The 57671-nt window shown below is 39.4% G+C and carries 56 protein-coding genes, 1 tRNA gene and 1 pseudogene (2 of these 58 cut by a window edge); 16 read left to right on the top strand and 42 right to left on the bottom strand.

Going from position 1 to position 57671, the window contains the following annotated elements:
• From hypE to hyaA, 10 genes are all read right to left on the bottom strand, one after another.
• Positions 1–570: the 5' portion of a hydrogenase expression/formation protein HypE gene (hypE, locus tag FJ709_RS09525; RefSeq protein WP_226415732.1), read on the bottom strand. Its footprint begins 444 nt before the window's first position; the window shows 570 of its 1014 coding nt (coding positions 1–570); the start codon lies at positions 568–570; its stop codon lies off the left edge, out of view.
• Positions 563–1684, bottom strand: coding sequence for a hydrogenase formation protein HypD (gene hypD / locus FJ709_RS09530; protein ID WP_226415734.1), 1122 nt, complete (start codon positions 1682–1684; stop codon positions 563–565). The genes hypE and hypD overlap by 8 nt, the downstream gene beginning before the upstream one ends.
• A gap of 1 nt (position 1685) precedes the next feature.
• Positions 1686–1925 carry a HypC/HybG/HupF family hydrogenase formation chaperone gene (locus FJ709_RS09535; RefSeq protein ID WP_226415735.1) on the bottom strand — a complete coding sequence of 80 codons (240 nt, stop codon included), beginning with the start codon at positions 1923–1925 and terminating at the stop codon, positions 1686–1688.
• A gap of 2 nt (positions 1926–1927) precedes the next feature.
• Entirely contained in the window at positions 1928–2737 is an 810-nt protein-coding gene (gene hypB, locus FJ709_RS09540; protein ID WP_226415737.1) for a hydrogenase nickel incorporation protein HypB, read from the bottom strand.
• Positions 2738–2871: 134 nt separating this feature from the next.
• Positions 2872–5361, bottom strand: a complete 2490-nt coding sequence (hypF, locus tag FJ709_RS09545; RefSeq protein ID WP_226415739.1) for a carbamoyltransferase HypF — start codon at positions 5359–5361, stop codon at positions 2872–2874.
• Positions 5361–7292 (bottom strand): NiFe hydrogenase, encoded by a 1932-nt coding sequence (locus FJ709_RS09550; RefSeq protein ID WP_226415740.1) that lies wholly within the window; start codon positions 7290–7292, stop codon positions 5361–5363. The genes hypF and FJ709_RS09550 overlap by 1 nt, the downstream gene beginning before the upstream one ends.
• The gene (locus FJ709_RS09555; protein WP_226415741.1) at positions 7270–7836 is read right to left on the bottom strand and encodes a HyaD/HybD family hydrogenase maturation endopeptidase; all 567 of its coding nucleotides are present in this window, start codon (positions 7834–7836) and stop codon (positions 7270–7272) included. Before FJ709_RS09555 ends, FJ709_RS09550 begins: the two co-directional genes overlap by 23 nt.
• Positions 7837–7841: 5 nt before the next feature.
• A complete protein-coding gene (gene cybH, locus FJ709_RS09560; protein WP_226415742.1) occupies positions 7842–8507 on the bottom strand; it encodes a Ni/Fe-hydrogenase, b-type cytochrome subunit in 666 nt (221 codons plus the stop codon).
• A 32-nt stretch (positions 8508–8539) separates the two neighbouring features.
• Positions 8540–10243, bottom strand: a complete 1704-nt coding sequence (hyaB, locus tag FJ709_RS09565) for a nickel-dependent hydrogenase large subunit (RefSeq protein ID WP_226415743.1) — start codon at positions 10241–10243, stop codon at positions 8540–8542.
• A 2-nt stretch (positions 10244–10245) separates the two neighbouring features.
• Complete coding sequence (gene hyaA, locus FJ709_RS09570) at positions 10246–11382, bottom strand: nickel-dependent hydrogenase small subunit (RefSeq protein WP_226415744.1); 1137 nt, start codon at positions 11380–11382, stop codon at positions 10246–10248.
• Positions 11383–11788: 406 nt separating this feature from the next.
• On the opposite strand from hyaA, the gene FJ709_RS09575 reads away from it, so the two are divergent.
• Genes FJ709_RS09575 through FJ709_RS09585 form a run of 3 tightly spaced genes read left to right on the top strand, consistent with a single transcriptional unit; the run spans position 11789 to position 14664 of the window.
• Positions 11789–12271: a putative 4-hydroxy-4-methyl-2-oxoglutarate aldolase gene (locus FJ709_RS09575; protein ID WP_226415745.1), complete on the top strand. Its 483-nt coding sequence runs from the start codon at positions 11789–11791 to the stop codon at positions 12269–12271.
• 51 nt (positions 12272–12322) lie between these two features.
• Positions 12323–14134: an AsmA family protein gene (locus FJ709_RS09580; RefSeq protein WP_226415746.1), complete on the top strand. Its 1812-nt coding sequence runs from the start codon at positions 12323–12325 to the stop codon at positions 14132–14134.
• Positions 14134–14664 (top strand): BsuPI-related putative proteinase inhibitor, encoded by a 531-nt coding sequence (locus FJ709_RS09585; protein WP_226415747.1) that lies wholly within the window; start codon positions 14134–14136, stop codon positions 14662–14664. The genes FJ709_RS09580 and FJ709_RS09585 overlap by 1 nt, the downstream gene beginning before the upstream one ends.
• An 85-nt stretch (positions 14665–14749) precedes the next feature.
• On the opposite strand, the gene FJ709_RS09590 is transcribed toward FJ709_RS09585, so the two are convergent.
• Both FJ709_RS09590 and gloB read right to left on the bottom strand, forming a co-directional pair.
• Positions 14750–16303, bottom strand: coding sequence for a lytic transglycosylase (locus FJ709_RS09590; protein WP_226415748.1), 1554 nt, complete (start codon positions 16301–16303; stop codon positions 14750–14752).
• A gap of 153 nt (positions 16304–16456) precedes the next feature.
• A complete protein-coding gene (gene gloB, locus FJ709_RS09595; protein WP_226415921.1) occupies positions 16457–17242 on the bottom strand; it encodes a hydroxyacylglutathione hydrolase in 786 nt (261 codons plus the stop codon).
• A 126-nt stretch (positions 17243–17368) separates the two neighbouring features.
• Here gloB and FJ709_RS09600 point away from each other — a divergent pair, with 126 nt between their 5' ends.
• A complete protein-coding gene (locus FJ709_RS09600; RefSeq protein WP_226415922.1) occupies positions 17369–18064 on the top strand; it encodes a class I SAM-dependent methyltransferase in 696 nt (231 codons plus the stop codon).
• A gap of 10 nt (positions 18065–18074) precedes the next feature.
• Here the strand turns inward: FJ709_RS09600 and rnhA are convergent, their stop codons facing one another.
• Positions 18075–18548 carry a ribonuclease HI gene (rnhA, locus tag FJ709_RS09605; protein WP_226415749.1) on the bottom strand — a complete coding sequence of 158 codons (474 nt, stop codon included), beginning with the start codon at positions 18546–18548 and terminating at the stop codon, positions 18075–18077.
• Positions 18549–18619: 71 nt separating this feature from the next.
• On the opposite strand from rnhA, the gene dnaQ reads away from it, so the two are divergent.
• The 4 genes from dnaQ (at position 18620) to FJ709_RS09625 (ending at position 22382) form a co-directional block, all read left to right on the top strand.
• The gene (gene dnaQ, locus FJ709_RS09610) at positions 18620–19345 is read left to right on the top strand and encodes a DNA polymerase III subunit epsilon (protein WP_226415750.1); all 726 of its coding nucleotides are present in this window, start codon (positions 18620–18622) and stop codon (positions 19343–19345) included.
• Positions 19346–19356: 11 nt separating this feature from the next.
• Positions 19357–20709 (top strand): TIGR03503 family protein, encoded by a 1353-nt coding sequence (locus tag FJ709_RS09615; RefSeq protein ID WP_226415752.1) that lies wholly within the window; start codon positions 19357–19359, stop codon positions 20707–20709.
• Positions 20710–20809: 100 nt separating this feature from the next.
• A tRNA-Asp gene (locus FJ709_RS09620) sits at positions 20810–20886 on the top strand.
• A gap of 302 nt (positions 20887–21188) precedes the next feature.
• Positions 21189–22382, top strand: a complete 1194-nt coding sequence (locus FJ709_RS09625; protein ID WP_226415754.1) for an amino acid aminotransferase — start codon at positions 21189–21191, stop codon at positions 22380–22382.
• Positions 22383–22425: 43 nt separating this feature from the next.
• Here FJ709_RS09625 and yvcK read toward each other — a convergent pair whose 3' ends face one another.
• The gene (gene yvcK, locus FJ709_RS09630; RefSeq protein WP_226415756.1) at positions 22426–23367 is read right to left on the bottom strand and encodes a uridine diphosphate-N-acetylglucosamine-binding protein YvcK; all 942 of its coding nucleotides are present in this window, start codon (positions 23365–23367) and stop codon (positions 22426–22428) included.
• Positions 23368–23521: 154 nt separating this feature from the next.
• On the opposite strand from yvcK, the gene FJ709_RS09635 reads away from it, so the two are divergent.
• Positions 23522–24157 (top strand): DUF2987 domain-containing protein, encoded by a 636-nt coding sequence (locus FJ709_RS09635; protein WP_226415758.1) that lies wholly within the window; start codon positions 23522–23524, stop codon positions 24155–24157.
• A 144-nt stretch (positions 24158–24301) separates the two neighbouring features.
• On the opposite strand, the gene ttcA is transcribed toward FJ709_RS09635, so the two are convergent.
• From ttcA to ccoN, 11 genes are all read right to left on the bottom strand, one after another.
• Positions 24302–25246: a tRNA 2-thiocytidine(32) synthetase TtcA gene (gene ttcA, locus FJ709_RS09640; protein ID WP_226415760.1), complete on the bottom strand. Its 945-nt coding sequence runs from the start codon at positions 25244–25246 to the stop codon at positions 24302–24304.
• A gap of 89 nt (positions 25247–25335) precedes the next feature.
• On the bottom strand, positions 25336–26265 hold the full coding sequence (gene uspE, locus FJ709_RS09645; protein ID WP_226415761.1) for a universal stress protein UspE: 930 nt from the start codon (positions 26263–26265) through the stop codon (positions 25336–25338).
• Positions 26266–26362: 97 nt separating this feature from the next.
• Complete coding sequence (gene etrA / locus FJ709_RS09650; RefSeq protein ID WP_226415763.1) at positions 26363–27115, bottom strand: electron transport transcriptional regulator EtrA; 753 nt, start codon at positions 27113–27115, stop codon at positions 26363–26365.
• 58 nt (positions 27116–27173) lie between these two features.
• Positions 27174–27860 (bottom strand): sulfite exporter TauE/SafE family protein, encoded by a 687-nt coding sequence (locus tag FJ709_RS09655; protein ID WP_226415765.1) that lies wholly within the window; start codon positions 27858–27860, stop codon positions 27174–27176.
• Positions 27857–28078, bottom strand: coding sequence for a cbb3-type cytochrome oxidase assembly protein CcoS (ccoS, locus tag FJ709_RS09660; RefSeq protein ID WP_226415767.1), 222 nt, complete (start codon positions 28076–28078; stop codon positions 27857–27859). Before ccoS ends, FJ709_RS09655 begins: the two co-directional genes overlap by 4 nt.
• Positions 28075–30471: a heavy metal translocating P-type ATPase gene (locus tag FJ709_RS09665; RefSeq protein ID WP_226415769.1), complete on the bottom strand. Its 2397-nt coding sequence runs from the start codon at positions 30469–30471 to the stop codon at positions 28075–28077. The genes ccoS and FJ709_RS09665 overlap by 4 nt, the downstream gene beginning before the upstream one ends.
• 15 nt (positions 30472–30486) lie before the next feature.
• Positions 30487–30966 (bottom strand): FixH family protein, encoded by a 480-nt coding sequence (locus FJ709_RS09670; protein ID WP_226415771.1) that lies wholly within the window; start codon positions 30964–30966, stop codon positions 30487–30489.
• A 116-nt stretch (positions 30967–31082) separates the two neighbouring features.
• The gene (gene ccoP / locus FJ709_RS09675; protein ID WP_226415773.1) at positions 31083–32051 is read right to left on the bottom strand and encodes a cytochrome-c oxidase, cbb3-type subunit III; all 969 of its coding nucleotides are present in this window, start codon (positions 32049–32051) and stop codon (positions 31083–31085) included.
• Between the two features lie 5 nt (positions 32052–32056).
• On the bottom strand, positions 32057–32233 hold the full coding sequence (locus FJ709_RS09680; RefSeq protein ID WP_226415775.1) for a cbb3-type cytochrome oxidase subunit 3: 177 nt from the start codon (positions 32231–32233) through the stop codon (positions 32057–32059).
• A gap of 9 nt (positions 32234–32242) precedes the next feature.
• Positions 32243–32857 carry a cytochrome-c oxidase, cbb3-type subunit II gene (gene ccoO / locus FJ709_RS09685; protein WP_226415776.1) on the bottom strand — a complete coding sequence of 205 codons (615 nt, stop codon included), beginning with the start codon at positions 32855–32857 and terminating at the stop codon, positions 32243–32245.
• Positions 32858–32869: 12 nt separating this feature from the next.
• On the bottom strand, positions 32870–34303 hold the full coding sequence (gene ccoN / locus FJ709_RS09690; RefSeq protein ID WP_226415778.1) for a cytochrome-c oxidase, cbb3-type subunit I: 1434 nt from the start codon (positions 34301–34303) through the stop codon (positions 32870–32872).
• Positions 34304–34560: 257 nt separating this feature from the next.
• On the opposite strand from ccoN, the gene FJ709_RS09695 reads away from it, so the two are divergent.
• Positions 34561–35022: a hypothetical protein gene (locus tag FJ709_RS09695; RefSeq protein WP_226415780.1), complete on the top strand. Its 462-nt coding sequence runs from the start codon at positions 34561–34563 to the stop codon at positions 35020–35022.
• Here FJ709_RS09695 and FJ709_RS09700 read toward each other — a convergent pair.
• Positions 35019–36590: a DUF3369 domain-containing protein gene (locus tag FJ709_RS09700; protein ID WP_226415782.1), complete on the bottom strand. Its 1572-nt coding sequence runs from the start codon at positions 36588–36590 to the stop codon at positions 35019–35021. The two genes, FJ709_RS09695 and FJ709_RS09700, sit on opposite strands and share 4 nt — an antisense overlap.
• Before the next feature lie 187 nt (positions 36591–36777).
• On the opposite strand from FJ709_RS09700, the gene FJ709_RS09705 reads away from it, so the two are divergent.
• Positions 36778–36996 (top strand): hypothetical protein, encoded by a 219-nt coding sequence (locus FJ709_RS09705; protein ID WP_226409877.1) that lies wholly within the window; start codon positions 36778–36780, stop codon positions 36994–36996.
• Between the two features lie 80 nt (positions 36997–37076).
• Here the strand turns inward: FJ709_RS09705 and FJ709_RS19600 are convergent, their stop codons facing one another.
• The 5 genes and pseudogenes from FJ709_RS19600 to FJ709_RS09725 form a co-directional block, all read right to left on the bottom strand.
• Complete coding sequence (locus tag FJ709_RS19600; protein ID WP_264177942.1) at positions 37077–37205, bottom strand: hypothetical protein; 129 nt, start codon at positions 37203–37205, stop codon at positions 37077–37079.
• A 151-nt stretch (positions 37206–37356) separates the two neighbouring features.
• Positions 37357–37887: pseudogene (locus tag FJ709_RS09710) on the bottom strand (type I restriction endonuclease); the annotation flags it as partial.
• Positions 37888–38146: 259 nt separating this feature from the next.
• Entirely contained in the window at positions 38147–38416 is a 270-nt protein-coding gene (locus tag FJ709_RS09715) for a hypothetical protein (protein ID WP_226409878.1), read from the bottom strand.
• Between the two features lie 267 nt (positions 38417–38683).
• Positions 38684–39940, bottom strand: coding sequence for a Y-family DNA polymerase (locus FJ709_RS09720; RefSeq protein ID WP_226409879.1), 1257 nt, complete (start codon positions 39938–39940; stop codon positions 38684–38686).
• Positions 39941–39942: 2 nt separating this feature from the next.
• Positions 39943–40362 (bottom strand): LexA family protein, encoded by a 420-nt coding sequence (locus tag FJ709_RS09725; RefSeq protein ID WP_226409880.1) that lies wholly within the window; start codon positions 40360–40362, stop codon positions 39943–39945.
• A gap of 241 nt (positions 40363–40603) precedes the next feature.
• On the opposite strand from FJ709_RS09725, the gene FJ709_RS09730 reads away from it, so the two are divergent.
• Entirely contained in the window at positions 40604–41356 is a 753-nt protein-coding gene (locus FJ709_RS09730) for a phosphatase (RefSeq protein ID WP_264177980.1), read from the top strand.
• A gap of 175 nt (positions 41357–41531) precedes the next feature.
• Here the strand turns inward: FJ709_RS09730 and FJ709_RS09735 are convergent, their stop codons facing one another.
• The gene (locus FJ709_RS09735; protein ID WP_226409882.1) at positions 41532–43271 is read right to left on the bottom strand and encodes a DUF885 domain-containing protein; all 1740 of its coding nucleotides are present in this window, start codon (positions 43269–43271) and stop codon (positions 41532–41534) included.
• Positions 43272–43683: 412 nt separating this feature from the next.
• Between FJ709_RS09735 and FJ709_RS09740 the strand changes: the two genes are divergently transcribed.
• On the top strand, positions 43684–44127 hold the full coding sequence (locus FJ709_RS09740) for a SirB2 family protein (RefSeq protein ID WP_226409883.1): 444 nt from the start codon (positions 43684–43686) through the stop codon (positions 44125–44127).
• A gap of 135 nt (positions 44128–44262) precedes the next feature.
• Here FJ709_RS09740 and FJ709_RS09745 read toward each other — a convergent pair whose 3' ends face one another.
• The 3 genes from FJ709_RS09745 to FJ709_RS09755 form a co-directional block, all read right to left on the bottom strand.
• Entirely contained in the window at positions 44263–45675 is a 1413-nt protein-coding gene (locus FJ709_RS09745; protein WP_226409884.1) for a LysM peptidoglycan-binding domain-containing protein, read from the bottom strand.
• Positions 45676–45913: 238 nt separating this feature from the next.
• Positions 45914–46570, bottom strand: coding sequence for a glutathione S-transferase (locus FJ709_RS09750; protein WP_226409885.1), 657 nt, complete (start codon positions 46568–46570; stop codon positions 45914–45916).
• Positions 46571–46803: 233 nt separating this feature from the next.
• The gene (locus FJ709_RS09755) at positions 46804–48444 is read right to left on the bottom strand and encodes a GGDEF domain-containing protein (RefSeq protein ID WP_226409886.1); all 1641 of its coding nucleotides are present in this window, start codon (positions 48442–48444) and stop codon (positions 46804–46806) included.
• A 292-nt stretch (positions 48445–48736) separates the two neighbouring features.
• On the opposite strand from FJ709_RS09755, the gene FJ709_RS09760 reads away from it, so the two are divergent.
• Complete coding sequence (locus FJ709_RS09760; RefSeq protein ID WP_226409887.1) at positions 48737–49822, top strand: GGDEF domain-containing protein; 1086 nt, start codon at positions 48737–48739, stop codon at positions 49820–49822.
• Between the two features lie 7 nt (positions 49823–49829).
• Here the strand turns inward: FJ709_RS09760 and FJ709_RS09765 are convergent, their stop codons facing one another.
• Positions 49830–50861 (bottom strand): GGDEF domain-containing protein, encoded by a 1032-nt coding sequence (locus FJ709_RS09765; RefSeq protein WP_226415923.1) that lies wholly within the window; start codon positions 50859–50861, stop codon positions 49830–49832.
• Between the two features lie 240 nt (positions 50862–51101).
• Between FJ709_RS09765 and eco the strand changes: the two genes are divergently transcribed.
• Entirely contained in the window at positions 51102–51650 is a 549-nt protein-coding gene (gene eco / locus FJ709_RS09770) for a serine protease inhibitor ecotin (protein WP_226409888.1), read from the top strand.
• A 170-nt stretch (positions 51651–51820) separates the two neighbouring features.
• Here the strand turns inward: eco and FJ709_RS09775 are convergent, their stop codons facing one another.
• The 6 genes from FJ709_RS09775 to FJ709_RS09800 all read right to left on the bottom strand — a co-directional run bounded on the left by FJ709_RS09775 (position 51821) and on the right by FJ709_RS09800 (position 57021).
• Positions 51821–52096: a hypothetical protein gene (locus FJ709_RS09775; protein ID WP_226409889.1), complete on the bottom strand. Its 276-nt coding sequence runs from the start codon at positions 52094–52096 to the stop codon at positions 51821–51823.
• Positions 52093–54051, bottom strand: coding sequence for a RecQ family ATP-dependent DNA helicase (locus tag FJ709_RS19715; RefSeq protein WP_226409890.1), 1959 nt, complete (start codon positions 54049–54051; stop codon positions 52093–52095). The genes FJ709_RS09775 and FJ709_RS19715 overlap by 4 nt, the downstream gene beginning before the upstream one ends.
• A 24-nt stretch (positions 54052–54075) precedes the next feature.
• Positions 54076–54444, bottom strand: a complete 369-nt coding sequence (locus FJ709_RS09785; protein ID WP_226409891.1) for a hypothetical protein — start codon at positions 54442–54444, stop codon at positions 54076–54078.
• An 89-nt stretch (positions 54445–54533) separates the two neighbouring features.
• Positions 54534–55295 carry a tRNA-uridine aminocarboxypropyltransferase gene (locus tag FJ709_RS09790; protein WP_226409892.1) on the bottom strand — a complete coding sequence of 254 codons (762 nt, stop codon included), beginning with the start codon at positions 55293–55295 and terminating at the stop codon, positions 54534–54536.
• A 69-nt stretch (positions 55296–55364) separates the two neighbouring features.
• Positions 55365–56678 carry a CDP-diacylglycerol--serine O-phosphatidyltransferase gene (pssA, locus tag FJ709_RS09795; protein WP_264177943.1) on the bottom strand — a complete coding sequence of 438 codons (1314 nt, stop codon included), beginning with the start codon at positions 56676–56678 and terminating at the stop codon, positions 55365–55367.
• A gap of 10 nt (positions 56679–56688) precedes the next feature.
• Complete coding sequence (locus FJ709_RS09800) at positions 56689–57021, bottom strand: DUF1904 family protein (protein WP_226409894.1); 333 nt, start codon at positions 57019–57021, stop codon at positions 56689–56691.
• Positions 57022–57250: 229 nt separating this feature from the next.
• Between FJ709_RS09800 and dacB the strand changes: the two genes are divergently transcribed.
• Positions 57251–57671, top strand: partial view of a D-alanyl-D-alanine carboxypeptidase/D-alanyl-D-alanine endopeptidase gene (gene dacB, locus FJ709_RS09805; protein WP_226409895.1) — the 5' end (the start) only. It continues 1079 nt past the right edge of the window; the window shows 421 of its 1500 coding nt (coding positions 1–421); the start codon lies at positions 57251–57253; the stop codon falls past the right edge of the window.

Consider the following 57671-nt stretch of genomic DNA (forward strand, 5'->3'; position numbering starts at 1 on the left):
AAGTTCAAGCCCTTCACGGGCCATTAAAATAGCTGCGCCGTGCCTGCCAATATCTCGTGAGACAATAATGGCATCTCCTGGTTGTACATTTTTAGCTGAAATATCAGTTATTAACATTCTGCCAATGCCGGTGGTATTGATAAATAGACCATCAGCACATCCTTTAGGCACCACTTTAGTGTCACCGCAGACAATTCTTGCACCGGACTGATGCAGTTCATCGGCCATGCTTTGGACAATTTTTTTCAAATCAGTAATTAAAAAACCTTCTTCGATGATAAAACTGCAACTGAGATATTCAGGTTGCGCCGCCATCATGGCTAAGTCATTTACCGTACCTGCTATGGCAAGTTTACCAATATTGCCACCAGCAAAAAAAAGCGGTGATACGGTAAAAGAATCTGTGGTGAACGCCACTGGCCCACAAAGGTTAAGTTTGGCGGCATCCTCTTCGGCGCACAGGATAGGGTTAGCAAATGCACTAAAGAAAATGGATTTGATCAACTGATCCATTTCTTTTCCGCCTCCACCATGGCTCAGTTGTATCGTTTGGTTAGCAATATTACCCATTCAGAATGTCTCCATAACGATAGTAAGCATTACACGCACCTTCGGAGCTCACCATACAACTGCCAAGAGGTGTTTCAGGGGTACAACCGCGGCCGAATACTTTGCACTCTTTAGGACCAGCAAGTCCCCGTAATATATCTGCGCACTGACAGGCTTTATGATCGTCAATGGGTTCAGTGGACAAAATAGATTTAAAATGATGCTCTGCGTCTCGTCGTTGATACTCAGGCTTTAATTGCAACGCTGATTTAGCAATCGGCCCCAGTCCTCGCCATCTAAACTCATCTCTGGGTTCAAAATAGCGATTAACCAGTTGCTGTGCATGAATATTGCCGTCAAAACTGACCGAGCGAGTGTATTGCACCTCAAGTTTTGGCTGTTTAGCCACTTTCTGTTTGACGATTGATAATATAGATTGCATCACATCAACCGGTTCAAACCCCGATACCACAACAGGGGTATGATATTGATCCACTGCAGCTTGATAGATTTTCGCACCCGAAATAACACTGACATGGGCTGGACCAATGAAGGCATTAACCTTAGATTTTTTTTCAGTCATTACGGCATCAATAGCCGGTGGGACAAGTACATGGTTGATGTGAAATAGCAGATTGTTGACGGTTTGTTTTTCAGCCTGTTCAATTAACGCTGCAGTCATTGGGGTCGAGGTTTCAAATCCAATGGCAAAAAAGACCACCGTTTTATCTGGGTTATCTTCTGCAATTTTTAGTGTATCCAGTGGATCATAGATGGCTCTAATATCGCAACCCTTAGCGCGATGATTAGCCAGACTACCTGTAGAGCCTGGTACCCTAATCATATCGCCTAAACTGACTAATATCACATTAGGCTCATTCGCTAAGGCAATGGCATGATCAATCCGCTCTTTAGGCATCACGCAAACAGGGCAGCCAGGGCCATGAATAAATTTGATGTTATCGGGCAACAGTTGCAATAAACCGTATTTCATAATGGTGTGGGTATGACCGCCACACACTTCCATGATATTAATGGGTTCATCGACGAGTTCAGCGAGTCGTTTAATCTCTGCGGCTAAAGAATGAATCGTCGCAGGGTCTCGAAAGCCTTGATACAAGTCTTTAAGCTTCATATTATTCACCGTGCTCATTCATTGATGCGACAATTTCTTGGTATAACACCAAGCTTTGTTGCGCATCGTGATGATCAATTTTATTCATCACAAAACCAATATGAATAAGCACATAATCGCCTATTGAGAGAGGCTCAGACATTAGATGGCTGCTGACTCGCCGTTTAACCCCCATAGTATCGACCGTGACACTTGCATCATCATGAATTTCAACAACTTGTGAAGGCACAGATAGGCACATGGCTAGACCTCCTCAATATTAGTTGTGAGCTTAGGTGCTAGGGTCTGGTTTTGGTCTAAACCTTGTTTTATAACCGAGTGTAGACTTAAATTTTTCATGTGTTCGGCAGCTAACCAGTTAACTAAAGGAGTAAATGAGTTAGGCTCTTTAATCGATAGCTGCATTAATTCAACATGGGGATTAAGCTTATAAAGTTCAGTTTTTGCCTGTTCAATATCAAAATCGAAATAGGGCAGCAAATCAGTTTTGGTGATCACCACTAAATCAGCTTTTCTGAACATAACTGGATATTTTTCAATTTTATCATCACCTTCAGGCACTGATAGCAACACAATATTTTTGTGGGTACCCACATCATAGCTAGCCGGACAAACAAGGTTGCCGACGTTTTCAACAAAACAAATATTCAATGATTCAAGATCAACATGATGTAAGGCCCCATGCACCATAAACGCATCTAAATGACAAGCCGAACCGGTTTGAATTTGATACGCCGCAATACCCTGAGCGATTAATCTGTCTGCATCTCGAGAGGTTTCTAAATCACCTTCAATAACGGCATATTGTAATGGGGAGTAATGATGTAAATGCTCCAGCAATGCTGTTTTGCCACTGCCTGGGCTACTCATGATATTAAATGCAGTCACTTGATGTTGATTGAAGTGATCTCGATTGTGATGCGCCTCAATATCGTTTTTATCGAGAATTTTGTGGATCACAGACAAGGTTTTCTTATCATTCAATTGAGGATTAGTTTTCAATGAATGATCGTGATGAGTATGGGTAATAGAACAACCGCAATCCTGGCACATATACTTTCCTAACGAGATGTTGATAGAATAATTCTGCGCCAGAATGGATATGAAAACTTTGATGAATATCAGTTTTGGGAAAATGTTTAACTGTTAACAAAACGTTAATTCAGTTTTGCGACACGGGTCTCATTTTATTCACCCTGTTTTGTCTCACTTTTATTTTGATAACAGTGTAATGCATACCAAAGTTGGCCTAATGCGATACCGCCATCATTTATTGGCACCAGTTTAGGAGACAACACAAGATGATTGTCAGTTTCTGCATCGGTTAAACAATGGCTCAATAAGTGTTTATTTTGAAAAACACCGCCGCTCAATACCATGGGATATTGAGGATACTCTTGCGCAATATGTTTAATTGAATCGGCGATCGCCCTGATAAATTGATTGCAGATTTTGGGGATATATACTTTCGCAGGGTCTTTGGTATGACAAATTATCTCAATGATATCTTTAAACAATTCTTGGCTTTGCCAAATAATAATATCCGCTTGTGGTAAAGCTTTTATGGATAACAAACTGACTTGTTCGGTATCTACATTAGCACTGCCTATCACTGATGAATCTCGCGCTTCAATAATAGTTGCAGCCGTTAATGACATGGCTTTGGCCGCCTGCGCCTCGATTAACATTCCGGCTTGACCTTCAAATTCATTTAACTCAATAAGCCCAAGTGCGACAGCAAGTGCATCAAATATTCTGCCCACTGCTCGACAGGGAATACAGTGACTGTTGTTAAGCCATAATCGATGTAGATTATTAAGTTCAATAAGTGACAAGCGTTTAATCGCCGGAATTGGCATTTGGCTAATCTGGGTCACTGTGTATGAATCAAATAACAATGCCAACAATATGCGAACTGGCTGCTTGATGGCTTGTTCACCGCCAATCAACTTAAACTCACTAAAATGGGCGAGTGTCGTAAATGTATTCACATCAGCTAGCATCACCTCGCTGCCCCAAAGAATACCTTTGTCACCTAAGCCTGTGCCATCAAAACTAAAACCAATTACTTTATGCCGATATTGGTTAGCGGCCATTACCGCAAGAATATGAGCATAATGATGTTGGGTCGATAATGGCGTCACACCATAATGTTGGGCAATAAAGCGATTTGCCCATTGGCTGGGAGCATATTCGGGGTGGTTGTCGTTAATAATGCACTTGGGACTAAAGTGATAAAGTCGTTTGAATGTCGTTAAGTTATCTTCAAAATACTGCTCTGCTTCAAGACTGAATAAATCACCAATATGTGGCGATAAAATCATATTACGATTAAACGCCAATGCAATAGTGTTTTTTTGTTGCGCTCCAACGGCGAGTGTAGGCTCAAAATTTGAGGGTTCTAATCCATGGGCAAGGGTGAGTGGAGCATAACCTCTGGCAAGTCGTATCACTTGTAATTGGTCATTAATCACCTGTACCACGCTGTCGTCACACGCATTGGCGATAGGGCGGTTATGGTCAACAATGGCATCGACTACATGACCTAATTGGCTAATAATACCTTCCAGACTGCAAATAATAGGTTCGCCACTGCGATTAGCACTAGTTGCCACGATAGGCTTGTTAAATTGTTGGAGTAATAGGTGATGCAAAGGCGTGTAGGGTAAAAATATCCCGATGCGATCTATCCCGGGTGCAACACTTTTTGCTAAAACGGGTCTGGCATCTTTAGACGGTTGTCGATCTAACAAGTCGGGATTGACTAATGCTTCTAACGAACGAGTCATTTTTGCAAGTAAAGTAATGGGTTTTTCAGCGCTGTCTACAACTTGCCATTCAACGTCAGTACCTACCGCCAAATGTTTAGCTTGCTCAAGATTAGCAGCCATAACCGCTAAGGGTTTAGCGGGGCGATGTTTACGTTTTCTTAGGGTGATTACCGCGGCGTCATTGGTAGCATCGCAAACTAAATGAAATCCCCCTAATCCTTTTAATGCCACTATTTTACCTTGATTGAGTAAGGTTACCGTTTGGGTTATCACCTCGGTTGATTGGCAATTCACTTGGACATTATCGACATATAAACTTAGTTGTGGTCCACAATGATTACAGCTAACGGGTTGTGCATGGTAACGTCTATCAAAAGGGTCATGGTAGGCTTTAGCACATTGTTCACACATATCAAAGTCAGCCATGGACGTGAAATGACGGTCATAGGGTAGATGTTTAATAATCGTATAGCGCGGCCCGCAATTGGTGCAGTTGGTAAACGGATAAAGATAGTGGCGATTGTGTTTATCTTGCATCTCAGTTAAGCAATCCGCGCAAGTGCTTTTATCTGCAGACACCGCCACTATGGCCTGGGAATCGCTAGTCTCACTTTGTAAAATATTAAAATGATCAAATGTCGTGCTGATAGGTTCCTCAACAAAGACTAGCTCATCTATTCTTGCCAGTGGCGGTGGCGAGGATTGCAACCTAGCAATAAACAAGTCTATTTTAGCCGACTCACCTTGTAGGACAATCTCAACCCCTTGGTTGTCATTGAGTACCGTTCCCGCAAGTTTGAGCTCATCTGCAAGGCGATACACGAATGGCCTGAAACCCACACCTTGGACAATGCCTTTGGCCATTAAGCGTTTTTGGCACATCAAAGTGGTAGTTTTTGGGGCCATTAGACAGCCCCACCACGTCGGCGTATGGGCAGTAATAAGCCACCGACAGCAATATTGACACCGTCTAAATCCATCTGAGAATCAACCACTAATGTAAAATTATTAGCGAGCCTTAACTGTATTTGACGCACTAAAGGGGGATAGCTAAACTCGCTGCCCGCTAACACTAATTGATTGATACCTATATTTTGATCCAAATGCGCTAACCAATTACTCAAATAATCAGCGAAAGAATCAAAAAATCCATAAGCAAGTTTGGCTTTATCTTGTTCACCGGCAATTCTAAAACTCATCAAAGTACCGAGTGTTTTACACCAATTAAGACTTCTTACGGCTTCTCCTTTAACTAATTGGAAGTCAATTCTCGGGGCGTTACTGCCTTGATAGCATTGTGCAAGGCTGATGATGCCATCGAGTAATTGTTGTGTAACTGAGTGCGGCGAGTTTTCATTGATAGGACATCCGACAATAATTGCCGCCATAGGCAATAAACCACTTAAGTTAGCGTTTTGCTGCGGTAGCTTAAGGTCAAGTAAACGCAAATAACTTTGAGGGAATTGTTGTTTAAATTTGTTGAATAAAGGGGCTTGTTTACTGGAGATAATTTGATGACATATTTCATAACCGTTTTCAGGTATCGCGGCAAATTCGAAAAAACATTCAGCTTTACTTTGGCCATCTAAAGTGAAAATTTGACTTTTATGCTGCTGGCTAAAATACAATACCGCGGCATTTTTGGGTTTATCAGGCCTATTTGCCAGCCCTGCGAGTAGAGATCGATAGCCTAAATGTTGATCATTTTCTGATAAAGCTGTTGCCATCTGTTCAGCATTGGCGGCTAAGTCTTCTTGGCTATTAATACTGTGGCTTAAAAAGAGTGTTTTAAGGTGATCTTGGCTATTTGACTGGTCTGTTGCGGTGAATTGTTTATTACCGTCATTAAAAACAGCATGATCATGCAAGCAAGGCTGTAAAATATCAATGCTGATAGCCTCTGTTGTCTGTTGTATTGTTATCCATTGATGATTAACTCGTGCTAAGCGTAATGGCTTGTTTACTTCTGCATGTTTAGCTTGTAAGCGTTTTTTATCGGCAGTGGGGGAGATATAAACCCAATTAATGCCTTTTTGTCTTAATCGTTCACAAATGACTTGCAGTAGTCGGTTATAAGCAAATTGCACATCATATCGAATCGCATGACTGCAGTTTTCTGACTCGGTTTGTTTATCACAACTGACCAGTGTCAAGATAGGTTTTTCAATACTGGATAAAGCCAATACCTGATAATCATTTACTAAAAACTGAGCATTTAAGGTATTTGGGTTACAAATCAAAATATGCGGTCTTAAGGTAAGGTGCTCTGACAGCGACTCACTAGTTGAATTTTTTAACGGTTCATCTATTGAGAGAATTAATTTCTCGCTTAAGAGCGGTAATTCACCTTGAATTAGCAGTGTATCGACCATAGTGCGGATATCATTTGCTGTCAGGCCTTGTTGAACTGCTGTGAGTTTAGTTTCACCATGGCAGTGAGCACATAACAGGTTAAGCTCTCCAAACTGTTGGCTTTGATTATCGCCAAAAATAGGCTGGCAATGTTGGCAATATAACAGTGGCGCTGATGATAGTGGGGCTGTTGATAATGATTTAAGTGCTTCCACGGGGGGGAATTGTTTGTTGTGTATTCGTTTAATCTGAGTATCAACTAACCATACCGATAGGAGAAAATTTGCTGCAATTTCATCGGCAAGGCTTTCTAATTCTGTTTGTAGTGCACAAGCTTCAATTATGTAATGTGTTAGCTGTTTATCATCCTTTACGATACCGAAGCTAATGTCGAATTCAGTGCGTAACGTAAAATATTGGCAAAGATATGCGTAAAGCGGCACAGGTTTAAGGCAAACAAACTCAAACTGAATGAGGTACTTCATAGCTGACTCCACGTTTATATGCATCGGGGATGACATCTTCAATTTTAATGGATTGTTGCTGAACAGCGGTAATTCCAAACTCATCTAAAAAACCCAGTAGGGTTTTTTCCATCACAGGAATAGCGGCGATCAAAGAAGGTGTTAACCCTAATGTCATCGGTTCTATTACCGTTGGAATAACACCTAATACTTGAGTTGCAGGGCGATCGCCGACCATATCCATCATGGTTAATGTTTGTAACATTTCTACTTCATGTGCGCTGCCTTGCCAGTCAATTTCAGCAGGGGCATGGTCGAAATCAAAAAAGAATACATCGCCTGCTTTGGCTTCTGAACTATTGACAGTGTCGACCACAATGAGTTGATCATACTGACAAATCAATGGGATTAAACTTTGTGCTAGGGTACCGCCATCAATTAAATCTATTTGATGGGAAAGGTGATTAAATTGATATTTATCTTTGATGTAATTGACAAAATGTACGCCGATACCTTCATCGGCGTACAACACATTGCCAATACCCAATATGAGTATTTTTTTCATGGGTTTTAATGATCCTTGTGATAATCATAGCCCGATACAATGGAGTCTACAGAGTTATGTCTAAAGCGTATGCCAGACCACACCGCCATATAAACATGGATAACAACGAATATAATAAATGCCCACATTAAATAATGGTGTATGACTCGAACGTACGCTAATCCTCCCATTTGCGCTGTGATCCATGCCGAGATTTCCCAAAGTGCACCTCCCAAACCTTGGTGATAGACATTGGCGTACAGGACTAAACCCGTAATACAGATAAGCAAAGCAACAAAAGATATGGCTACATAGGTCATAAACTGTAATGGGCCATAAACGCCTGCTTTATTCAGTTTGCCCATCCATAAGTAAGATTTTAATTGGCTAATCCAACTCGATACACTTAAGACGTCTTTAAATGAGCGTCTTTCAATATTATGCCGACTGAAAAAGAACAAATAAAAGCGTGCTAGGGTAATTGCCGTTAATGCAAAACCAAAAATGATATGTGCAAAACGGATCCAACCTTGAACCAATACATCAGATGTGCCAGGCGCGACTAGAAATGGCCATGCCAAATAAAACCCGCTGATCACCAATATCAGTATCGATAATGCCCTTAGCCAATGAAATATTCGAATGGCTGGAGTAAAAATGTAGTGCCTTGTATGGGTTGCTTGATGTTGCATAAGTCATCCCTCCATATTGAATTCACTCAAGATTAAAACCCATTAGGATCAATTTTAAATTGGCCTAAGGTTTGTTTTTTGTAATCCATCACATGCACTGAACACGCCATACAGGGGTCAAATGAGTGAATAATACGAATAACTTCTAATGGCTTAGTAGGATCTTCAAGTGTTAAGCCGATTAATGAAGCCTCATAAGGTCCCATTTTTCCGTTAGCATCAACTGGTCCCGCATTCCAGGTGGTTGGCACTACCGCTTGATAGTTTTCTACCTTGCCATTCTTAACTCTTATCCAATGGCTGAGCATTCCCCTAGGAGCCTCATTCATGGCATGACCCACATATTCTTTATCAACGTCAATTTGTGGCGTTATGTAGGTAGCTTCATCGCTTTTAAGATTAGTCACTAACGCGTCAAAGGTTTTTAAACTGGCTTGACCTACTAATACTGTTTGCAGCATTCGAGCTGCGGTGCGACCTAAGGTGGTAAACAGCGCATCAATTGGCAAACCTGTTGCAGTTAATAAACCATTAACGGCATCAACAACAATTTGGTTACCTTTGGCATAGTTCACTAATAAGCAAGCAAGTGGGCCTACTTCAATTGGTTCATCTTGGTAGCGTGGTGATTTAACCCAGGAATATTTACCGTCACCATCTAAAGTTGGTAACTTGCCATACACTGTGTCTCTTTCGACAAAACCTGTGTAATCTGGCACCGTTGTACCGTCATAGGGATGCTGCGCGCCATCAGCTTTATACCAAGCGTGAGTCACGTCTTCTTTGATTAAATCGGGGTTAATATCAGTCACGTTTGCCAAGTCGCCATGCATTATTACGCCTTGCTCAAATAAAAACTGACCATCTCCCATTAAAAAGTCATTTGTACACAGAAAGCTTTTCACATTTACGCCACCTAACACACTAGGTTCAGCACCAAATGCCTCAGCTGCCATCACTATGTCTGCTTGATAAGCGCGTTCAATAAAATCTTGCACAATGGCATGCTTCTGTTTCCACTCTTGCAAACGGGCCGGGCTCAACATGTCGCGAACAGAGGTTACCCCGCCAACCACCAATGATTGTGGGTGAGGGGATTTTCCACCAAAAATAGCCAACATTTCGGCAGCAACTCGTTGTACTTCTAGAGCTTTTAAATAGTGTGATAAGGCAATTAAGTTTTGTTCAGGGCTAAAACGGTAAGTGCTATTGCCCCAATAGGCATTGGCAAACGGGCCTAACTTACCAGTATCAACCAAGCCTTTTACTCTTTCTTGTACAGCCCTTAATTCTCCTTCGCCTGTCGCGATGGGTTTGTCTGTATATTTTAGTGAGTCCTGCGCCGCTTTAGCGGGGTCAGCACCTAATGCCGATACTACATCAACCCAGTCTAAGCCATGTAAGTGATAAAAATGGACGATATGATCGTGCATATATAATGAAGATTGCATCAGACTTCTAAGGTATTTAGCATTAATAGGAATCGTCATTCCTAAAGCATTTTCCACCGCTTCGGTACCACAGCGATAATGTGAATATGTACACACACCACAAATACGCTGCACGATTAAGCCGACGTCCATCGGCGTGCGGCCTTTTAAGATAACTTCTATACCACGCCATAAAGTTGATGATGACCAAGCCTTTGTGATGACATTGTTTTCATCGACTTCAACTTCTACTCGCAAGTGACCTTCAATGCGGGTGATAGGGTCGATAACTACGCGTTTGTTCATGATTAATCCTCCAATGGCTTAGCAAATACACTAGCAACAGCATGGGCACCGATCCCGACAACCGTTGCACCTAGTATGACTGCGCCAATGGTGTCTGCCGTAGCATCAATACCGTGTAAAAGTTGACGCCCTAATGGTTTTTCAAAATCTGCCATATCATCCCAGAAGTTGGGTTCAGAACAGCCCATACAACCATGACCTGCGAGTACTGGCCAACTAGTATGGTGATTGAATCTTTCTGTTGGACAGTTGTTGTAAGTGTATGGACCTTTACAGCCTACTTTATATAAGCAATAGCCATCTTTAGCTGCTTGATCGCCAAATGTTTCAACAAACTCACCGGCATCAAAGCGCCCACGTCGTTCACAGTTGTCATGTACGCGGGCACCATAAGCCCACTTTGGTCGATTAAACATATCTAAAGCTGGGAGTTTGCCAAACATGATGAAGTACATTAATGTGCCGACGATATTTTTTTCACTTGGCGGACAGCCCCCAAGATTAATAACTGTTTTATCAACAACTTCATGTACGCCTTTTGCACCAGTTGGATTCGGGTATGCGGCTTGCACGCCACCAAATGCTGCACATGTACCCACAGAGATGATAGCAGCAGCACCTTCAGCAGCTTCTTTTACTATGTGTAATCCGGTGTGTCCTTTACAACCTACAGTCAAATAGGCGCCATTATTAGCGGTAGGAATAGCGCCTTCAACGGCTAAAAGGTAGCGTCCTTTGTATTCTTTAAGTGCATTTTCAAGATTCTCTTCCGCTTGCCACCCAGAAGCTGCCATCAAGGTTTCATGGTATTCCAATGAAATATGGTCAAAAATCAAGGTATCTAAATTAGGGGTATCTGCACGAATAAGCGATTCGGAGCAACCAGTACATTCCGCCATGTGTAACCAAATTAACGGTACTCTGTCTGCTAATTCCGCGGCTTCTGCGACTAAGGTACTGAACGGGAGTGGCAATGCCAGCATAGCCGCCATAGCCGCACTCCACTTTATAAAATCTCGGCGAGAGATGCCATTATCGGCCATCTTCTGTTCTAAACTAACAGGCTGTCTAGGTGCTAGTGCACGTAAATAATCAAGACGCTGTTTGCCTTGTTCATATAGAGCTGCATGAGTATCCATAAAGTAACCTTCTTAATGTCAGAGTTTTGCATATCCTCACGGTAACTATATGGCGCGCTAATGATGGCCAACTTGATTTAAATCAAGGCTTAAATAGAAATTGTAAATAAGTTAACAGATAATTGTTAATAGTTTGATCTAGATCGATTAATTGATTTTTACTGCGACATTTTGACCCTACAACCGAAATAGTGAGGATACGATCACGCTTTGAAGTGACACTGAGAGTGATTATGGGCTAAGCAATTTTATGAATTAAAGCAATATAGAAAGTGCTCTTCAATAGGCTGGCAATCATATTGTCTCTATTAACTTTACATCATGTATAAGCTTAACAACTTGTTCATTAATGGCTTTTTAAGTAGGCTTGTTGTGTGTTTATTCAATTATATCGTGTGGAGGCATTATGCTTGATTTACTTCCTGATCTGTTTGACCAATACCCTCAAGAGTTACAACTGATTAATTTACCCTGGCTATCCTTTGGACAAAAAAGCATTTTTTCAGGCAAAATCGTAACCGTAAAGTGCTTTGAAGATAATTCAAAGGTAAAGTCAACTCTAGCTAAACCAGGCCATGGGAAGGTGTTGGTCGTTGATGGTGGCGGCTCCACTAGACGGGCGTTATTGGGTGATATGATAGCACAAGACGCTGTTAATAATGGATGGCATGGTATTGTTATTTATGGTTGCATAAGGGATGCCGCTACAATTAACACTATGGATATTGGTGTGAAAGCAATTGGCGTTAACCCCATTAAAACAGAGAAGCGCGACTTGGGGGAGATAGCCGTAAGTCTTGAAATTAATTCAATCGAAATTTTTGATGGCATGATGCTTTATGCTGATTTAAACGGAGTAGCCATTAGTCAATCAGTTTTAAGTTTATAGTGTATACACGATCAGATTAGTAATTTACTCATAACAGACTAAGGAAGAATGATGAAATTAATTAAATGGTTGGTTATATCCATCCTCGTTATCGGCATATGTGCCGCTCTGTATTTAACATTGTTTTTCAATATTAATGATTTTAAACCGCAAATTGTTGATGCGGTAAAAAAACAGACAGGTCGTACGTTAACGATAAACCAAGACTTAAGTTGGAGCTTTTTCCCCTCTATTGGGATCAACGTTGGTGCTATATCGTTCAGTAATCCTGACTCATTTCAACCTCAACACATGCTTGAGATTAATCAAGCTATTGCCAATGTTGCTTTAATACCGCTACTGAGTCAGGAAATCGAAATTGAACAGTTAAGTTTAGATGGTTTGACGGTTAATTTAGTGACCGATACAAATGGAAAAACAAGCTTTGATGGCTTAGCTGAACACAAGCAAACAACTGCAATGCCTGCAGAGACAGCTAACAATCAACCTTTGGCCTTATCAAGTCTAAATATTGGTGGGATCTCTATAACCAATATGCAAGTTAATATCATTAATCAACAAACCAAAACTGAGCAACATTTTACATTAAGCTCATTTACGTTAGGTCAATTTTCACTTGGGCAATTTGCTGATATGGAATATGAGTTTGACGCTGAATTGGCTGAAATGAAATTAAGCTCAGCAGGTAAAGGGCAAATTAAAGTTTCAGATAAATTGGATAGTATTCATATCAATCAGTTTTCGATTACAAATAATCTTAAAGGTGAATCGTTACCGAACAAATCGTTACAAGCAGATTTGCTTACCGATGTTGTTATCGCGCTTAATAGTAAAGACGTGACACTCACAATTAGCCAGTTAACCCTTGATAACATAGAAGCTAATGCCAAAGTCGCACTCAATTATGGCAACACTATTCCTGTTATCAAGTTCGATATTGAATTCGGTGATATTGATCTATACAGCTTACTGCCAAAATCTGCAGCAGATGCGAGCGATGAAAAAGTCGCTTCAGTCAGTAAGGGAAGTGACAAAGAGCCGGACTTATCTGCACTTAAACAAGTTGATTTAACCCTGAATTTAAAAGCCAAGTCGATCAAGGTAAATAATTTACTGACTCAAAACTGGCAAATGAATACTGTTATCAAGCAGGGCGTTATTGATTTGAAAAAATTATCAGCAGAACTTTATCAGGGTAATATCACAGTCTCTGCCAAAGTTGATGCTCGTAAAAGTGTGCCAACATATCAATTTGATAAGCAAGTTACTGGGGTACAAATACGTCCCTTATTAATTGATTTGGCTGAAGTGGATTTGATATCAGGTATAGCTAATTTTTCAATTAAAGGTGAAGGGTCAAGCTTGATACCCAGTAAGCTTAAACAACAACTGTTAGCCAATGGTCAATTTGAGGTAGCTGATGGGTCCTTATATGGTGTTAATATTCCGCAAATGATCCGCAGTGCTCAAAAAAAAATAGCTGGAGACTTATCAGCCCAAGATGCCCAGGAGCTTAAAACTGATTTTACCAGTTTAACTGGAAGCTTTAATTTACTTGAAGGTGTATTAAACAATCCTGATTTATCAATGTCGTCACCTTTAATAAGATTAGAGGGTAAAGGTACGGCTAATATTATTAGCCAAAATATTGATTATAAACTGCTCACCAAAGTAGTAGGGTCACTTGCTGGTCAAGGCAGTGAGCAAGATACCTTAAAAGGGATTGATATCCCGTTAAGTATAAATGGTAGTTTTCAAGACCCAAAGTTTGGTTTAGATACTGATGCCTTATTAAAAGGTAGATTAGATCAGGAAAAAGATAAGTTGAAAGACAGTTTACTTAAAAAATTAGGAGGATTCTAATGCGTAAGGTATTAGGCGCAATAAGCTTATTAGCCTTAATAGGTTGTACTGGCGGCGTTAATTCAGATGTACAGGCTAACCATGCTAAGCAAATTAACAAGAAAGTCATCTTAACCGCGGGGAATGAAATGCAAACGATGGATGAATCATTGCTGCATGCCAAGTTAGAGATAAGTCCATATTATCAAGATGCTAAATCAATGGCGGTAGAGCTAATCGTCACAAACTCAAGCAGTGTGGGTGTTGATCTACAATTTAACTCTGGGATGCTGGCTGATTTATGGCTGATTGACCCTAAAGGCCAGAAAGTTTGGGCCTGGTCAGATACGATGATGTTCACCCAAGCCTTAAAGCAAATTCGCATTGGCGCGGGAAAATCATTGAAAACACAATTTAATGTGCCAAGCGATATTCTATCCAAAGTCGATAAACGAGGTTTTACGTTACAACCAAAGTTTAAAGGCCGATCGCTAGAAACTAATTCCCCTATAGTTAATGACATTTCAGTCGAATTACGATTGGATCATTAGTGAGCCGATATCAAACTGTATGGTTAATAAAAAGCGGGATAACTTAGGTTAACCCGCTTTTTTTATACTGAATTAAATATCTATTTTAGCTATTGGCAATGAGTAGCTTTAGCATTTGCCCCGGCTGTAAATATTTATTCTTTTGCAAGCTATTCCACTCGATCAAGTCTGCAACTGTAACCTTGTAGGCTGCAGCTATACGCGCAAGTGAATCGCCTGATTTAACTCTATAATTGACCACTTTCTCAGATAAACCGTTTGTTTGCGCTATTTCATTAGGATAAAAAATTAAGTTCTGACCAATTTTAAGCGATTGATCCTTGCGAAGTCTATTCCACTTGGTTATCTGATCCACTGAAATATTATTATTTTTAGCGATGTTCCAAAGGTTATCACCGGATTTGACTAAATATGATTGGCCCTTAGTACTCGATTTGACTACAGGTTTGCGTGCTAGCTGTTGATCAGCATGTAAACTCTCTATATCTGCATCTTTAGTTGCTATAGGAATAATTAAAAACCTTCCAGCGGTAATGTTATTGTCTTTAATACCATTACTGCTACGGATCATTGTTGGCGAAGTTTCAAATTGATCGGCAATTTCGCTGATACTGTCACCAGGTTTAATTTTATAACGCACCCAGTTAATGCGTGAGTTAGGATCTAAAGACGCCAGAGAACGTTTAAATCCCTTGGCATTGTCAGCTGGAATCGTTAAGTAGTGGGGCCCTTCAGGTGCTGTCGCCCATCGTGTTAATCCAGGGTTTAGAAGCTTAAGCTCTTCGACTGAAATATTAGCCATTTCAGCCGCTAAGTTTAAATCTAGTTGGCTTTCAATATTCACCATTTCAATACGCGGCTTATTTTCAATTGCCGCAAGGTGAATACCTAACTCAGATGAGTTTTTCACTATGTCAGCGAGTGCCAATAACTGTGGTACATAATGAGCTGTTTCTTTTGGTAGTTTTAACATCCAAAAGTTAGTTTCAGTGCCTTTATTTTTATTTCGCTTTATAGCGTTTAACACCCGTCCTTCGCCTGAATTATAGGCTGCAAGGGCATAAATCCAATTTTTATCCATTTTGGCATAAAGATATTCTAATAAGTCTAAAGCTGCGATTGTCGATGCTCTGATATCACGTCGACCGTCATACCACCAATTTGTTTTTACCTTAAACGCTGCCGCGGTAGGCAATGTTAATTGCCATAATCCTGATGCATCACTACTTGATGTTGCAGAAGGGTCAAATGCGCTTTCAATGATGGGTAAAAGGGCGAGTTCTGTGGGTAAGTTTCGCTTTTCAATTTCTTCTAGAATGAAGAATAGAAAAGGTTCGGCCCGTTGAGTTACCACTTCTAAATGGTGTGGATTTTCGATAAACTTTTGGCGGTAATGCTCAACTAATTCTTTATCGGCAATACGTAACTGCATGCCATCTCGAATACGCTGCCAAACGTCATTGGCTTGTGCTAAATCATCTTCAATGTCTTCTATAGAAGTGGGTTGCTTGCTTAATTTTGTCGGGACTTTTACTAACGTTGGGTCGATAACAGGATCGGTATCTATATCATGCTTTACTGATTGACAGCCTATAACTAATATAATACTAGCTGCAAGCAATGTTAACTTTGTTTTCATTAAATAAATATCCCGAAATAAAGGCGCAACACCTTGATTTGATATGATTATATTCTAATTGTTTGAGATAGTTTTTCTCAGTCTAGAAAAGCCGAATTAAACATTGTAAAAGAAAATATATTTAATGTCTTATTAAACTCTGTTTATATAGGATTAAAAGTCATCTTTCCATAGTCTCAGGTTTTTAAACGCCTGAATTTCATCATTAATCTGTGTATTAAAATGTAATGAAACAGCTGTTTTAATAGCTAAGTCGTCGCATTGAAGAAATGGATTGATCTTTTTTTCTAAACCAATACTGCTTGGAATAGTGGGTTTATCATCATTTCTTAATTCGTTAACTTCAGCAAAGTAATCTGTTAAAACCTGATTATCAGGCATGACAACAGAAGCAAAAGTCAGATTTGATAAGGTATATTCGTGGGCACAAAACACTTTTGTCGCATCAGGTAACTGAGCTAGTATCGACAGCGAAAGTGACATCTGCTGAGCGGTTCCCTCAAATAATCGGCCGCATCCGCCGCTGAATAATGTGTCACCACAAAATAAATTATCATCAATAATGTAGGCGATATGTCCTCGCGTGTGTCCTGGTACACTCACGACCCTTATGTCTGTATGCCAATCGTTAATGTGTAGTGTATTAGTTTGATGCTCAGCCAATTCTATCGGCTGAGTTAACCCTGTAATTGACTCATTATAGGGGCCGAAAACGGTTAATTTATCTTGATAATAGTTTTGTAATAATTCGATCCCACCAGTATGATCATGGTGGTGATGAGTAATGAGTATGCCGGCTAACTGAATGTTATTTGCTGTAAGATAGTCAATCACAGTTTTGCCACAACCAGGATCAACAACATATGCATGGCTAGAGTTATATTGAATTAACCAAATATAATTATCATTAAAGGCAGCAATACGGTGGATTTGATACATTATCATTCTCGAGTTTCATCATTCGTTTTGATAGAGTAAACATATCAGCGACTTTGTTCAATAATATGCGCTTTTCAGGAGTTCAATTTGCTAGGTGGATCAGATGTTAATGACGTAACAACACCCATGATTTGGCAGGATTTTGCATGCGGTGATTACATTGAATTTGAACTAAATTTAGCCCTTAAAGCCTGGTGGCCAAGGCTATTTGGCTATCATTTATTGAAATTAGGTCCTTTAAGCTCTGCTATTAACAGCCTACATTGCCAAATAAATTATCATTTTAGTGTGTACCAAGGCCCAAAAGCTTCAATTAATGCCTGCCCAAGACACCTACCTATTCAACAAAATTGTATTGATGCAGTATTAATGACGGCTTTACTTGAATATGAGTCAGACCCTTATCAAATTCTAAGGGAAGTGGACAGGGTAATTGTGTCAGGAGGATATGTTATCATTGCAGGCTTCAATCCTATTAGTCCTGCTTTTTTTGGTAAGTTAATGCCAAAATATCAATCTGAATTGCCTTGGAGTGGCCACTTCTATATGCCATCAAGAGTGAAAGATTGGTTAGGTTTGTTAGGTTATCAAGTATTAACAGATGAGCGTCTGGTGTATCACCATTTGTTGACCCAATGTCCCAGTAAATTCGGCTGGCATAATCGTCTTCAAAACTGGTTACCTAGTACTGGTGGTATGTATTTAATTGTTGCTCGCAAACTTGACTCTCCCTATACGCTAATACGCGATAAACAAAAGATTAAAGCACCCAATTGGTCTACCGCACCCTCTGCTGGGCGCTCTGGTTTAAAAGTTAAATAACGGGTTGAGGTTAACTCGTTTGATAATGAATATCTTTTTGTAGATTTTTACCCATAGCAGCATTGCGGGCTAAGTCATCACATCGCTCATTTTCAATTTGGCCAGAATGTCCTTTAACCCAACGCCAGTCAATTTTGTGCTTTTGACTGGCGGCGTCAAGACGCTTCCATAAATCAACATTTTTGACTGGCTCGTTAGCTGAGGTTTTCCAGTTCTTTTTTTTCCAACCGTGGATCCACTGAGTGATCCCTTTACGCATATATTGACTATCACTGATAAGGATAATGTTACAAGCATCAAAAAGTGACTCTAAGGCAACAATCGGCGCTAATAATTCCATCCTATTATTTGTGGTAAGTTCAAATCCGGCTGATAATTCTTTTTGCTTTTGCTTATAGATCATCACGACACCATAACCGCCAGGACCTGGATTGCCAAGGCAAGAACCATCGGTATAAATATGAAGTTGTTTTAGTTCTGTCATCGAATTGATACACTTGCTTATAAGTAACATTTTGGCGCTAGTATACTCATAACCTTAAGATGACTACATAAATGAATATCATTTCTTCAGCACCACGACAAATTATTCTCGATACAGAAACAACCGGTATGAATCAAGCCGGAGGCCCAATTTACATAGGTCACAGGATCATAGAAATAGGCTGTGTTGAGGTGATAAACCGCCGCTTAACGGGACGTATATATCATCAGTATATTAATCCCGGACAAACCATCGATCCGGAAGCCATCCAAGTTCATGGTATTACCGATGAACGTGTTGCAGGTGAGCCTAGATTTCATCAAATAGCACAGGATTTTATTAACTTTATTGATGGGGCTGAAATTGTCGCGCACAACGCAAACTTCGATGTCAGCTTTATGGATCATGAGTTTTCTAAACTTAATCCTGTCGGTCCTAAAACCAAAGATATCTGTCAAATTCTCGACTCATTAGCGATAGCTAAGCGTTTACATCCTGGTCAGAAAAATAATCTAGATGCGCTTTGTCGTCGTTATGGTATTGATAATACTCGCCGAACCTATCATGGCGCATTACTTGATGCTGAGATTTTAGCCGACGTATATTTGATTATGACCGGGGGGCAGATCAAGTTTAATTTATCCAGTGAAAAAGCAGGACAAGAAGCAGGTGGTATTAAAAGGATTGAACAAAATGCGTTTAATCTTAAAGTGATCCGCGCATCGGCCGATGAGATAGTATTACATGAACAAAGACTTGATTTAGTTGCTAAATCAGGAAAATGCCTCTGGAGATGATAATTCACTTAATGAAATCAATGGGTGTTTACACGTTAACGATACTTGCTAGCCTTTGTTGGTCTATTTCAACAGGCAGCTATGCGGCTGTCGCTTATTCAACCACAATTAGTAATTATGTGCCCGCACCCTATGCGATGGAACTGAAAAATAGGTTCAGAATCGATCATAAAGTTGACCAGGTAACGTTAATTGTTCAACGTAATTATGGATCATCCCCCGTGGTTATCGTGCAGCCAGATGGCAGTAAATGGTACTCATCTAGACACCCTGAATCAGTTAAATGGGTTGATGGCATTACCGGCGATATCATTTCAATAGCTAATCCAACGCCAGGTCCATGGCAATTGCTTGGGGATGTTTTACCCGGTTCGACTATTGAAAAAGTCTCCAAAATTAACATTGATGTTGAACCATTGCCGCAACCTTTATATCAGGGTGAGCGATTAAAAGTCCTTGCACGATTAACCGCTGATGATTTAACCATGCGGATGCCAGGGTTAGAGTTTATGATTGAGTGGACATCAAAGTTTACTAGCCAACATTTACCCACTGATGATAATTTTGCCACTGGTACTATTATAGTTGGTGCATATAAAGATAATGGTGAAGACTTAGATGAACGACCTGATGATGGCATTTTTACTGGCAGTACTAACCTAGAACAACCGTCAGGCCACTATGTATTAAGTGTTACAGCAAGAAATAACATATTTGAACGTGAATATAGTATGCCTTTTTTACTGTCTAAACAGCCTGTAAACGTAAAAATGGTTGCTCCAGAGGATCCGTTAACCGGAACCTGGTATCTAGAGGTTCTGGTCAATGAAGCCGAAGTCTTATTGTCTCAAACCCATATTCAATTTGAGCTTGTTGGTCCAGCTGGTTTGCATGTGCCCGTGGTATTAATGGGCGTGCCAACCCCCGAGTATATGTTACCACTCCCCACAGTTTCAGCGTTTGGTAGTTACCGTGTAAAAGGTACTGTGGCGAGTACTACTATTCGTGGTCGGGAAATACTGCTCAATATTCCTGAAATGTTTTTTAATCTGGTTGAGCCACCGCCACCACCGCCAAGTGCGGAAGAGTTAGCCGAGAAAGCGGCTGTTATTGCAAGGGCGGAAGAAGAAAAGGCCAAAGAAGATGCTGTTTTTTTAATTGCAGTGATAAACGGGGTATTGTTTTTTCTCGGGATCATAGGCTTTATCATCTGGCGTAAAAAGCAAGCTCTGTCAAAAGCGTTAGCTGCGGCAGAAATTAGATTGCAGCAAGAAGATCTTGAATCTGGAAAAAAGAAAAAAGATGATAGTTTAGATTTAGACCTCGATGATATTGATTTGACAATACCAGATGATAAAAATTAATTGGTCATTTTTTAGCTAAACAAATTAAAATGATATAAAAATATATTGACGGCATAAACAGACAACTTTATTATCCTCAACATTAGATTGAAAAGAATTTGGAGCGGTAGTTCAGTTGGTTAGAATACCGGCCTGTCACGCCGGGGGTCGCGGGTTCGAGTCCCGTCCGCTCCGCCAAATTAGAGAAAGCCTCATCAAACGATGAGGCTTTTTTTATGCCCATTTCAAAGTTTATTGTTATAGCAAGGGTGTTTATTAAAAGCGACTTTGATTCAATTATAATATTGATATGCCATATTGATTTCATATTTAGCAATAATTAACCATTATTTTGCTGCATTCACATTGAAGTGTGTTTTTTATCTCAACATTCAAAAATCTCACTACTCAGATCACGATAGCAGTGGTATAAATATCGAAACCACCCAGTACTCGAATCAGTACTCAATCATGTAAGTCACTATTTTAGGAATGTTGTAATGATTTTCTCTCAAGTATCCCAAGCTCCTGCTGATCCCATCCTAGGTTTAACCGATGCTTTTAAAGCAGACCCTCGTGCTCATAAGGTTAATTTAGGTGTCGGTATTTATAAAGATGAGGCTGGTCAAACCCCAGTACTCACATCGGTAAAAAAAGCAGAAGCTAAGCTTTTAGAAGTAGAGAAAAGTAAAAACTACCTTGGAATAGAAGGTGTAGAGGCTTACAACAAAGTAGTGCAAACATTATTGTTTGGTGAAAACAGCTCACTTGTTACTAATAACCGTGTTGTTACCGCTCAAGCACCGGGTGGAACAGGCGCATTACGTGTTGCTGCTGAGTTTTTATCAACTAACACCACATCTAAAACCATTTGGGTCAGTAATCCAACCTGGGCAAATCATCAAAATATTTTCGAAACAGCCGGCTTGACGGTTAAGCAATATCAATATTATGTAGCTGAAACCCATGACATGGATTTTGATGCTATGGTTGCTGACTTATCTGAAGCAGTACAAGGTGACATAGTGTTATTACACGGTTGTTGTCACAACCCTACAGGTATTGATTTAAACATTGAACAGTGGAAAGTCATAGCGCAGCTTTGTCTTGAACAAGAATTATTACCTTTATTTGATTTTGCATACCAAGGTTTTGGTGCTGGTATTGAGGAAGATGCGCAAGGCTTACGGGCCGTTGCTGCTGTTGTGCCAGAGTTACTAGTGGCTAATTCATTTTCAAAAAACTTTGGATTATATAATGAACGTATTGGTGCTGTGACATTAGTCGCGCAGGATCAAGCTACTGCAGCTCGCAGTTTTAGCCAAATTAAAAGAACTATTCGTGCAAACTATTCAAACCCTCCTGCACACGGTGGTTTGATCGTTAGCACTATTTTGACCGATGCTGACTTACGTCAAGAGTGGGAAAGTGAGTTAACTGCGATGAGAGTACGTATTGGAGAAATGCGTCTACTATTTGTTGAGAGCTTAAAGGCTGAAGGTGTGACCCAGGACTTTAGTTTTATTTCACGTCAAAATGGTATGTTTAGCTTTTCAGGTTTAAGCAAAGAACAAGTCAATCGACTACGTGAAGAATTTGCTATTTATATTGTTGGTTCGGGTCGTATCAGTGTTGCGGGACTGACCAAAGATAACATGCCTTCAGTATGTCGAGCCATTGCACAGGTTTTATAACACCCAATAATTTCGCGATAGGGTTATGAAACGAAAGGGACTGCTAAGCAGTCCTTTTTAATGCTTTAAATCTACTAACACTACAAATAGCATCGCCTAAGGCTATTTTATCGTGTAAACCCTTATGATGTGAACTGACTAAACTAAACTGGTGAAAGTTAACCTTCCTGCGTGAACCGATTTTCGTGGTAACAACAGGTGATTTTATATCACAATGTTGGATCACATCACTGATGATATCCTTGCCGACAACTTGATTAACCCAACCAATTTTCTCTTCAATACTAAATTGATTTGCTACCGAATATTCATCCGTTAAATTATCAATAAAGATGACTTTTGCCTTCGATATTCTAATATATTCGGCAACTTTTGGCAGTAATAAGGGTGGCAGAATACTAGTCAAAAAGCTTCCAGGGCCAAGAATAATCAAATCAGCATCTTTAATGGCTAAACATGCTTCAATGGTTGCCTCAACTTGAGGCTCTAAACTTAATGCAACGGGTGCCTCTATCATTTCATCTACATTAAGCTCTCCAATAATCTTTTTTCCACAATCCATTAATGCCGTTAAATGAGTCGATGCTTCGGACATAGGAATAATAGAGGTATTTATCTTAAGTATGGTACGAACTAAATTAACCGCATCTAATGGTCTGACACAAAGTTGGTCAAGGGCATGTAAAATAACATTACCTAAGTTATGACCACTTAATTCATTGGTACCGGTAAAACGATGATCAAAAAGACAGGCACTTAATGAAGGGCGAGGGGTTAAATGAGACAGACAGTTTCGTAAGTCGCCCCATGCAATAGTCTGTTGGTCTTGTCTTAAACGTCCTGTAGAACCACCATTATCTGTGGTGGCAACAATGCCGGTTAAGCGACTGCCTAAAAAAGATAACGAGGCAAGTACGCGACCTAATCCATGACCGCCGCCGATAGCAACGACTTTGTTATAGCTTGATAAACGTAGATTTAACATATAATTACTTGTCTCTTTCCATGAGAAATTTTGCGATTGATTGTGATAGAATAAGCTTTCTTTGATTGTATTATAGATTACGACAATACACGCTATAAACATGCGTTTTATACCATATTTGATAGGTGTTTATTGTCCAAACAGGATTATTGATATGTTGTTGCGCAAGTTAGTTGTTTTGGGGATCACATTATGCTCATTTAGTGCCTTTAATGTGATGTCTGACACAGTTTCGTTAGAATATAATAGTTTTTACAATCCACTTAAGCGGGTTAATAAAGGCAGTTATCCGAATGTTGAATTAGCATTTAGTGTTCCAAAATCAGATAATTGTAAAATTATTTCAGGAAATATTACTACTGAGTCTCAATCATTTCCGCTAACGTATACTCAAGAGCAGCGTATATATATCCCATTCAATGAAGATTTAAAGTCGAATCGTGGCTTAATTAATATCGAAGTGGAGGGTGATTCTAGTCAGTGCGGTATAGCAATGCAGGTTAGAGCGCGTGAAGCACTTAGCGAATATCGCAATAATGAATTGCAATTAGTGTTAAATGACATGAATGGTCTGCTTGACTCTTTACAAGGCTTTCCAATGAAGTACTTTAGAAAACCACTGTCTGGTTTAACATTTGAGTTTGCGAATAATAAACCCATCATTATGACGTTGAACGGCGAGACTCAGCAGATTAATGAACACTTTACCTTAGGCAGTGAAAAGATCGCATCCTTGATACATTTAACATTTTCGGAAAAGCCAAGTGTAGTAAGCCCTTGGGTTAATTAATTTTGATAATGGCTTAGCTATTTTTATAGGTGCCGAATTGAATTGCCAGTTCAATGGAATATAGCTGACTATCATTGCACGCAACATAGATCAGAAAAACAAAAAGCCCTGAACTCACAGGGCTTTTTATTAAGTGAATATTTTTTATGGTTTAAATGTCGTCACAATATTAATGCGCTGTGCAGCATCAAGATCAATATGCCCATTGTTGCTAATATCTAGAAAATCAAACGCGGGTAAGTCAGACTCAGCAACATCACCTTTTAATGGGGCGTCAGCATCGCGTTGTAAACTTGAAAAATCAAATTGGTCGCGATCAACACCTTGGGACGGCGCAGTATTTTGCATCGCAGTAAAGATGGTTTCAATTCTGCCTGGATACAGTTTATCCCAAAGATTGAGCATATCTTTAATTGCACCGCGTTTTAAGTTTTCCTGTGATCCACATAGATTACACGGAATAATTGGAAACTCTTTTAAACTCGCATATTCCGCAATATCTTTTTCACGACTATATGCTAAGGGTCTAATCACCATGTTAGCACCGTCATCAGAAAGTAACTTAGGTGGCATTGACTTCATTCTACCGCCATAGAACATATTTAAAAATAATGTTTCTATGATGTCATCCCTATGATGTCCCAAGGCAATTTTTGTCGCGCCAATACGCTGGGCAAAACCGTACAAGGTACCACGACGTAACCTAGAACATAAAGAGCAGGTGGTTTTACCTTCAGGTATTTTATCTTTAACGATAGAGTAGGTGTCTTTCTCTAGAATGTGATACGCAATGCCTAGCTTATCCAAATAGGCAGGTAAAACGTGTTCTGGGTAACCTGGCTGTTTTTGGTCAAGATTGACGGCAACAATATTGAATGAGATTGGCGCTCGTTTCTGAAGCTTAATTAAGATATCAAGCATGGCATAGCTGTCTTTGCCGCCAGATAAGCAGCACATGACTAAATCACCTTCTTCAATCATGTTGTAGTCAGCAATTGCACTACCAACTTCGCTACGTAAGCGTTTCTCCAGCTTGGTCATACGGGTGATATTCTGTTTAACTTGATCGAGTTGTTCTACTTCAGACATAAAAATGCGCCCAGTAACTGTGTGTTTCAGGGCGCGTATTATTCCAGTAATATGTTACTGGGTAAAGTAGAACTCAAAGATAGCCTGAGTTAATCAGCTAAAGGTGACTTGTAACCATCGGGTTTGAGCGCTAATAAATCACAATTTAAGCTATCAATAACATGTTCAGCAGTATTACCTATTAATGCGGCTGAAAAACCAGTACGGCCAACTGTACCTAAAATAACTAATTCAGCATCCAGTTTTTCAGCAAGTTCAGGGATAACATCCTCTGGTAATCCTTCTTCAACATGACAATTTTCATAATCAATATTGTATTCTTGGGCAATATAACGAACGCGTTCTTCATGCTGGACTCTGACACTGTTGTTATAGGCATTGGCATCAAAGTCTGGTAGTTCAATGGCAAGGTTAACCGGCGTACCAGGATAGCCATTGACCAGATGAACATCGGCTGAAAACTTAACCGCTAAGTCTTGTGCATAACGTATAATCTTACCGTTTAAGTTTTGCTGATCTTCATCTTCTGATGCGACATTAATGGCACAGAGGATTTTTCCTGCAACTGGCCAAGCGTGTTCTTTTACCATTAAGACCGGTTGCGGAGCTTTACGCATAAGATGCCAATCTGTCGGGGTAAAAATAACCGCTTTCAGTTTGTCATGCGCGTGAGTGCTTTTAACAATTAAGTCGTAATCCCCAGCAATAGCATGATTAATGACAGATTCAAAAGGGCGGTTATGCCAAACAACCTGACAATCAATAATAATGTCAGGATTGTTGGTTTGTAAAATCAGCTCATTAAGCCAGGCGGTGCGTTGATCAATAACACCTTGTCGCATGGCTTCTCTTTCTTGGGCTGACAGTATTGAAGTCATTTCATAGGAGAAATCAAAAATAGATAAGAAAGCGGTAATCTTAGCTTGGCTTTTTGAGGCTAGCTCAATGGCTCTGTCTAGTGCTGCTTGATGGTCTGTTGTAGGGTTAATAATAACCAGTATTTTTTTATATTCCTTCATATAACCTCCAAAGCCTTTAAATTTAGTGAGTTAGTAATATATATTAGTATCACCTTTTACTCATAAATATAACTTGAACTAGATCAAATAATCATCATTAAGTGGCGATCCGCGCATGTCCTGCCAGCAATCCTAATGCTTGATGATCCATTATTGAAATGTATTTACCATTGACTTCAATGAGACCTGATTTTTGAAAACGGCCTAATAAACGGCTTATAGTTTCAACAGTTAATCCAAGATAATTGCCAATATCACCACGAGTCATGGTGAGTCTAAATTCTTTAGGTGAAAAACCACGACTACCAAAACGATTGGCTAAATTATTAATAAAGGCCGCAAGACGTTCTTCAGCATTTTTCTTTGATAACAATAAAATCATTTCTTGATCGCTCATGATTTCACTGCTCATTAAACGCATAATTTGTTGGCGTAATTTGGGCATGACACCAGACAGCTCATCTAAGGTATCGTAGGGGATTTCGCATACCATAGATGTTTCTAATGCTTGAGCAAAACTTTGATGAATTTGCGAGTGAATACCATCAAAACCTATAACATCACCCGCTAGATGAAAACCGGTAATTTGTTCATCACCTTGTTCGGTAATGGTATAACTTTTAATTGTACCGGAGCGAATAGCGTATAATGCCCGTAGGTTGTCACCGGATTTAAAAATCTGATCGCCTTTCTGAATCGGTTTTTTACGTTCGATAATATTATCCAGTTTATCGAGTTCTGAATCATTCAATGTGAAAGGAATGCAAAGTGTCGACATGCTACAGTCATGACAATGAATAGCATTACCCCCAGAATTTGGACGGCGAACTTTGTTTTGATCACTTGGCATAATGGTTCCTAAATCATATCAACATTATCATGGTAAACTAAATCAAATTGGCCAGCCACTAAAGTTGATAAATAGCGACGTAGATAGTCTGTAAACCAAAACCAATCAGTAATAAGCCACTTATGATTCTTACCGATTTTCTCTGTACCCAATTTGCTAATTTTTTTGCTGCAAGTCCTGCTGTTAACAATGCAGGTAGGGTGCCTAAGCCAAAAGCTAGCATAATAAGGCCACCTTGAAGTGCACTGCCTGAAGCCACTGACCAAGTCAACGTACTGTAAACTAAACCACAGGGTAACCAGCCCCAAACCATACCCGCAAGTATGGCTTGGCTAGGGTGCTGAATAGGTAGAACCTTCTTTGTTAAAGGTTGTATTACCGCCCATAAGCCTTTACCTATTTTTTCAACATAAACAATACCAAACCAAATTTGAGCAATGTATAAACCGGTAATAATCATCATAATACCGGCAAAAAAGCGTAAATATAAAAGGTAGTCGTCCACGGCAAACATTGCGCCAAGTGCTGCAGTGCTACCGCCAACAATACTTCCTGCAATGGTATAGCTTGTGATGCGGCCAAGATTATAACTCAGCAAAAAGCTTAACTGATTTGCCAGCTGATTACCTGCACGATTAGGAAGGTTAGCTGAAAAGGCGCCTATCAAGCCACCACACATACCAAAACAATGTGCCGCACCCATTAAGCCAACTAAAAAAGCTCCGACAAAGTTAAATTCAATCACAAAGGAATCTCTGGTTTTTCATCACTATCTTTATGTTTGGCGTTATCGGAATGTGAGAGCTGTTTAGCTTGTTGTTGATTGTCATCATCAAATAAAATTGACACACTTTGTCTGTCCAAATCGTCAAATTGTTCACTTTTAACGGCCCAGAAAAATACACCCACAGCGATTAATACAAATACCATCGCAATCGGGATTAATACATAAATAATAGTCATAATTTAAGCCTTAGCAGTCGTAAACTGTTACTAACAACAATGATAGAACTTACCGACATACCGATAGCGGCAATATAAGGCACCACATGTCCGGTGACCGCAAGCGGTAAAATAATCACATTATATCCAAAAGCCCACGCTAAGTTTTGTTTAATAATTCGATTGGTATATTTTGATACTGTAATAGCGTCATTGAAACGGGAGAGGTGGTCGCCAAGCAAGATTAGATCGGCACTGTTTTTGGCTATTGCGCTGCCACTTCCCATTGCAACCGAAATATTCGCTCCAGCTAAAACCGGAGCATCATTTATTCCATCACCAAACATTGCAACTTGTTTGGTTTGCTGTAACTGGTTAATTAAATCTAACTTTGATTGTGGGCTCAGTCCTGAGTGCACATCAGTAATGCTAAGCCGCTGGGCTAAGAAATAAGCATGACCAGAACTGTCTCCTGTCGCCATACTTACCCCAATAGATTGATCTTTTAAGGTTTGAATCACTTTTTGACTGTCAGGCCTAATGTCATCGTTTAATTCAAATGAAGCCACCAACTCATTAGCAATACTCAAATATACATGTTGATGCTCAACACTTTTATGATTAGGCAGATGTTCAGTTTCTTGCAAACAAAAAGCTAATGACCCTAACTTAATGGGCCTACCTTTTAAATACCCTTGAACACCTTGGCCTACTTCATGACGTATGTCATCAATAACCTGATTAATATCGTGGTAAGGGATAAACACCTGCGCAATAGGGTGCAATGAACCTTGCTCTAATGTAGCCGCTAAAGATAAAGCACTACTTTGATCAATATCTGCAAATAATTGCACAGAGCCCAACGACAGTTTACCGCATGTCAATGTGCCTGTTTTATCAAATACAACATGATTGATGTTAGGCAGTTTTTCAAATACACCGGACTTTCGAGTAATGATGCCTAATTTAGTAAAAATTGCTGTGGCACAAGTTACTGCAGTTGGCGTAGCTAGAGCAAGTGCACATGGGCAAGTAGCCACTAAAACAGATAGGGTCACCCAAAATGCATCTTCAGGCGAAATTTGTAGCCAAATAAAATAGGTGAGGGTAGCAATAGTTAAAATAGTGGCCGAAAAATAGCGAGCTAATCTATCTGCTAATAAGGCAATGTTAGGCTTATTATTAGAGGCAAACTCTTGTAATCGAATAATTTCCGCAACCAATTGATCTTGGCCTAAGGCAGTCACTTCAACTTCAATTGGTTGGTCAACATTGATTGTACCAGCATAAACCTGCTGATTAGCTTGCTTTAAAACCGGCATTTGCTCACCTGTGAGCATAGATTCATTAAGACTTGATAAACCTTTAGTAATGATGCCGTCTGCCGCAACAATATCGCCAGGGCGAACTAAGATAATATCGCCCACTTTAAGTCTTTTTGCTGCAACCTCTATTGCTTGTCCATCTTGCATAACATGTGCAGTGACAGGTACCAGCTTATGTAAGTTACTTGAGCTAACAGATGCTTTTTGTTTTGCTTGCTGCTCGAAGTAGCGCCCCAATAACAAAAAGAAAGTAAACATAGAGACGGATTCAAAATACACTTCGCCATTACCATTAACCGTTGCTATGCAACTTGCTATGTAAGCACCTGCAATGGCAATGGACACAGATAAGTCCATGTTCAATTTACCTAACAGTAGGCTGCGAATAGCGCTAAAATAAAAAGGCTGTGCAGAGTAGAATACTACCGGAGCGGCAAATATCATGCTTACCCAGCGAAAGTAATCCCTAAGTTCCACATCTAAAGCTGAAAAATAGCCTGAATATAAGGCGAGGGCAAACATCATGACCTGCATGGTTGCAAAACCCGCTAAACCTAAACGCAGCAAAAATTTTCTGCTTTCTGCTTTACTGAGTTTTTCTTGGTCATCAACTTGATAAGGTGCCGCCTGATAACCAATGTCGCTGATTTGTTTTAGTATGTGACTTAACTCAACATCGTCAGCATGCCAAGTTACTATGGCGCGTTGAGTGGTTGAGTTAACATTAATGCTGGCAACACCTGATAAGGTTTTAACTTTATGCTCAATTAGCCAGGCACACGCAGCGCATGTTATACCATCAATAGATAAAGATAGGCTTTTAAGGGTACCCTGTTGGTGTACTAAATCCTGCTGTACTTCGGGTAAATCATAAGCACTGAATTGATTTAATCCCTCTGGAATGAGCGAACTTTGCTTATTGCCCGGCTCGCTTCTAAATCGATAATATTTAGTTAATCCTGCATCGATAATCGCCTGAGAAACCGCCTGACAACCTGGGCAGCACATTAGCTGTACTTGCCCATCAATGATTGTGGTGAATTTATCTGCGGTTAAAACCGCTTCATTACAATGAAAACATGATGTCATTAGGCACAGCTCGGGTTAGTTTAACCAATACTCAACGTTATCTGTTATATCTATACGTTGCTGAATGCGCCATGTAGCATCAAAACCTTCAATACGAATTTCCCAAGGGCCCATAATAGACTCATCTAGCGGGATCCGATAAATACCTGAACCATCAGCAGTCACTTTTAAATCAATATCTTGTGTTTCAAGCGTTCTGTGATAAAAATTGATACTCAAAGCAGCTGTATAGGCGGGGCCTCCGTGCTGGGTTATCTCAATCATATTGTCATTAATTTTCGCTAAATACTGCATGCCAATTTTTTTTGCATGGTTTATTTTACGTAAATCTTGGTTAATGGCTTTGCCTTCTTTGTAGTATTCTTCTGCCACTAATGAGTCAGAGTTATCTAAGGCGATATACAATAAGTTAAAGCTGGCAATAACGGCACAAAGTGGCAATATGATTAAAAACCAGGGCCAAAACTGCTTATACCAGGGTTCAATATCTGACATGGAAATTCCTAATTTAGTATTATTTCTGTTACGTTATTTTACAGGTTAACTGCTTAATTATCACTTAAAAAAAAGGCCTCGTTTGAGACGAGGCCTTCACTATTACAGTTATGTAACTATTTGTTTGATAAACTATATACGTAAGCAGTTATTACGTGAACTTTCTCTTCACCTAATATATCTTTCCATGCTGGCATCACACCGGCACGACCGTATTTTATCGTATGAATAAAATCATCACGACTACTGCCATATAACCAAATATTGTCAGTTAAGTTAGGCGCACCGATGAACTTATTACCGCCACCGTCCATGCCATGACAAGCAAAACAGCCTTTCATAAATGAACCTTGGCCTTGCGCAGCAAGTGTTTCATCATGTTCACCACCAGACAGCTTAACCACATATTCAGCTAAACCTTTAAACTCGCTTTCTTCAATGGGTAAACCACCTTTAGGGGGCATCATGCCATTACGACCATTCATCAATGTAGTCTTAATGTCTGTTAATTCACCACCATACAGCCAGTCTTTATCTGTAAGGTTAGGGAAGCCCTTTGAACCACGGGCATCTGAGCCATGACATTGTGAACAGTTTTGTAAAAATAGACGACCACCTACTTTCAGTGCTTCTTCATTTTTTACTAGCTCTTCTAAAGGTGTCGCTAAATAGGCATCAAAAATTGGGCCGTATTTTTCGTCAGCATGTGCCACTTCACGGTCATACTGAGATAAACGGTTTTCAGCTTTTGCAGCTTCCAACGCAGCGGCAGAATCAATTTTTATACCTTGTTCTGTACCAATGCTTTGGTTTGAACTGGTCCAGCCAAATAGGCCTTTATAGTTACCAAGTCCTGGGTACATGGCTAAATAAATCAGACCAAAAACGATAGTAATATAGAACATATAAGCCCACCACTTAGGTAGTGGGTTATTGAGCTCTTCAATACCATCGAAACTATGGCCCATTGATTCGCCTTCTTCAATGCCGGTATTATTTTGCGACATTTTACGAAGGATGAAAAAACAGCCTGCAATCACGATTAGTGTGAGTACGGTAATCCAAATACTCCAGAAGTTACTCATAATCATTACTTCTGCTCTCCTGAGTCTTGCGACTTTGTTGGTTTTTCATCATCTGCGAATACTAAGTTAGCCGCTTCGTCAAATTTCGACTTGCTGTGCTTACTGTATGCCCAGAAAAAAATACCCACAAACGTCACCATTACAATAATGGTTAAAATGCCTTGAAAAGTGCCGTAATCCATCATTACCTCCTACTTGAGTGCGTGACCCAAAGACTGTAAGTATGCGATTAGTGCATCCATTTCTGTTTTGCCTTCAACCGCTTTTTGAGCACCGGCCAGTTCTTCTTCGGTGTAAAGTTTATCTTCAGGATGAAAATTACTTAAAATCTCCATTTTCTTCTGGGTCAACTTACCGTCTAAGATATTGTCCATAAGCCAAGGAAAACCTGGCATATTTGACTGAGGTACCACATCGCGAGGATTGATTAAATGCACTTCATGCCATTTGTCGCTATAACGACCACCAACACGTGCAAGATCAGGACCTGTACGTTTAGAACCCCATTGGAAAGGGTGATCCCAAACAGATTCACCAGCAACAGAATAGTGACCGTAACGCTCAGTTTCGGCACGTAAAGGACGGATCATTTGGCTGTGACAGTTATAACAACCTTCACGAACGTATATATCGCGACCTTCAATCTGTAATGCAGTATAAGGAATTAATCCTTCTACTGGCTCAGTGGTATCTTTTTGAAAGATAAGCGGGGTAATTTGCACTAAACCACCAAAACTAATGGCGATAACAGTAAATATACCGAGCAAACCGACATTTTTTTCAATTAACTCATGACTAAATTTCATCGTATCTGCTCCTTATGCTTTTGCTTCAGAAAGTGCTGGCAATGAATCTTTAGGTGCTTTAACAGTACGTATTACGTTGTATGCCATAATGAACATACCTGTTAAGAAGAATACACCACCAATAAAGCGAACGAAGTAGAAAGGATAAGATGCTTCTAAGCTTTCAACAAAGCTATAAGTCAATGTACCGTCAGAGTTAACTGCACGCCACATAAGACCTTGCATCACACCAGAAATCCACATAGAAACGATATATAACACAGTACCAATTGTTGCTAGCCAGAAATGCACGTTGACTAAATTAGTGCTGTACATACGACCGTGGCTAAATAACACAGGTATTAAATGATATAAAGAACCGATAGAAACCATTGCTACCCAGCCCAATGCACCAGAGTGAACGTGACCTACAGTCCAGTCGGTATAATGAGATAGCGCATTAACGGTTTTAATTGCCATCATTGGACCTTCAAAGGTAGACATACCATAGAAAGACAATGACACAACAAGGAAACGAAGCACGGGATCTGTACGCAGTTTATGCCATGCGCCTGATAACGTCATAATACCGTTAATCATTCCGCCCCAAGAAGGTGCGAACAAAATTAACGACATCACCATACCTAAAGACTGAGTCCAGTCAGGTAAAGCGGTGTAATGTAAGTGGTGAGGACCGGCCCAAATATACAATGCTATCAAAGCCCAAAAATGAACGATTGATAAGCGATATGAATAAACAGGACGCCCAGCTTGCTTAGGTACGAAGTAATACATCATACCAAGGAAACCCGCTGTTAATAAGAAACCAACCGCATTATGGCCATACCACCATTGCACCATTGCATCTACTGCTCCTGAGTAAATTGAGTATGACTTAGTCAGACTCACAGGAACCGCCATTGAGTTAACAATGTGTAACACCGCAACCGTTATGATGAATGCGCCAAAGAACCAGTTCGCCACATAAATGTGCGAGGTCGTTCTTTTAACAATAGTGCCAAAAAAGACTATCGCATAAGATACCCAAACAATGGTAATCGCGATATCAATAGGCCACTCTAATTCAGCATACTCTTTACCCTGGGTGAAACCCATAGGTAATGTTATCGCAGCAGATAGAATAATTAATTGCCAACCCCAGAAAGTAAATGCGGCTAATTTAGGCGCAAATAAACGGGTTTGACAGGTACGTTGTACAACATAGTAGGATGTAGCGAAAAGAGCTGAAGTACCGAACGCGAAAATTACGGCATTGGTGTGTAGTGGTCGTAAACGACTATACGTTAACCAAGGCGTGTCGAAGTTCAGTTGCGGCCAGATTAACTGAGCAGCAATCAATACACCTACTGACATACCAACAATACCCCACAAAACTGTGGTTAAGGCAAATTGGCGGACAATAGTGTAATTGTAATCAGCGCCTGTAGACTGGGAATGGTTCATCATAATGCTTCCACGGCTTATTACTTATTGGCAAAGTTAGACTTTACCGGTTGATTAGACAATATCTGCTTAAATAAGACTTACTGTCTTGTTTATCAAGTACTGTCAAGGTGTTGACACGCGAAATAGCTATCAAACGCGTGGTGGTGCAATGATACTTGAGCTAGATCAAAAAAGAAACTTAACTCGAGTGTAGAATCTTGATCTAGATCAATGTCTGAAAGATAATGTTATCAATTTGAATAATTAGGTTAAATATTGTGCTAGAGAAGTCACTTTTAGGTATTTTTTTATTTTCACTATGTTTTTTAATAGCATGCGACTCCAATAAAGTTGAAGTTGAATCATCTTTTAAAGCCGATACCAGTTTGTGCGACTTTTATACGGGGTCTTGTAATCAGAAAGTTGATAATGTTGAAGTTCAGCTAACATTTAAGCAGCCAAATGCACCAAGTGAATCACCAATAGATCTTTCAATACAATTTTCAATCCCGGTCACAGATGTCAAAATGACAGTGGAAGGACGTGATATGTTTATGGGTATTATTCCGGTCTTTTTACAAAAGACCAACTCTCAATCATTTGATGCTCAATTGATATACGGTTCTTGCAGCAGCAATTATATGATTTGGCGCGCAAACGTTTCATTTGAACATGAAGGTGTTTCTCGTTCTGTTTGGTTCGATTTTCTTGCTGATGCGCAACACAAATCAGCTAATTAACAATCTAACCAATGTGTTTTTATACTTTCAAATATTGTTATGTTATCAATAAACAAGGTTAATAAGCCTGGATCAAAATGGCTGGCAGAATTCTTTCTCATTTCTGCTAATACCTCATCTAAAGGCCAGGCTTCCTTGTAGCACCGTTTATGCGCTAATGCATCAAACACGTCAGCAATAGCCACAATTCTAGCAAAAATATGAATATCCGTGCCTGAAATACCTTGGGGGTAACCTGAACCGTCATATTTTTCATGATGTTGTAAGGATATAATTGCCGCGGCTTTTAAAATAGGTCGCTCTGAATTAGCTAAAATTTGATAACCAATAGTAGGGTGTTGCTTCATAATATCCCATTCATCACCATCCAATTTACCGGGTTTAAGCAGCACGTAATCTGGGGTGGCAATTTTGCCAACATCATGCATAGGGGAAGCGCGTTTAATTAAATCAGCGTCTCTTTCTGATAATCCAGCCAATAGCGCTAACTCATAGCAATATTCAGCCATACGTTTAACATGATTTGCGGCTTCCTTAGAGCGGCTTTCAACCACATCACCAAGACGCAGGATTAACTCAGATTGCGTATCTTCGACCTCTTGATTCAATAGTAAGTTCTCAAATGCCACCCCCACATTGATAGCAAAAATATCAACAAGCTTCTTATCAAGGTCACTAATTTTATCAATGCCGTCCATATATAAAATATTAATCCATTGACTTGACTTGGTTGGAAAGTAGCCAATAAAGCAATTATTTTCATAAAGACATTTTCTCTCATCTAATGCTTTATTGAGTAACGAGATAATATCTTCTGGTAATGCAGTTTCATCACAGCCTTGAAAGCGGCCCGTACCGGCAAGAATTTCAAAACTTTTACTGTCAACATGGCCACTAATTGCATCAATTGCGTTACATGTTAACAAAAGAGTCTCATTACTTAAATTAAGTAGCGATGCCACTTGATTCAATAATCCATCAGCAAAACGGTGTAAGGTACGTAGCTCAAATAAACCAGATGTTGCTTGTAAAACCCTTTCTAAACCTTGGCGATGTTGTGCCTGGGATATTCTGGCTTGCTCAATTTCCATAATATCTCGATAAGAGCGCAGGGCAGAGTACACACTGGTCATTAACTTGCGGGCATCAAGTTCAGCTTTAGCTTTATAGTCATTGATATCGTAATTAACAATCACATCTTCTTCTGGAGCTTGGCCAGGTTGTCCAGTACGTAAAATAATCCTCATGGTTCGATTATTAAAATCTTCACGGATCCATTTAATTAACTCTAACCCTGCATGATCACTTTCCATCACAACATCGATAAATGCTATCGCAATATCATTTTCTTGTTGTAACAACTCCTTAGCTTGCAACCCACTGTAAGCATTTATAAATACCAGAGTTCGCCCATCTAACTTAAACCGAGATAGTGCCAGTTTAGTCACTGAATGAATATCTGGTTCATCGTCAACAATTAGAATTTTCCAAGGTGGAAGCGATGGCGGTTGGTCTTTATTGGTTCTTTCTGAAAACAAAGGTTTTTTCTTCCCAATATCAAAAAGCATTTACTCACCTCTCTTACTGAAAATTGTGAAGATGAATCTATTTTTTAATTCAGATTAAGTGTAGACCAGATATGAATTAATAAAACAAAATGAATTTAAAAACGAAACTATTACAAAGTCACACAAATGCATTTGATAATCATTCTCAAAAACATATAATAGATTAATGACTCAGATGGGGATGAATATGAAAAACGTTAATATTGGTTTAAGTGAGTATAAAATTGCACAGTTGATTAACGAAGGTCACCTATGTGCCGCCGATATTCAGTGCTTAGATAAAGCAAGCAAACAGATTATTTGGCAGCTGTGCCTGTGGTGTTGTCAGAACAGAATTCATTGTCAGAACATCAGTTGTCATTCATCGCAAGTGGAGTCTAATAACGAGGCCAAAGTCTTGGTGTAGTCTTAGTCACATTCATATCCTTTCTCCAGTGCTGTAATATGGCTGAGCGTACTTATGATACTGATAAAGCATTGAATCTTTTATACGGGCGCCACAACAAATCGTTTCACATTCTGGCGCAGTAGCGGTTCAACACTCGAGTAAAGGTAGTCACGGGCAAGTCCAAGATAAACCCCTGCGACAATATGATGATTGTCATAAGCCGTCATGCAATGACCAATACGATTCGTTATTCATTGCATGTGAGCACTGCAACGGCCATTTGAGTTTAATCACAGAAGTAGCGCCATTTAGGCACAAATAGCCACTATCACCACACCCTCATATAACTGCGCACAATGTATATTATGTTAAATAGGATATTTGTGTATAACGAGGGTGCTTACCCGTGCCATCATCATGATATTCTTGATTGATAATCGGTAACTGGGTTTGGGTATAACCTTTCCACACGCAGTACTTAGTCCATAATTCTTGTGGTGATGGAAAGTCTACTAAGCGGATTTCTGTTTCGAGTTGGTGTGCTTCGCTAGTCCCCAGCTTGGTTTTATCATGGAAGATAAAGCCATCGCCATTGGATGCAAAAATAAAAGGCACTTCAAGTAAACGGGCATAATCTAGCCCCTGCTGCATGCCTTTACCCACTTCATGCTTGTTTGCTTTAGCTTCAATAACAGCCAGCGGCATACTGGGTTTGTGATACAGCACGATATCAGCAGACTTAACCGTTTTGCGCACACCCAATTGACCGCGCACAATGACTTTACCATCGCGCAATTTCACCTCTTGGCGAATTTACGACATATCATCCCACCCAGCATTTTTGATCGCTGGCATGATAAATTTAGAGATAATATCGGTTTCGGTAAGCTTGGCTTTATTGATACTCATACGAGATCTAGGTCCTTCTAGCGCTATGGCAAACGGCAATCTACTGATTTTGCCACAAAGCCTGAGTATCACCAATGATTACATGCAGATACAGAACTTAAAAATGTAAAAACGTGATGTTGAGTAAACATTTAGATTGTTGGATGTTAACGAAGGATCTTGATATTAGATTGTACATAATATGGTTTCACTAGGTTTTCTCATTAATAAAACGACACTCGAGTTGTACTCATCAAGTCAAACAGGAATTTATGAGTTATTAATCTTCCATCCAATCTATATTCGGTAGTGCATCCAAATGCTGGCCATAACGTCTTTCGTTAAAAGAGGCACCATTTTTCATGACATCGAAAACTTCGATAGCCAACGCGCAAGCCATCAATTGAATAGCGTCTTCACGCGGTGTACCTGTCATGACTAAACGCATCAGGGTTTCTTTTACTTTTTTAGGTTCACTGTCGGCGATTTGATTTTCGACGACTTCAATCAGTGTTTCTTCAGTCATGTAACTGTCTTGCTGCTTATCCATTATAACGACTCTGTTTAAAATACTTAACGCCATTATGCCGCAAGCATGGTGCAAGCAATAGCGTAAACTCCGAATTATTCGAGCCTTGTCGTCACTAATGTAACGTCAAGGTTGAGTAAAATTTACCTGTGTTGATAATCTGATTGGATTTTGTGCACCGTAACGACATTTTTTGTGACGACAATATCATCGACTAACACTTTTATCTTCGTTTCGGAATGTTCAGCCTGTGCAAGTTACCTTACGATTTTTAAATTAACTTATTCTTTAGCACTTAATGAGTGGCAAGCTTTTCCAGTCGGTTGTGTATTGCGGCGTCAGTAATTCTCGTCGCATGGCCCATTTATGTTCAATGCCTTGAGCGGCTACAAATAAGGTGTCTGTGCCATAGCGTTGATTGATAGCATCAAGCGTTTTCATTAATGCTGGATTAGCTTTAGGTGGGTTAAATAAATCGAATTGGGTGTGTTTTTCACAGCTTAAATCAAGCAGACCTACGCCAATTTTGTAATAGCGAATACCGGCTCTAAATAATTTTACTGCTGCGTTGCTCATGGCCTGGGTTAACTCTTTGGTGCAATTTGTCGGGCACGCAAATGATACGAGTACTTTGAAGTTGACGGGATGGTCATCATAGGGTGAGTTACTGGCAAACAGCATCATTGTTTTGCAATGTGTTCCCTGCTTGCGTGCCTTTACCGCCGCAATACCAACATGTTTACTTAATGCTTGCAGCAATGAGTCATAATCAACAATACGCTCACCGACACTGCGGGTAGAAAAAATTTGTTGCTTATCTGCCCTCGCCTCATCCCATACTTTACATACCAGACCGTTTAACTCACGCACTGTACGTTCAATTTCAATGCTGAATTGTTTACGTGCTAAGCCTGCGGGCATATTAGCCAGTTCAAGTGCACTATTGATATTCATTAAAGCTAATTTTTTACTAATACGCCGACCCACTCCCCAAACATCACCGGCACTCATTGATTGTAAAATAGCTATTCGCTCAGGCTCGTTATCAATCACACAAACACCTTTGTAGGCTTGTATTTTCTTCGCGGCATGATTGGCCACTTTCGCTAAGGTTAAGGTGGGTCCCATGCCCACGCAAACCGGCAGACGCGCTTCTTTCCATACTGCACGACGAATTAATTGACCCTGGGTGCGTAAACATTGAATGGCGGGATAACACTGCTTGAATGAAAGAAAGCTTTCATCGATGGAATACACATGCTGTTCGGGGGCAAAACGGCCAATGATACTCATCATTTTCATCGATAAATCGGCATAGAGTTCGTAGTTACTTGAGCAGGCTATAACGCCTTTTTGTTGACACAAGTGCTTAACCTGGAAGTAAGGCGAAAACTTTGGTACGCCCAGCTCTTTAGCCTGACGGTTAGCCGCAACTATGCAGCCGTCGTTATTACTCAACACTATAATGGGTTTACCGCGCCAGTCTGGACGAAAGACCTGCTCTGCACTGCAATAAAATGAATTAGCATCAACTAAAGCAAACATGGTTAACTCACCTGGGGCGAGCTGGCCAGTAAAGGGCTTTGGCGATGACAACGAATAGAGCGAATCACCACGCCTTCAATATTGAATGAATCATAATAGTTTATCGCTTGCGGCTGATATAACTCATTAGATGATAATAATAACCTGCGGTTTTTATCCAGAATTTTACACACAAACTCACCATTAAAATTGGCAACAATCACATCACCATGACGGGCGGTTTCATGGCGATCAACAATCAATAGGTCGCCATAAAAAATACCGACGCCCTGCATTGAGTCACCACTTGCGACACCAATAAAAGTGGCATTAGGATGTTCAATCAATAGTTCATCTAGGCTTAACGATAACTGTAAATACTCAGATGCAGGACTTTCAAAACCGGTAATCCCCGCACTGGCATGAATAGGAATAATGCGCATAACAAACACCACTGTATAAATATACAGTTATTGTATTATATTGAAGGATTATTGCCAGTTTTTAATTAAAATCAAAAAATCATCACCCAATTTTTTAGCTTTAGGGCAAGACCGATCAACAAGGGAATTTAAGTCGGAGGCGATTTATGACTGGTCTAAACCGCGCATATTTCATAGAGAATAGAGGCTTTACAGCGTAAACTGTTTGTTTATGTTTTTGATAAAGAGAGCCAGATCCGTGATTAAATTCTCTGTTGATACCCACGCACACACCATAGCTTCAACCCACGCATACAGTACTGTTCATGAGTATTTTTCGATAGCCAAAACCAAAGGCATTAAACTTTTTGCTATTACCGATCATGGGCCTGATATGGCAGATGCGCCCCACTTTTGGCATTTTGTGAATATGCGAGTATTGCCAAGAATTGTGGATGGTGTTGGTATGCTGCGCGGTATTGAAGCGAATATAAAAAATGATCTAGGTGAAATTGATTTTTACGGCAGCTATTTAACCGATCTCGATATTGTCTTGGCGGGTTTTCATGAGCCGGTATTCCCACCATCTAGCCAAGAAGCGCATACACAAGCACTTATCAATTGCATTGAAAGTGGCCACGTTGACATCATTACCCACCCCGGAAATCCGTCATATCCGATTGATATCAAAAGGGTTGCGAAAGCCGCCGCTGAGCACAATGTCGCGCTTGAAATTAATAACTCGTCTTTCTTAACCTCTCGTAAAGGCAGTTTAGCTAACTGCACTGATATTGCGAGTGCAGTGAAACACGCTGGCGGATTATTAGTGATGGGATCGGACTCTCACGTTGCATTTAGCTTGGGCGGCTTTGAAAAGTGCATTGAAGTTATTGATGCAGTGGATTTTCCAATCGAGCGATTATTAAATCGCAGCCCTGAAGCATTACTGTCATTTTTAACGGCAAGAGGCCACACCAATTTAGATGAATACGCGGAGTTAATCGATTCGCCATAAAATGAGTCACTACATCAGCTTTAGTCTGCGTATGTGGTGAGTGTTATGGCGTTTATTGGGCGCGAGTAATGAATTGAATATTGAATAAAAATCCCATTAAAGTGCTCTTTAAATGGGATTTTTATCATCAATTTGTCGCTGAGCTTATCGCTGACAGTATAGCTCGCGTAATAGATTAGTTTTGGGTTAAAAAACGTTGTTTAACTGCTTCAGCCATTAAGTGTGGTGGAATTAAGCCTTGTTCTAGCACGAAGTTATTAAAGGCTAAACGGTCAAATTTGTCACCCAGGGCCAATTCAACATCGGCTCTTATTTCAAGTAACCTTGATAAACCATAAAAGTAGCTGCCCGCCTGTCCGGGCATACGCATGGTATAACGGTCTACTTCTTGTTTTACTGCGGCTTTTGAGAACACCACATCATTGCTTAATAAATTGTAAGCTTGCTCTTTGGTGGTTAACCCTAAATTTAGCATCGGGTCTAACATGGCACGGGCGTTACGTAATAGGCGATGTTGCAAGGCGATGAGTTGGCCTTCAATGGGTAAATAAGGCAGCATTTCAGCTTCAGCATAAAGTGCCCAACCTTCTACGTTGACGCTATTAAACGCATAATACACTCGAGCCAATGACACACCTTGCTCTAACATGACGGCAAATTGCAGTTCATGCCCAGGTCGGCCTTCGTGAGCACTTAATGTGTACGCAACCGCGTTAAAGTTAAAGTCATCATAAGCGGCATCGCCACTTAATGCCGGGTTGCCGGTTGTCAGTACAAATTGACCTTGCTCGCCAGTGTTACCAATAAACGGGGGTGGCAACATATGCGGTGCTGGGCTGCCCGCAGCCTCTGCATCGCTGGCAAGACGCATAATCATATTACGTTTTGGTAAGTCGACAACAGCTTGCGCAGTAATAATGCCTTCAAGTTTAGTGTTAATTTCGCGATAGTGGTTTTCAATTTTATCGTTGGCTAATGAGTCATTTTTAAGCGCTTTAATCACATCGCGATAATCACTCGATGGCATATCAAACTTTGCTGCCACTAACGGAGCCAAAGCTTGCATGTTCGCTTTGGTGATCATGTAACTTGCTTTAGCACGTTCAATGAGCAAGTTTGGGTCTATATCAATTCCTGCGCTTTTAAGTTTTAACGCATAAATTTCAGAGGGCAATTTATAGTCAGTGCGCGCATGAGGAATAACCGTTTTTTCAGCCCATTGACGGTAATCTGTAATTTGTTTTTTTAACAGCGCTAAATTATCGTCGGCTTGACTGAAGTCATTTTTATCAAATAATTGCTGTAAACCTTGCAGTAAGGTGTCGGTTCTGGCTAATGCTTGTTCTACTTCTTCTTTAGTTGGGCCGAGTAATGCTTTATTGTTTAACGCGGTTTCAAACAAGGTTTTTGCTTGCTCAGTTAATGCGGGTTGACCGGTTTTACCGACATAACAAGCCAAACGCGTTATAGCGGCTTGTTTGCGGCTGTCAGCCATTTGCTGATCCAATAATGCCGATACCCCTCTAAAAATAATTAATGGGACATCAACCCAAGGTAACATGTACTTATCATCTAACTGGTCTGCCAAAATGGTCTGGTCAATATCGTCGATAATAATATTAAGATCTTGGCGAACAGGTAACAGAGTTTCTGTTTCCAGTGCTTTTAGTAAGGTTTTCTTACTGTTATTAAGCGTTTTAATGTACTTATCTTGTTGTGCTTTGGTAATACTGCTACACAGATTGTCGGCTTCTGAAATACCTATTGAGCTGGCCATTTCGGGTTGAAACTGGCTGGTTATCTGGATCTGTTTATTGGTGTATTGATTACTCACATCAACCCAAGTACTCGCAGAAGCAGTCATTGGAATTAACATCAGCAATGGGATAATTGTGGTGGGTTTTTTGCCTGACATCGACTAAATCCTTTTTATTTGGCCTTTATTTCGGCTTATTATTTTAGGCGATTACTATAACTGAATTTCAGCACCAATAGATAAACACCCAGTTAGCTATTCTGTAACGAATCGTTATCAATACTGAATTGTAAGCCGAGTGGCACGTCATCTCAATTTGCTTGCTTTATCGCAAGTTTGATGCACTTTTCATCAATACACTTAATCACCAAGGGTAGATATAGGTACATAGATTTTTGCGTGATAGAACACTTTTAATATGAAATGAAAATGCACTATTAATATTGAATAAAGAACTGAATGTTAACATGCATATCGAACGTCATATTTTTGATCGTTAAGGTATCTTTGCGTTAAATGATAAATTGATAACATCAGTTTTAATCAACATCACTTTTTAGGGAATAACACCATGTATATGATAGTTAAACACGCCCATCTGACAATAATTGCACTGACGTTTCTATTTTTCATCATCAATTTTGTGCTAACGATGAGAGGTTCAGACAAGGTAAATAACAAACTGCTTAAGGTCGGTCCACATGTTTTGTACACGCTATTTATCTGTAGTTTTATCTACCTTGTTGTGGTCAACCCACTAAACTTATATCCATTTGTAAACGGCTGGGCCTCTTCTAAATTAGGCGGCTTTGTCTTATATATAATGTCTATTACTTTGGCTCTTAAGTGGGCAAAGTCAACCTTGTGGCGTGTAGTGGGTTTACTGAGTGCCATATTTTGGCTGGTGATGAGTGCACGATTAGGGTTTGCTGATCATCTTAAATCAAAAGGTATTGTTGAAAATGCCAATGTTTATTTTGATTTAAGCCAGTCGATACTAACAACTATTGCTTAGGTCTGTGCTATAACAAGGAGCTGCACAACGAGTGGTGCAGCTCATCAATATTAGTCATCCTAAAACAGATCTTTAGAGCAACCTGGCCATTTTGACATGGGAGCTTTTTACCTAACGATAGGTGTTACCCGAAGGTCATTGAGTTTGTTGTTTTCTATATGGCTGATGATAAAACATTAATGTCTTACCCACACTTAACCTGTCTTTATCGGTCATATTATTCCAGCGAGTGATCTGCTCGACACTGACTTTATATACTCTGGCGATGCTCCAAAGTGTATCGCCATACTGAACTGTGTGGTTACCGTTAACGGCGGTTTCATCTTTAGGTGTTCGAACTGTATTTTCCATTGTGGGTTTATTAGATGAAACTTGAGCTGATTTCGCGGCGGCCAGTTCTACATCGAGTATTACTTGCGACGTTAAATGTGGCATGAAAAGTATTTGGCCTGCGATAATTTTATCGCCACTGATGTCATTCATTTCTTGAATTTTAGAGACGCTGATTTGATGACGTTTAGCAATAGAACTTATATTGTCACCTGCTTTTATCTGATATTTAAACCATTTAACTCTTTCACTAATGTCGGTGTCTTCAAGCGCTTTTTTAAACTGGTTTACTTTACTGACTGGCACAACCAATTGATGTGGTCCATCGGGTGATGTTGCCCAGCGGTTAAACCCCGGGTTTAACTTTTGCAGTCGAGTAATGGGTATATTCGCCAGGTCTGCTGCTACAGCGATATCAATTTGACTACCGACATCAATCACTTCAACGAGCGGTTTATTAGGAATTGATTGAAGGTTAATGCCATAGTGCTCGGAATGTTTTATGACATCTGCAATTGCCAGTAATTGCGGTACGTATTGCCTGGTTTCTTTGGGTAAAGGTAAAGACCAAAAGTCGGTACTTAAGCCTCTGGCTTCATTGTATCTAATAGCCTCTCGTAATCGCCCTTCACCCGCATTGTATGCTGCTAATGCGTACAACCAGTTGTCAGTTTTTTTATACAAGTATTCCAACATATCTAATGCTGCAGTTGTGGCTGCGGGCACATCTCTTCTGCCGTCATACCACCAATTCATTTCTAATCCGAAATGACTGGCCATGGGAGAAGTAAACTGCCATAAACCTGATGCATCGGCGCTGGAATAAGCAAGTGGATTAAAAGAGCTTTCAACCATAGGTAATAAAGCCAGTTCTATGGGTAAATCTCTATCGTTAAATTCTTCAACAATTAAATATAAAAATGGTTTCGCACGTTGTGAAATACGTTCTAGATGCTGTGGATTATTGATATACCATTGTCGATATTGATTAACTAACTGTTCATCTGGAATAGGGATATCCATCGAAAAGCGGATACGTTCCCACACATCACCACTATCTTGATATGGGCGACGGACTAAAGACTTAGGCACTTTTGATGATGTTGTATTATTAAGATTACGAGAGATTTTTTCTGTTTCGACATCTTTAACCGTCACGGTTTGGCATCCACTTAACAGGATAAAACCTGTAGCAATAACAAAAATTGATGTTCTCAATTAAAGATCGTCCTTGGCAATGGCGTCGATATTTATGTGATTCGATCGCAAAATTTTTAAACAAAAAGTCTGGCATTGTAATTGAGTTTCATTTTTCTAGCCATATGTTTAACAGCCTCATCTGTCTAAACGATATCAACAACAGATGAATACTGAATAAATCCGTCTTATAGAGAGGCGTTGATAATAGAAAACAAGATTGCGTTAATTAAGTATTACTCCTCTATCGCAGATTTACCTAAACTCGGTTGCCAAAAACAACGTCTTCTTTTAAGTCTAACCACATTCGCTGCTGAGTCATTACCTTGGTAAACATTTTGCTTTGTAAATAACCATTGAGCCACTGTCGCAGCTTTGGATAAGGAGACTGCAAATACCATTGCCGCTCTACCCTGGCAAACTGACGAACAAACGGCATTAATGCTAAATCTACCAGACTTGGTTTATCTGACATTAAATATTGGTGCTGGCAGAGCCGCATTTCAAGGTCTACGAGATAAGGTTCACACTTTTGTCTATCTTGAATAAGTGAAGTCTCATGATAACGTTTAGAACAGCGATATTGCTCTAAATGTCCTTTAAACTCAGTATCAAACCTTTCAATCATAACTAGCATTTCAGCTAAAGCATTGGGTGCTGATTTGTGGAGGTAGTCATTGGGATCGGTTTGCGAAAATGCCCACTGCATAATCGATAAACTTTCATCAATCACCGCGTTATCAAGTGTCACCAATACAGGCACAGTGCCTTTAGGCGATACAGCAAGCATTTCAGTAGGTTTGTCACTTAATACTAAATCGCGCAAATGAACCTGCTGACCAGAGGCATATATAGCTAATCTAGCGCGTATCGCGTAGGGACAATTTCTTAAAGAATAAATAATAGGTAGTGACATGAAAATATTTCATCAGTAATCCATTTAAAGAAAATACATTATATCACATTGCTAACTTAACTCTGATGCTCTTGATAGCTGTCACATTAAAGATTCTATAAAAAATTAGCATCTCTCATTATCTGTTATAAACCGCTATATATCTGACAATATAAAAACAAAGATTGAAAATAATGAATAGCAGATTAGCTTTGTGGCTGTGCTCACTACCAAGCTAATAAGGTACTAGCCGGTTAAGCATGAGCCTTATGCTTAGCCTTAAATTCATACATTCGACTGTCAGCTAAAGATAAACAATGATATACAGAATTGGCTTCTGAATTACATGCAATACCATAACTAATACCTGACTGCGGCCAACGCTTAACCACCCGTTTATTGATTTTATCCAGCAATTGTTTTGTGTCCAATTTCAGTGCGTCTATTTGATTGCTTTTATCAAATTCACATAACCAAATGAACTCATCGCCGCCAGTTCTAAACACTTGGCCTTTACCTGCTAATTCTTGTGTCATTAATTCTGCAACATAAGTGAGAAAAATATCCCCTTCTGCATGGCCTAATGTATCATTTAGCTTTTTTATACCATCACAATCAATGAAGACCACCAGATAGTTAGTTTCCAGATTCTCAAGTTGATCATTTAATAACAATCGATTACCCACTTTGGTCAACGCATCAAACCGCGATTGATACATGACTTTTTGAAATTCTTGTTGTTTTAACCTTAACCATTCAGATAAAGATAACAAAATACACACACAGTCTAGGGTTAACGCAATTAATACCACTAGTTCAGGTGAGCTGCTGTTGATGATTGCGAAATGTGAAAGCATATAAAAAATCAGCGACAAGCTATACAAAATATTACCGACTAAGAAGTATTTAGCTCTAAAATCATTTTTAGATAGCATACGGTAACCAACAAATAAGCTTAACCCAATCCACAGGGCTGCTAATAAATGTGAAGTATAAAATACCCAAGTAAAGGATAAAAACCACATAATGACACCCGCGCAAAATGCAAAATTGGCATACTTAACCAGTAGCGGGAAGTGGGGTATATTTGATTTATCAAAATTGAATAAATAAAAGGCAAAGTAGCTGGCACATCCTATTGCGAATGGAAAAACATACATGCCGCCATAGGTAGTATTAAACGTTAACATTGGGTACATACTTTGAATAAAGCCAGCCGCTAATGCCCAACCAACTGCATGTAAACCAATATAACCAAAACAGAATAAGGCTACCTTATGTCTGGTTTTTAAAAAAAGGATCAGTGCCATCATAGCTAGAGCTAGCATTACGGCGATCGCCCCGACGGTTAGTGAATTAACAACAAACCTTTGCGGTATAAATTGCGCTTCTGCCACTATCGTTAAATGGACAGGTGTTGGATAATGCGCTGCATTTAGATAAATCCATAACACACCCGATGTTGGTTCATTAAAGGATAATTTGAATGATTGACCATGCATGATAATGGCTGGTGGTTGATTATTAACCTGAGAAAAATCTGCAATCTGAGTTATTTGACCAGAGCCATCTTGCCAGTAAGCCCTGCCTTCATCAACAAAGTTTGCCACTGGCAACACGTACCAAACACCCGCATTACCTACAGCAATAGGTAACCTAGCTAACGCGCCACCACTGTGTCCAAGTAACGAGCTCACTGGTTTTGATGATTCAAGATAAATTTGATTTAATTGCTCTGTATTATCCTTGAGCCGCTGCGGTTCAATGATCCGCCAAATAGATTGATCTAATTGAGTTAGCTTGCCAGAGGGTAAGCTAACTGCATTTCCAGCAAATGAGATGAGGGAAATGGTCAGAAATAAACTAATATAAAATAGCAGAATCCGGTGCCTCATAATAAAGGATCCCTCTTTGTGAAAAGCTGAAAATGTAATTACATGACTTTATAATAAACTATGAACAAAAAACATTACCCCAGCGCCCAAAAAAATTGCAAAAAACATCTCGTAAGCCTCTATTTTAATGTAAATTATAAGCAAGTGAACACAATTATTATCTGCATTAGGGGCTAACCTGACATGAGACTAAATCATATGCTCTATTGTTAGCATAAACAGACAGGAGTCAATTGATGGTGTTGTAAGTAGATACCTTGCGTATATCAATTACGGTGTTATTATTTAATTGATGATGTCTAATCAAAAAAGGATAATATCCATAGATAATTCAAGTAGTAAACTAGAAAGCTTTGGCGAGTTACAGCAAACTCGTGTTATTGCTTTATTCTCCCTAGTTGGCATGTCAATTACCTTTGCCATGGCGCTCTTTGCTATTAACGATAATAATTTTATATTATTTCTAGCCTTAGGCCTATCTAGTGTCATTTACGCTGCAGCTTACTACCTTGTTAAACAAAAAAAACATGTTAAGTTAAGTTCGTACATTGTTATTTATTCACTTTATGTATTGATGTTTTACTTAGTTTACTCGGGCGGAGTTGCCTTAACTGGACCGCTGTGGATTTTTATTGTTCCTCCGGTGTCATTGTATATTCATGGTTTCAAGCGTGGCTTAATCAATATTTTTATTTTTATCGTAATCAGTTGTTTGATTATGTTTTGGCCACAAAATATTTATACCCACGCGGTTTACCCTACCGAGTTTAAACTTAGGCTATTGTATTCATTTTTAACCATCAGTTTTTTATCCGTCCTGTATGAATTTTCTAGAAATGAATTGTATAACAATGCGTTAGTTCTTAACGCTAAGTTACATCATCTTGCTCATTTTGATGAGCTGACCGGTTTACATAATCGCAGAAATGCTCAAGGCATATTAAATCAATACATCAGTGCTGCAGACGTTTCAGCGCCTTTTTCGGTATTATTATGCGACATCGATTATTTTAAGCAGGTTAATGATAAGTATGGTCACAATGCGGGGGATAAGCTATTAGTTGATATTGGAAAGGTATTTAATAATAACTTAAGAGATTTCGATTATGTCGCACGATGGGGCGGAGAAGAGTTTCTTTTTATATTGACCGATACTGATAAAATAAAGGCTTTTGATGTTGCAGAAAGGGTTCGTTGTGCAGTATCACAACACCTTTTTAGTCTGGACGAGGAAGATATCAGCGTAACAATTAGTATTGGTATAGAAGAATACCATTCTCAGTTAACCATAGATCAGTTAATTAATTACGCCGACAAGCATCTCTATGAAGCAAAAAGATTAGGCCGTAATCGCTCAATTCCAGTACCGAAATATTAAACAAGTATTAATCCTGTATGTAGTATTTAACGCAGTTTCTACCATCAGATTTTGCCAGGTAAAGCTGTTTATCCGCACGTGCAAGTAAGGTATCGGCATCATCACCCGTTTTGAAGTTTGAAATACCTATAGATACAGTAACGTGACCAAGATTTTGTTTAGTCTCTTTACCAATTGTTAGCTGTTTAGCAGATACTCGAGTTCTTAATTTCTCGGCGACAATCACGGCATCACTTATTTTGGTGTCTGGCAACATGATAATGAATTCTTCACCGCCATAACGAGCAACGAAATCTTCACCTTTAACAGCATTTTTCAAGGCTAAAGCGACATAAGCTAGCACCTTGTCACCTATCAAATGGCCATATGTATCATTAAAGGCTTTAAAATTATCGATATCGATCAGTAATAAGCAGCAGCCAGTTTGCGTTTCTTGAAAAGAGGTGAGTTGCTCTAATGCAAAAACTTCATAAGCACGACGATTATTTAATGAGGTTAACTCATCTGTCATTGCCACCTTACTTAAATTTTCCATTTCACCTTTTAAGTTAAGCAGTTCATCACCAAGTGTCACAAGATCAGATTTCATTCTATTATTATCAGCAACAACCTGCTCTACTTCTGCCACAATATTGAGTACTAAATCGGCCAACATTTCTGACGATGGGTTTTGTTGTAGTTGCTCACTAAACCCGGATAAATTCTCACCAAATGAGGCTGTACCTTCGGTCATTTGATCAATTTTATTAAATAAACTTTTAATTAGAATATGCGTTTCAATCTGAACATTTTCAATGATTTCAGGGCTACGTTCCTCAATGAAACGATTATAGAGACCCGAGGTAACGCTGGGAGTAAACACGACTCCATTGGCAATTAAGCCATCAATAGCTCTTTTTAAATTAAGATTCGATTCGGCAAAATACTCATACCAAATTGCATAATTTTCTGGGGTCACGGGAATGTTAAGAGCTGTCATTTTAGGTACGGCGAGTCTAAGAATATCTGCTGTTTGCTCTATATTTTGGTTATGCTGCATCATCTACGACTATCCTAATGACATTATGACTGGTGTTAATGACTATAATAATGTTATGTCACACTTGTTATAGAAAAACAATTGTTTACGTGTAAATAGGTGTTAATTTGTTACTGGTCGCATCTGTTATTTATATTATAAAGTTAAAGATTAAATTTAATTTTATTTTTAACGCTTTTGTTATCTCTGTGCGTTTACAATTATATGTTAGGTAAATATTTTGACGTCAAAGAGGTTTTTATGAATTATGTATTACCATTATCAGTTGTACTTTTATCAACTAGTCTGTCAATCTCAGCTAATGTGATGGCGACAAGTCCCGTTTATCAAGAGCAACTAAATACTCTGTCAGCTAAAACGGATGTGTATACCGCAAGTGATTATGTATCTTCAGAGCAAATTAAGATGTTTCCTAAGCCTGATGACAATATGAAACAGCATGTTATAACACTGCCTACGTTATCAAATGAAGACCAGTATATGCTTGAAATCCAGATTGGTCAGAATAAGTTAGTCGATTGTAATCGACATAAACTTATGGGTGAAATTGTGCCAAAAACGGTTGAAGGCTGGGGATATAATTACTTTCAGGTAGATAAAATAATGACTGGCCCAAGTACCATGATGATGTGCACTGAGCCTAAAACGACTCAGTTTGTGATGTTAGGAGAAAGTATAAAAGAGAATTATGATAGCCGTTTACCCAAAATATACTACTTACCACACGATGCACAGCTAAGATATCGCATTTGGCGCGCTGAAACAGCTTTTAGCTTTAGTGGCAACTAACTCTGTAATATATTGTATTTAAATAAGAATCAAGCTCGGTTGTTGTAATTTTTGGCGATACTAGTTTGTATTAACGTGTACTCGTTGCTATGTACTCATTAACAGATATTCGCTCACATTGGATATAATAGCCGAGCATTAAGATAGCGTATGTTAATGCCTATCAATTATTAATATCGTCTTACTCGAACAACTTGCATTGTTTCAACTTTGAAGCCCGCAACAGTCTGCTCTCGTGGATAATAAGTTAAATTCACTTTTTGACCCGCCAAGCTTTTAAATTTTTTATTACGACGATATTTGAAAGGAACATCAAAACCTTTAATCATTAAGGTTTGTAATACCCATTCACCCTGCTCTCGCTGAGTATGCGACTCAACCGTCACACCGTCACTGTGGATTAGGTTTGAATGTTTTTTGAGTAACTCATCACTGTCAGTAGTCATTTATCCTCCAAAGTGTTTACAACATTTACGATCTCTTGATAGCGCCATTCGCTTAATGCACCATATCCAGCAAGATTTTTAACTTTTAATCTGGCAAGAATGGGCACACTCATACCCGCAAGAAACTTTATTAACGTAGAATGAGTGATAGTGATATTTTTAACTTCAACCTGTTGTTTTAATTCAGTTATAAACTGAGAAAGTTGATTTTTATCAATTTTTTGGCTTGTTTGGGTAACAGGCAACTTTGCCACTTTACCGTCACACACACTGCAATGATGGCATTCAATTGGCGCGTTCATGTCATCAAAGTAACACGCTAAGTTTCGCGACAAACACTTACCTAGCTCGAAGAAACGGACTAACTGGGCAATACGCAGTATCTCTTTAGTCTCTTTATCTTTAAAATATGTATGCATTTGCGAAGCAATAGAAACCTCAACAATATCTGTCATATTAACATAAAATACTTGAGTCATTTTCTTTGTTTCTAAAATAATTAATTCTTGCTCGGCTAAGTACTCAAGCGCGGCCACAACTCTTGCTCTGGGCTCATTTGTGGCTTGATGTAATCCATCAAAATCAAGTTGGCCCCAGATTGTTTTGAACTGAGTATGGTCTAGTATTTTTTGTATAAAAGTGGCTCTAGATGGGTCAAAACGAGCCAGCAAAACCCGCTTATCAACTAAAAGTTGGTATTTGAAATCTGCAAAATAAGCAAACGTAGGTTGGATAACGCCTTGCAGTTCAAGTTGAACCAATAGAGTTTTCAAAGGCAATGTTTTAATATTACAGGCTTTGGATAATGCCAGCTCTTGCATTTCCCATTTGCCGGCTTCATCGGTTTCTGTTTTAATAATGTTGAGTAATTTTTCGATATCTTGCAAATCAGGCGTATCGGCGTAAACGAAATTTTCAATGGTATTTAAACCATCTAAATTGGCTAACGTGATACAGCTTGATGCTTGCCCATCTCTACCTGCACGACCTATTTCTTGACTGTAATTTTCGATTGATTTAGGTAAATCGTAATGAATGACAAAACGAATATCTGACTTATCTATGCCCATACCAAATGCAATAGTGGCTACAATGACTTGAATTTGGTTGCTCATAAACTGTTGCTGGATTGACTGCCTAGCTTGGGTATCCATACCAGCATGATAAGCCCGCGCATTGATACCATTGCTTACTAGCGAGCTGGCCACTTGTTCTGCGGTTTGTTGCAATGTCACATATACAATACCACTGCCAAATAAGGCTTGGATTTGGCAGGTTAATTGTTGTGTCTTATCCAGCTTAGCAACAGGCACGACCTGTAAGTTAAGGTTGTCTCGATAAAATCCAGTTTGAATGACATGCAAAGCTTCAATGCCAAATCGGTCACACATGTCCAGTTTAACTTTCTTGGTTGCTGTCGCGGTTAATAGCAGCACTTGTGGAATAGAAAACATTTGGCAAATTTGCGGTATTTTAAGGTAGTCAGGCCTAAAATTGTGCCCCCATTCTGAAATACAGTGAGCTTCATCTACCACAAGTTGAGAAATAGTCACTTGGGAGAGGAACTGCCTGAATCTTTCATTTTTAAACCGTTCAACCGACACCATCAATATTTTACATTCACCCTGCTTTACCGAGTGCATGACAGATTGAATATCTTGTTGATTAAGACTTGAATCAATACTTGCTGCGTTTATGACTTTTGATTTAAGAAAAATCAATTGGTCTTGTATTAAGGCAAGTAAAGGGGATATGACCAAAGTAAGATGGGGGAGATTAATTGCACTGAGTTGATAACAAAGTGACTTACCTGATCCCGTAGGAAATATTGCTAGCGTAGACTGTCCTTGTATAACCTGCTGTATAACCTCTAACTGACCGTCTCTGAAAGTATCAAAACCAAATTGTTGTTTTAACTGTTGATACAAATATGCTGCACTGTGGCGATCGGTCATCAATATATTCCTAACGTTATCATGCTATTTTTGTGCGGGAAGTTTCCTCGCAATATACTTATTGATCAGTTGAGTTAACTTATCTTCAAAAAACTCTTCAAGTTGGGATAAATCAGCGTCACAGGCTAAAACATATTTAGCTGCTTTATCTTTTGTTAATATTTTTCCCGCTAGGCTGTACTGTAGCTCATCTAAACTCTTATCAAATCTGGGGGTGAGCTGCCATTGGCAGATATCAGCATTGAGTGACTGTAATGCACGTTCTGCGATGGAGCAAAATATTTCAATATGATCAACGCCATCAGGCCCTAAGCAACCAGGTTCTAGCCGATACAGTATTACCATTTTGCTATTAACCATGCTTTGACCATGTTCAGTAACGTCATCACCCATGAGGAAATATCCTTAATATACCTGCATCAATTCAGTACTATAATCTTACTTGTTATTAATTTAGATCGCGAATAAATTAACATTGGTGACTATTTCGCTGCATGTACAGCATCAAGATACTGCTGTTGATAATCACTAATTGGCGTTAATGTGTCTTTTGCGCGTCGATTTCTACCCAGTAATGATGACTCAACAAACAAGTCGAACCATTTCTGAAGTACGTTACCATTTAAAGGCTCTCCAGCAGCTTCAAGCGCTAATGCTGCTACTTCAGCAGTGCCTAACTGAAAGTCATGACTGCCTTTTCGAAGTGCATAGGTTGCCAGTATCTCAGGAGAAAAAGACAACACGGGCATAGTTTGAAGATAAGTACTTTTACGATACATTTTTATGGCTTCACGCCAACTGCCATCAAGCAGCACTAATAAGGGACGCTTGCCCGCTAATTGCTGCGTGTCAACATGATTGATAACAGGCTGATGACTTTCAATGTACTGCTGAGGAAAAATTAAATAAGGCTGATAGATGGGGTTATCTAAGAGTGCCAACATTGCTTGAGGCGGATTTGTTCTGTCCCATAAAAAAGCATGAGTGTCTGGAATCAGATCGGCAATTAATCGACCAGAGTTAGTCGGCTTTAACACTTCATCATTATACATTACCAACAAAAAACTCACTGTCGATGTCAGTAACTGTCGTAAAGCACAGGTACAAAATTGCTCACCTAACAGACACAAGTCACAACGAACGAGCTTCTTTCCTCTGGCACCAAATGGCTTAGTTGAGAGTGACTTCCTATATAAATAGAGTTGATGAACAGCGTGCTGTGGCGCATTTGACTTGTCAGTCATAACTTTCACTTATGCAATGAAAAAATCACCACTTAGATAAGTGATGATTTTTAGATAATTAGCTGGCTATTATAAAATACGTTTTAGCAAAAAGTCTGCTTTTAATCGCCGTATTCGATTCATTATCTTTTGAACCGGCTGCGGGTAAGTACGTAATGCGTCTAATTGACTGTAGTGAAATAAGCGCTCTGTATATTGCAGAATATGGATTTGCTCATCAATAAACTGTTGCTTCCAGCTGCCGGATTCATCATGTAATAACAGGCCGTTTTCTAGATCTAATGCCCATGCCCTAGGGTTTAGATTAGAACCGGTTATCAAATGTTTTCTATCATCACAACTGATGCCTTTAAGATGATATGAGTTATGTTCATGCTTCCACAAGTGGATACTCAATAGCCCTGATTCAATGGCCCACTGCTGACGTTTGGCAAACTTGCGTAATGACTGCTCATACATATAAGGTAAGGCGCCAATGGTTGAGAAATCTTTTTCTGGTGGAATATAAAAATCATTGGCGGTTTTATCGCCAACAACAATATCCACTTTGACCCCCTCTTTTAGCTTCTTGTTAATGACTTTAGATAACGCTGCTGGCGGATTAAAATAGGGCGTACAAATGAAAAGGCGTTTTGATGCACTGTCAACCAAATCAATAATGACTTGATTTAACGTATTGTCTTTTTTTCCAAGTCCAACAAGTGGCGTGATTCTATTACCAATACGAGTAGATACATATTCATAGTGAGCTTGTGATAAACGGTTTTTAAAATTGCGAATATCATTTTTGTCACTAACTACTTCGGTTTCAGCTGGCTGTGTTAATGCTGTTACCGCAGGATCGTTAATAATGTAATCTTGGATCATAGTGCGCATACTTTGCGCAAGTTCAGCACTTTTAATCAGATGATATCGATCAAAACGATATTTATCACCTTGCTGCATATAAATATTATTAATACTTGCACCACTATAAATAACAGTGTCATCAATAATAAAGCCTTTTAAGTGCAACACGCCCATAAATTCACGTGATTTTACCGGAACCCCTAAAATATCAATTGGGTATTGTGCTGCAGCGATGGCTTTTCTATATAAGATATAGTTACCGCTATCACCTTTTTGGCCAATTAAACCTCTTCGAGCCCGATGATAGTCAACCAGCACTTTGACATCGAGTAAAGGGTTATTGGCTTTGGCTGTTAGTAAAGCCTGTAGCACTTCCCTACCTGCTTCGTCATCTTCAAGGTACAAAGCGGCAATATAAATTGATGTCTTAGCTGACGCGATTTGACTCATTAACGTTTGTTTAAAATTTTTGGGTGTTAATAACCAATTTAACGCATCAGGCGATAATGAAATTCCACCAAGCTTGTCCAGCAAGGCATCCTCCTTAAAATTGTGTACCATTACGATAGTAACTTTCACGCTCTAAAACATGAAAAATGACAACAATATCTTTAATTGATGATTGTACCGTTAATATGATATCGCGAACGGTGTACTCGACAGCATCTTGAATAAGTTTATCACGGGGAAACCAAGATATTTCGATCAACGCGAGTCCCAAAAATGGATTCGCACCACTAAATTGCTTTGATTCAATCCACTCTAATGAATAACTACTCTTTGCATTACCACAGAGTAAGGAAAGTTGTTCAAATAATGGTTGGCTGATCTGCTCCGCAACGTATTGGTTTACACCACGTATTGTAATGTGGGGCATATCGTTCATTCTCACTGTGAACAAGTAGGCATAGAAAGTACCGATTTAAAAACTATTGAGCAAGAAATTTCTGTTAAAACCCCTCATAGCTGTATTTTTAGTAGTTTAAATGTTCATTTTTATGGCGTAGAGTCCGAAATAATTGTAAATTTTTATTTTATACAAACCATTTTAAAACGCTTACAATTACCATAATTTACCTAGATTGATTACCTTAAGTTGCTGATACATGCGTTTACAAAGATTGTTAAACTTTTTCATTACCGCTTTAATGTTATTTTGCTTAGATAGCTCAGCACAGCAAGCATTAACTCATACGCAAATAGAACAAGGCATTGCTGAAGATCAACTTCATGTTGCTGCAATAATGAATTTGATCAAGCCTGAGTCATCACTCATAGCATTAAGTGTTTGGGATTTAGCTGATAATAGAAGCGTATTTCAACAAAATTCAAATGCATTGATGAACCCTGCCAGTATACAAAAATTACTAACGGCATTAGTCAGTGCAAAACAACTTGGCCAATCATTTCAATATAGAACTCAGCTTTTAAGCAATCAAAAACTCGATATCATAAATGGTATATTGAAAAATGAACTTTATGTTACTTTTTCTGGTGATCCAACTCTAAAGCAACGCCATTTAAACG

It is taken from the genome of Shewanella glacialimarina (assembly GCF_020511155.1).
Classification (GTDB): Bacteria; Pseudomonadota; Gammaproteobacteria; order Enterobacterales; family Shewanellaceae; genus Shewanella; species Shewanella glacialimarina.

What these genes read in the sequence shown, in the direction of transcription:
- FJ709_RS09600 (WP_226415922.1), top strand. Translation starts at nt 17,369, where the DNA reads ATGATTTGGCAGGATTTTGCATGCGGTGATTACATTGAATTTGAACTA.
- hypB (WP_226415737.1), bottom strand. Translation starts at nt 2,737, where the DNA reads ATGTGCCAGGATTGCGGTTGTTCTATTACCCATACTCATCACGATCAT.
- FJ709_RS09760 (WP_226409887.1), top strand. Translation starts at nt 48,737, where the DNA reads ATGATGTCTAATCAAAAAAGGATAATATCCATAGATAATTCAAGTAGT.
- FJ709_RS09705 (WP_226409877.1), top strand. Translation starts at nt 36,778, where the DNA reads ATGAAAAACGTTAATATTGGTTTAAGTGAGTATAAAATTGCACAGTTG.
- FJ709_RS09670 (WP_226415771.1), bottom strand. Translation starts at nt 30,966, where the DNA reads ATGTCAGATATTGAACCCTGGTATAAGCAGTTTTGGCCCTGGTTTTTA.
- gloB (WP_226415921.1), bottom strand. Translation starts at nt 17,242, where the DNA reads ATGTATCAAATCCACCGTATTGCTGCCTTTAATGATAATTATATTTGG.
- rnhA (WP_226415749.1), bottom strand. Translation starts at nt 18,548, where the DNA reads ATGACAGAACTAAAACAACTTCATATTTATACCGATGGTTCTTGCCTT.
- FJ709_RS09800 (WP_226409894.1), bottom strand. Translation starts at nt 57,021, where the DNA reads ATGCCCCACATTACAATACGTGGTGTAAACCAATACGTTGCGGAGCAG.
- yvcK (WP_226415756.1), bottom strand. Translation starts at nt 23,367, where the DNA reads ATGTTAAATCTACGTTTATCAAGCTATAACAAAGTCGTTGCTATCGGC.
- hypD (WP_226415734.1), bottom strand. Translation starts at nt 1,684, where the DNA reads ATGAAGCTTAAAGACTTGTATCAAGGCTTTCGAGACCCTGCGACGATT.
- etrA (WP_226415763.1), bottom strand. Translation starts at nt 27,115, where the DNA reads ATGCCAAGTGATCAAAACAAAGTTCGCCGTCCAAATTCTGGGGGTAAT.
- ccoP (WP_226415773.1), bottom strand. Translation starts at nt 32,051, where the DNA reads ATGAGTAACTTCTGGAGTATTTGGATTACCGTACTCACACTAATCGTG.
- FJ709_RS09680 (WP_226415775.1), bottom strand. Translation starts at nt 32,233, where the DNA reads ATGGATTACGGCACTTTTCAAGGCATTTTAACCATTATTGTAATGGTG.
- FJ709_RS09755 (WP_226409886.1), bottom strand. Translation starts at nt 48,444, where the DNA reads ATGAGGCACCGGATTCTGCTATTTTATATTAGTTTATTTCTGACCATT.
- hyaA (WP_226415744.1), bottom strand. Translation starts at nt 11,382, where the DNA reads ATGGATACTCATGCAGCTCTATATGAACAAGGCAAACAGCGTCTTGAT.
- FJ709_RS09700 (WP_226415782.1), bottom strand. Translation starts at nt 36,590, where the DNA reads ATGCTTTTTGATATTGGGAAGAAAAAACCTTTGTTTTCAGAAAGAACC.
- ttcA (WP_226415760.1), bottom strand. Translation starts at nt 25,246, where the DNA reads ATGTCTGAAGTAGAACAACTCGATCAAGTTAAACAGAATATCACCCGT.
- FJ709_RS09720 (WP_226409879.1), bottom strand. Translation starts at nt 39,940, where the DNA reads ATGTTTGCTTTAGTTGATGCTAATTCATTTTATTGCAGTGCAGAGCAG.
- FJ709_RS09740 (WP_226409883.1), top strand. Translation starts at nt 43,684, where the DNA reads ATGTATATGATAGTTAAACACGCCCATCTGACAATAATTGCACTGACG.
- hypF (WP_226415739.1), bottom strand. Translation starts at nt 5,361, where the DNA reads ATGGCCCCAAAAACTACCACTTTGATGTGCCAAAAACGCTTAATGGCC.
- eco (WP_226409888.1), top strand. Translation starts at nt 51,102, where the DNA reads ATGAATTATGTATTACCATTATCAGTTGTACTTTTATCAACTAGTCTG.
- FJ709_RS09590 (WP_226415748.1), bottom strand. Translation starts at nt 16,303, where the DNA reads ATGAAAACAAAGTTAACATTGCTTGCAGCTAGTATTATATTAGTTATA.
- ccoO (WP_226415776.1), bottom strand. Translation starts at nt 32,857, where the DNA reads ATGAAATTTAGTCATGAGTTAATTGAAAAAAATGTCGGTTTGCTCGGT.
- FJ709_RS09715 (WP_226409878.1), bottom strand. Translation starts at nt 38,416, where the DNA reads ATGGATAAGCAGCAAGACAGTTACATGACTGAAGAAACACTGATTGAA.
- FJ709_RS09765 (WP_226415923.1), bottom strand. Translation starts at nt 50,861, where the DNA reads ATGCAGCATAACCAAAATATAGAGCAAACAGCAGATATTCTTAGACTC.
- hyaB (WP_226415743.1), bottom strand. Translation starts at nt 10,243, where the DNA reads ATGAACAAACGCGTAGTTATCGACCCTATCACCCGCATTGAAGGTCAC.
- FJ709_RS09580 (WP_226415746.1), top strand. Translation starts at nt 12,323, where the DNA reads ATGAAATTAATTAAATGGTTGGTTATATCCATCCTCGTTATCGGCATA.
- FJ709_RS09550 (WP_226415740.1), bottom strand. Translation starts at nt 7,292, where the DNA reads ATGAAGTACCTCATTCAGTTTGAGTTTGTTTGCCTTAAACCTGTGCCG.
- FJ709_RS09785 (WP_226409891.1), bottom strand. Translation starts at nt 54,444, where the DNA reads ATGGGTGATGACGTTACTGAACATGGTCAAAGCATGGTTAATAGCAAA.
- FJ709_RS09750 (WP_226409885.1), bottom strand. Translation starts at nt 46,570, where the DNA reads ATGTCACTACCTATTATTTATTCTTTAAGAAATTGTCCCTACGCGATA.
- FJ709_RS09585 (WP_226415747.1), top strand. Translation starts at nt 14,134, where the DNA reads ATGCGTAAGGTATTAGGCGCAATAAGCTTATTAGCCTTAATAGGTTGT.
- FJ709_RS09615 (WP_226415752.1), top strand. Translation starts at nt 19,357, where the DNA reads ATGAAATCAATGGGTGTTTACACGTTAACGATACTTGCTAGCCTTTGT.
- FJ709_RS09575 (WP_226415745.1), top strand. Translation starts at nt 11,789, where the DNA reads ATGCTTGATTTACTTCCTGATCTGTTTGACCAATACCCTCAAGAGTTA.
- FJ709_RS09635 (WP_226415758.1), top strand. Translation starts at nt 23,522, where the DNA reads ATGTTGTTGCGCAAGTTAGTTGTTTTGGGGATCACATTATGCTCATTT.
- FJ709_RS09625 (WP_226415754.1), top strand. Translation starts at nt 21,189, where the DNA reads ATGATTTTCTCTCAAGTATCCCAAGCTCCTGCTGATCCCATCCTAGGT.
- ccoS (WP_226415767.1), bottom strand. Translation starts at nt 28,078, where the DNA reads ATGACTATTATTTATGTATTAATCCCGATTGCGATGGTATTTGTATTA.
- FJ709_RS09555 (WP_226415741.1), bottom strand. Translation starts at nt 7,836, where the DNA reads ATGAAAAAAATACTCATATTGGGTATTGGCAATGTGTTGTACGCCGAT.
- cybH (WP_226415742.1), bottom strand. Translation starts at nt 8,507, where the DNA reads ATGCAACATCAAGCAACCCATACAAGGCACTACATTTTTACTCCAGCC.
- FJ709_RS09790 (WP_226409892.1), bottom strand. Translation starts at nt 55,295, where the DNA reads ATGACTGACAAGTCAAATGCGCCACAGCACGCTGTTCATCAACTCTAT.
- FJ709_RS19715 (WP_226409890.1), bottom strand. Translation starts at nt 54,051, where the DNA reads ATGACCGATCGCCACAGTGCAGCATATTTGTATCAACAGTTAAAACAA.
- FJ709_RS09725 (WP_226409880.1), bottom strand. Translation starts at nt 40,362, where the DNA reads ATGCGCATTATTCCTATTCATGCCAGTGCGGGGATTACCGGTTTTGAA.
- FJ709_RS09665 (WP_226415769.1), bottom strand. Translation starts at nt 30,471, where the DNA reads ATGACATCATGTTTTCATTGTAATGAAGCGGTTTTAACCGCAGATAAA.
- FJ709_RS09735 (WP_226409882.1), bottom strand. Translation starts at nt 43,271, where the DNA reads ATGTCAGGCAAAAAACCCACCACAATTATCCCATTGCTGATGTTAATT.
- uspE (WP_226415761.1), bottom strand. Translation starts at nt 26,265, where the DNA reads ATGAAGGAATATAAAAAAATACTGGTTATTATTAACCCTACAACAGAC.
- FJ709_RS09775 (WP_226409889.1), bottom strand. Translation starts at nt 52,096, where the DNA reads ATGACTACTGACAGTGATGAGTTACTCAAAAAACATTCAAACCTAATC.
- dnaQ (WP_226415750.1), top strand. Translation starts at nt 18,620, where the DNA reads ATGAATATCATTTCTTCAGCACCACGACAAATTATTCTCGATACAGAA.
- FJ709_RS09535 (WP_226415735.1), bottom strand. Translation starts at nt 1,925, where the DNA reads ATGTGCCTATCTGTGCCTTCACAAGTTGTTGAAATTCATGATGATGCA.
- ccoN (WP_226415778.1), bottom strand. Translation starts at nt 34,303, where the DNA reads ATGATGAACCATTCCCAGTCTACAGGCGCTGATTACAATTACACTATT.
- FJ709_RS19600 (WP_264177942.1), bottom strand. Translation starts at nt 37,205, where the DNA reads ATGACGGCTTATGACAATCATCATATTGTCGCAGGGGTTTATCTTGGA.